This is a genomic window from Desulfovibrio sp. GTC20076 (genome assembly GCF_055385905.1).
This window is the reverse complement of the sequence record NZ_AP039366.1, coordinates 2,478,057-2,535,727: the sequence shown is the minus strand read 5'-3', so window position 1 is coordinate 2,535,727 and position 57,671 is coordinate 2,478,057. Positions and strand designations below refer to the sequence as shown.

Genomic DNA, 57,671 nt, shown 5'->3' with positions numbered 1-57,671 from the left:
TCGGCAATAACGCCCAGCTGCTCCTGTGGGGGCAGCCCCCTGGTCATGGCAGCCAGGCCGAGGGCCGATGCCTGGGTAACGTCCTTGATGCGGGCGCGCTGTGAATCCAGCAACTGGTTTCTGGCAACCGAGGTTCCTTCATCAATGACGTTGCTGGTCATAAAAAAGGACAGGACTGCCATGGCGATGACCATGGCGATCATCAGGGTGACAAAGCAGGTGATCCTTTGGGCGATACTGATATTTCTGAGCATGAGATTCTCCGGCCTTGGGCGGGCGGCTGCGCCCGCCGGGCGGCGATACTGGGCTGGTTTGGGGTGTTGGGGGCATTGGCCGTGGCCGTTTGGTATGTGTCCGTCAATCCGGTCTGCGGAGCACGGCTTTTGGCCTGTGCTCCGGTGCTGTCATACGAAAGAGCGCAAAAATTTCCGCCGTTGCGGTGAGCCAGGCAAACCGGCTTTTTCCGGACAGGGATGCCTGTGGGCGCAATGGCGGAACGCTTTCGTAAATGGGAAGAGTCTGCTGGTGCATGATCTGAAAAAAAGAATGGGCAAGCCATGCCTGCACAGACGCAGCACTTCGCCACGCTGGACACTGGCAGGCGTTCGGCATGGCGGCGCATGGCAGCACCCTGAGGGCAAGTGTACCCCTCAGGCTGCTGTTACGTAAAAATAATTATTTACCGTACCTGTTGTTGTGTATTTTCGCAACAGCCCAAGGGGCCGCGTGGTACGGGAGGCTGTTTTACCCGGGGGCATTGCCGTAGCAGCAGAAAGTGGACCATAAAAGCAAGCCCCGGTGCAGAAGCGCCGGGGCTTGCTTTTTAACATCATGGCGGAGGGGGAGGGATTTGAACCCCCGGAAGGCTCACACCTTCAACGGTTTTCAAGACCGCCGCGATCAACCGCTCTGCCACCCCTCCGCAGGGTGGGCACATGAGTGCCAGCACTGCTAGTAATGTATTCCGGGCTGAAATTCAACATACACGGCTGTAAAGATGCCCGCTGTTTTTGGCCCGGCCCTGCACGCGCGGCAGCGCATGCTTTTTGCGGAAAAAAAGACGGCGCATTATCCCGTGAGGAAACGCGCCGTCAAAAACTCGATACGCCGTAATTATTTAATGGCGTCTTTCAGGCCCTTGCCGGGCGTGAACTTGGCAACTTTGCTGGCCGGAATGGTGATTTCCATGCCGGTGCGGGGGTTGCGACCCTTGCGGGCGGCGCGTTCCACAACCTTGAAGCTGCCGAAACCGGTGAAGGTTACGGATTCGCCGGCAGCAAGGGCTTCGCGCAGGGCGGCAACAACGGCGTCAAGGGCTTCTTCGGCCTTGGCCTTGGTGGGAAGACCAGCTTTGGCATGGATTTTTTCGACAAGCTCAGCTTTAGTCATGATTCTTACTCCATAAAAGGATTTTGGTTTGTTCCCTGATTATCCATATCGGGCGGCACATCGGCATGGCCGGGGAGGTGGCCCGACGGGCCATTCTCGCATGGGACAGTCGCGCTATGCCGACCCGGACATACGCGCGCCATGGGAATTTACAGGCAGTGACGCTTTTAGCGCCGTCAGACTGTAGTCTCATTACGTTAGCGGCGTTTTCCTGTCAACGAAAAAGCACTGAATGCCGCGTCTGCTCTGGCTTTTCGTCTTTATCGGGCAGAAAGTTTTTCACAAGCATGCCCGGAATGCCGTAAAAAGACACGGATAGTATAATGAAATAATTGAAAATAAACCACACCCTACAAGTCGACCAGCGTAACCTCGTTTTCGGCCATTTTACGGCCCAGAAAAAGGCTGCCTGTGCGGATAAAGCGGGCCACATGGTCTGTGGTCAGAAAGCGGCTTTGCCCGGTGCGGCATGACATGCCTGCGGCGCCTGTGCCTTCCCGGGTATCGGGGTGAAGCATCTCCAGCCGGGCCAGTTCGCCAGCCACCACCTGGGCTGTAATGGCGGCAGAGTCCACAATGCGTACATCCGGACCCACCACATGCCGCAAGGCTCCTTGCAGCAGGGGGTAATGGGTGCAGCCAAGCAGCAGGGTGTCCGGCTGTACCGGCGCGTTCGCCGCTCCGGCGGCCGCACGGGGCTGTGCAGTGCTTGCAGCATCGTTGCTGCCGTTTGCACCGTTGGTATCAGGGGCGCAGAAAAAACCTTCCAGATAGCGCCGGGCCACGCCTTCCACCAGCGGGCCGTCCATCCATCCTTCTTCGGCCAGGGGAACAAAAAGATTGCAGGCGCGTCCCAGCACCACGGCTTCGGGCCGGATGCGCGCTATGGCCTGCTGATATGCGCCGCCGTTGATGGTGGCTTCTGTACCCAGTACCACTATATGCCCGTTGCGGCTGGCCTGGGCCGCTGCCTGCGCCCCCGGCTCCACCACGCCCAGAACGGGCAGGGGGGCAAAGTGTTGGCGCAGGGCCGGCAGGGCGGCGGCTGTGGCCGTATTGCAGGCTACCACCAGCATTTTTACGCCCATATCCACCAGCTTTTGCGCGGCCTTGAGCGTATAGCGCACGATGGTGTCAGGCCCTTTGGTTCCATAGGGCAGGCGGGCGGTATCGCCAAGGTAGAGCAGATCCTCGCCGGGCAGACGATGGTTCAGGGCCTTGAGTACGGTGAGGCCGCCCATGCCGGAGTCAAAAAGGCCGACAGGCAGCCGCGAGCTTTGATTCATGCTGCGTCCTTTGTAATGGCCGCGCATGAACAGGGTGCGCGGCCGCTAAAAAGCTTGGCCCAGATAACGCAGGGCTGTAAAGAGCAAAATGACGGCCAGCAGGCACTTGAGCGCCGTGGCCGGCACATGCTTCTGGCAGCGTGCGCCAAGATACATGCCGCACATGCCGCCCAGGCCCACCAGTATGCCCATTCTCCAGTCAGGAGCAATGGCCATGCCGGGGTACAGGGGGGCCAGCAGCGAATAAAAGCTTACGCCCGCCACCGAAGTAAGAAAGGTGGCAAAAAGGGTGGCCCCGGCCACGGCATAAACCGGAAGCGCGAAAAAAGAAACCAGAAAAGGCGCCATGATAGCCCCGCCGCCAATGCCGTAAACACCGCCGATAAGCCCCACAACAAGGCTCAGCAGGGCCAGCCTGGGGGTGGAGACCACATGTTTTTTCTCCTGAAAGGCAAATGACAGGCTGCGGGTATTCCATTCCAGAACGCGACAGCAGTTTGCCGGCGCGTCAGGCCCCGCGCACCTGTCGTCCTTGCCGGCCACTGCTGCGTCGGACGTGCCCGGGGCGCCGTGCAGCTTCATGCCCGGGCTTTCAGCCTGGCGACCCTTCCAGACGGCGCGGGCCATGCGTCCGCCCACGTACAGCAGTACAAGGCCTGCAAAAATCTTGAATTTGTCCGGGTCCGGCAGCCAGTTGACACGGATGAGCGCCCCCAGAAATACCCCGGGCAGTGTTCCGGCCGCTACCGTAAGCGCCAGCGGCCATATGAGCCGCCCTTCGCGCCAGTAGCGCCAGACGCCGGGCGGGCAGGCCAGGATGTTGAAAAACTGGTTGGTGGCGCTGACGCTGGGGTTCACATAGCCCAGTACGCTCATATGAAAAGGCAGCAGCAAGAACGCCCCGGAGATGCCGCCCATAGAGGTAAAAAACGAAATGCAAAGGGCTGCACCAAAAGGGATGAAGGGGTTGCACTCGATGCCGGCAGTGGGAAAATACATGACGGCCTCCGCAGTTTGTCAGAACACTGTTATAAAACAGCAAGTAAAAATAGCCAGATATGATATATAATGTTCACGGTTTTTATAATAATCGTGAATATTGATTTTGTCACTATGGATTGTCCGCGTTTTCTGCGGCGGGAGCCGGCCCGGTGTTCCGGTTCAGTCCCGGCACGCCTGGTGCATCCGGGCCGGTGGTGTCTGTTATGGCGCGTTGCCTGCTGCCCTGCAAAAATGTATGCTTGCCGCTTCTCAGCGCACCTGACGGCGGCCTGCGGGATCCGTCGCACAACAATGAAGGAAGCACCATGCTGGCCATTCTGGATTACAAGGCGGGCAATCAGACAAGCGTGCGCCGCGCTCTGGAGCACCTCGGCGTACCATGCGCCATAACAGCCGACCCGGCAATGCTCGAAAGTGCCGCGGGAGTGATCTTTCCTGGTGTGGGCGCGGCTGGGCAGGCCATGTCTGCACTGGCCGAAGCCGGACTGGACAAGGCCCTGCACCACGTGGCGCGACGCGGTCAGCCTTTGCTCGGCATATGCCTGGGCTGTCAGATCCTGCTGGAAAGCAGCGAGGAAAATGCCGCAAAAACCCTCGGTATTGTTCCCGGTGTCTGCCGCCGGTTTGAAGACCATATGCGGCAGGAGGACGGCTCTGCGGCTCCGGTTCCGCATATGGGCTGGAACAGCATTGAGGCTGTGGCTCCCTGCGTTCTGCTTGACGGTATTGACCCCGCGTCCGAGTATTATTTTGTACACAGTTATTATGTGGAGCCTGATCCCTCGCTGGTGCTGGCTACCACTACCTACGGGCGCACGTTCTGTTCCCTTTACGGGCGCGACGGCCTCTGGGCCGCGCAGTTTCATCCCGAAAAAAGCGGCAGGCCCGGCTTGCGCCTGCTGGGCAATTTTTACGAATATTGCCGTCAGTCCCGGCAGGAGGCGCGCCATGCTCAGTAAACGGGTCATCCCCTGTCTTGATGTACGCAACGGCCGCCTGACCAAGGGGGTCAAGTTTGTGGGCAACGAGGATATCGGCGATCCCGTGGAAAGCGCCCGCCGCTACTACGAAGAAGGCGCGGACGAGATCGTCTTTTACGACATCACGGCGTCAGCCGAGGCGCGCGGTATTTTCCTGGATGTTGTGGAGCGCGTGGCTGAACAGATATTCATCCCCTTTTCCGTAGGTGGCGGCATTTCCAGCGTGGCCGATATGCGGGCCGTACTGCTGGCCGGGGCGGAGAAAGTCTCCATCAATTCTGCGGCGGTGAAAAATCCCCGGCTTATCGGCGACGGGGCGGATGCCTTCGGTTCCCAGGCTGTCGTGGTAGGCATGGATGTGCTGGCCGTGCCGGAAAGTCCAGAAATTCCTTCCGGCTACGAGATTGTCATCCACGGCGGGCGCAAGCGCATGGGGCTGGACGCCATCGCCTGGGCGCGCCGCTGTCAGGAACTGGGCGCGGGCGAACTGTGCGTGAACTCCATTGATGCCGACGGCACCAAGGACGGCTACGAACTGAAGCTTACCCGTGCTATTGCTGATGCCGTTTCTTTGCCGGTCATTGCTTCCGGTGGGGCGGGCGAACCCCGGCACATGCTGGAGGCCGTGACCGGCGGCGGGGCCTCGGCGGCACTTATCGCCTCCATTGTACATTACGGGCAGTACAGCATACGCCAGTGCAAGGAGTATATGGCCGCCCACGGGGCGCGGATGCGCCTGACCTGGTAACGGCAGCCCGCCAGCAGCCGACCGGATGGTTCCGGATGGGCGCCGGATGGCTGCCCACGAGGTATCGTGGGCGAAATATTTCCGGAAGACGGGCTTGATCCCGGCCGTGCCTCGATGCAGCTTTTGCCCACCCGGCGTGGTGTGTGCCGGATACTGGACGCGAACCGGCGCGCCCGGAAGGCAGGTGGCCTGTGCGCCTGCTGCCCGACATCCCGGACAGGAGGCATTGTGACAAATCGCGATGCTGCCCGGTCCTGCGGCGGAAAACCCGCCGTATCCACCGGACAGGCGGCCTTGCCGCAAGGGCTTGCCCGGCTGCTGGCTGATCTGCCGGCGCTGGCCGTAGCCTTTTCCGGCGGTATTGACAGCCGTTTTCTTTGTCATGCCGCCTTGCTGTGTGGCTGTGACGTGCTGGCCGTGCACGCGCGCGGCCCGCATGTTCCGGCAGAAGAGAGCGACTCGGCGCAGGTATGGGCGCGGGCGCGCGGTCTGCCTCTGCTGGTGGTGGATTTTGATCCGTTGTCCCTGCCGGAAGTGGCCGTCAACAGCCGCCAACGGTGCTACGCCTGCAAGCAGGGGCTGCTGAAGGCTATTGCAGGTGCTCTGGCCCACACCGGAAAGATGGCCGGCAATGCGCCTGCGGGTAAGGACCCCCACGGTACGCGCCTGCTGTGTGACGGCAGCAATGCCGATGACCTCACAGCCTTTCGTCCCGGCCTGCGCGCCCTGAAAGAGGCGGGAATCATATCACCGCTGGCGGAGGCGGGCATGGGCAAAGAGGCCATACGGGCTGCGGCCCGTGCTGCGGGGCTGGATAATCCGGATCAGTGCGCCCGCCCCTGCCTGTTGACCCGTCTTGCCTATGGGCTTGCGCCGCAAAAGGATGTTCTGCGCCGTATTGCCGCCGTTGAAAGCAGCCTTGCGGCCCTGCGCGGCGGCGGGGATGTAGGCGGTATTGCTCCCGGGCCTGTGGCGGGCTGCGCTCTGGGTGATTTTCGCCTGCGTCTCGTCCCGCAGCCGGTTTTGCAGGCACAGTTTCTGCCCGAAGCCCTTGCGGCGTCCGTGCGACGCATCCTGGAAGCGCACGGTTTTATGGACTGTGAGCTGCTGGTCGGGCAGGGTGTAAGCGGTTTTTTTGACAGACCGCCCGTGCAGCCCTGAGCGGAGTCGGCCTGCCCGCGTGACGCAGCCGATGCGCCCGGCATGCTTTTCCGCCCTGTACACCGCGTTGCGCCTTCACGCAGGGCTGGACTTTGCACTTAAAAGGGCCTATGAATACCCACTTATATCAATGGGGCTTACCCCGGAGGACATTATGGCTCACAAGAAAATCGAACGTAAGAAAGAACTGGACCGTCGCCGTCATCGTCGTGCGGAGCGCCTGAAGCAGCGCGTGCGTGAAGCCAAGGCTGCTGCCAAGGCGTAACTGTTTCTGGATAACCGCCTGCCGCAAAACGTGTTTCGTTCTGCGGGATCAGGGAAAAGGCTGGGAGCGCCATCGCAGGTGTTTTGCCGGGACTTTTCTGGTATCCCGAAAAAAAACAGCGTCTTTTGCGGGCGCTACTTATTTAGCAACAGCGCACCGGTTTTTCAGGCCCCTGGGCCTGCCGGGGACTGCCCATGCAGTCCTCTTGCACCGTAGGCAAGTTGAGACTGGCCGGGACTGTTCCCGGCGGTCTTTTCGCATGCGCATTGCCTGAATGCCTGCGCGGCATGTCTTCAGCCTGTTGCTCCGGGCCTGCCCGTATTGCCCGGCGGGACTTCTGCCGTGCCGGTAGTCCGGGGTTTTCAGTAAAGGTGCTTTTCGCCATATGGGCATTTTTGTTGCAGATACATAAATGCTTCAGCGCCGCGTACAAACGCAGCACCCGCAGAGTAGCGCGGGCCTTGCCGCAAGATGTCTTTCGGCAGGGCGGTTTCTGAAGTGCCGCACATTTCAGAAACGACCCTTCTGTAGTGCGTGTGGGGCGTTCGTACCTCATGCACCGGCGGGGCGCTGCCGCTATAACCATCAAATCAATCTGCGCTAGTGTGATCATGCCTATTTACGAATATCAGTGTTCCAAGTGTCAGCACAGGTTTGAGGAGTGGGTGAAAAGTCCCTCCGATCAGGGCGAAGAGCCTTGCCCCAAGTGCGGCGCGGCCTCTCCGCGCATAATGTCGCAGACATCTTTTGTGCTCAAGGGGGGCGGCTGGTACGTTGATGACTATGGCTATCGCAAGGGCATAAAGGAAGAAGGCGGCGCGTCCTCTTCCTCTTCTCCCTCTCCGGCGGAGGCCTCTCCGGCCGCGCCGGCCGCACCCGCACCTGCCGCCGCCCCGGCGGCCGCTCCCGCAACCCCGGCCCCTGCTGCCGGCCCCGCGAAAACGGATTCATGAGGCTGTCATGATCGAACGCTATACCCGCCCGGAAATGGACCGTATATGGACTTTGAAAAACCGCTATCAGGCATGGCTTGACGTTGAGCTGGCCGTTTGCCGGGCGTGGAGCGAAATGGGCCGGATCCCGGCCGAGGCCGTTGCCGTCATCTGCGACAAGGCTGCCATTGATGTGGACCGCATTCTCGAAATCGAGGAAGTAACCCGCCATGACGTCATCGCCTTTCTGACCTCGCTGGAAGAAAAGGTAGGGCCGGATGCGCGCTACATCCACCTGGGCTGCACCTCGTCAGATATTGTGGACACGGCCAACGCCCTGCTGCTGGTGCAGGCGGGCGAACTGATTCTCAAAGACATACGCGGGCTTCTGGGCAGCATTGAATCGCTGGCCCGGCGCCACAAGGGTGTGCTGTGCATGGGCCGCACCCACGGCATCCACGCGGAACCCACCAGCTTCGGCCTCAAGATGGCCGGTTTTTACGCCGAATTTTCGCGTCACCTGGCGCGGGTGGAAGCCGGGCTTGAGAGCGTGCGCGTGGGCAAGATATCGGGCGCGGTGGGCACATACGCCTTTTTGTCGCCCGAACTGGAAGTGCGCGCCCTGGGCCATCTGGGCCTTGGGGTTGATCCGCACTCCACCCAGATAATCCAGCGCGACCGCTACGCCCACTTCTTTACCTCTCTGGCGATTCTGGGCGGCGGCATAGAGCGCCTTTGTGTGGAACTGCGCCATCTGCAGCGCACCGAGGTGCTGGAAGTGGAAGAGGGCTTTGCCAGAGGGCAGAAAGGCTCCTCGGCCATGCCGCACAAAAAGAACCCCATTTCGGCAGAAAACATGACCGGGCTTTCACGCCTGCTGCGTACCAACTCCCTTGCCGCTCTGGAAAACCAGGCTCTCTGGCATGAGCGCGACATCAGCCATTCGTCGGTAGAGCGCGTTATCATGCCCGATTCCACCATACTGGCCGACTACATTCTTGCGCGCCTTACCCGCCTTCTGGACGGCCTTGTGGTCAAGCCCGACCGCATGCGCGAAAATATGGACCGTTCTTTTGGCCTGTATTTTTCGCAGCGTGTGCTCACGGCGCTTGTGTCCGGCGGGCTGCCGCGCCAGCAGGCCTACGAGGCCGTGCAGCGTCTTGCCATGCAGAGCTGGGAAAGCCGCGTGCCTTTCCCCGATCTTGTGCGCGCCGATGCGGATATGAGCAGCCGTCTGGGCGAAGCCGCCCTGAAAGACCTTTTTGATCCTTCCTATTACCTGCAACACGAAGATGAAATTTTCGCCCGCGTGTTTGCTGAAAGCCCTGCCCGGGCCTAGCCGAGGTTGTTCATGAGCGTTTGCACCCAAGAGCATATGATGGAACTTAAACGCCGTCTCGCGCGCCTGCTGGTGGAAAAATCCTATCGTGAAGGGGATTTTATGCTGGCTTCAGGCCGCAGAAGCGACTATTATTTTGACTGTCGTGTAACGGCCTTGCACGCCGAAGGCTCCTGGCTTATCGGCACGCTGTTCAACCACATGCTCCGCGATCTGGATATCCGGGGTGTGGGCGGCATGACCATGGGGGCAGATCCGCTGGTTTCCGCCACTACGGTTGTTTCGCATGAGCAGGGCAGGCCCCTGCACGGCCTGCTGGTGCGCAAAGAGGCCAAAGGTCACGGCACCGGGCAGTTTGTGGAAGGACTTGGCAATTTTAACGCAGGCGATCGCGTTGCCATGCTGGAAGATGTGGTCACCACGGGCGGTTCGCTGCTCAAGGCCTGTCACAGGATCAGCGACGCAGAGCTGAACATTGTTGCTGTGTGCGCCATTCTGGACAGGGAGGAAGGTGGCCGTGAAAAGCTCCGTGAGGCGGGATATGAACTGCTTGCCCTCTTCACCCGCGCGGAACTGGTGGCCCTTGCGCGCTGAGTGCACCCAGGCGGAACCTGACGCAGCAGCCCTCGGGGCTGTCGTGCCTGAGGGGACTTCGCGGGCGTCTTGTTTGCCGTACGCGGACGGGCGCACGCCCGTCCGGCACATCATGACGCGCTTTTCCACCACGGCTCCCACGACCCGTCAGGGGGGGCGCGTCTTGTGCCGCAGCATGGCTGTCCGGCGTTTTGCCGTTTTTCTTTTTTCTCTTTGCGCCCTGCGGGCCTTGCCGGGTCTTGCAGCGGCGCTTTTGTGCGTTCTTGCCGCGTCCGGATACGCGCGCGCCGATAACTGGCAGGCTTCGCTATATAACGAGGGCCTGCCTTCCCATCTGGTGGCTGTGGATAAAAACCGCCAGACCTTCATGTTTTTCGAGAAAAAAAGCCCTCTCAAGCTCCGCTATACCTACCCCTGCACCACCGGACAGCTGACCGGCGACAAGAAGGTGCTCAACGACCTGCGCACTCCCGAGGGTGTCTACTTTGTGGAGTACAAGATCGCCAGCGGGCTGGATTTCAAAGAATACGGGGGCATAGCTTATACGCTCAACTATCCTAACCCCGTGGACAAACTGCGTGGCAAAACCGGCCACGGCATATGGATTCACAGCAAGGGCCTGGGCATTGAGCCGCTTTCAACACGGGGCTGCGTGGCTATCGGGCTGAAAGAAATTGACGAGGTTGGCCCGAGCCTTGTACCCGGAACCGCCGTGGTGCTGGCGGAACGTCTGGATGAAACCACCGTGCCGCAGCCGGATAACGGCACGGCCCGTGAATTGCGGCGGCTCATGCAGGCATGGAGCAATGCCTGGGCCGGGCGCTCATCCAGGATGTTTGAATTTTATGATGCCGATGCGTACAGCAAGGCCATGCCCGAAAGCTTCGCCGCTTTCAGGCTGAACAAGGAACGTCTGTTCAAGATCCTCAGTTTTATCAAGATTTACAACCGTAAAATTCACGTGCTTGAGGGGCCGGGCTATTGGGTTACCTGGTCCGAGCAGTTTTATACCGCATCCAATCTTTCCACTGAAGGTGTCCGCCGTCTGTACTGGCAGCGCGGTGACGACAAGAAGTTCCGCATTGTCGGTATGGAATGGAGCCCCCGTGATCTTGGTATGCGGGCTGCTTACCAGAAAGGCCAGCTTGTGGCCGAAGCGCCGTTGCAGACGGCTTCGGACGCTGACTCCGAGGCGCCCCTGCCGCCGCGTCTGGATATGCCTGAGAGCGCCGCTGACGGCACGGAAGTTGTAGCCGCCAGCGCCGCCGATGGGAGCAAGGCAGGCGGCAAGGCGTCTGCTGAAGCCGCTGCGCCGGGTAAATCCGTTGCACTCAGCGAGCCTCTTGTTCCCCGTCGCATGCAGGCCCCGCCCCCGGCGGAAGTGAACTGGGGCGCGCGCCCCGCCATGGAAGATTCAGCCAGGGTTGCCGCCGAGCAGCGGGCCGCCGAAGAACTTGCTGCCCGGCAGCGTGCGGAAGAAGAGCGCGCCGCAGCGCAGCGCCTTGCCGAAATCCGTGCTGCGGAAGAACGCGCGGCTGCCGTAAAAGCCGAGGCCGAGCGCTTGGCCGCTGAGCAGGCCGCTGCTGAAAAAGCCGCTGCCGAAGCTGAAGCGCAACGCTTGGCGCAACTTGCCGCAGAAAAACTTGCCGCAGAAAAGCTTGCTGCGGAACGCGCAGCGGCAAAGGCCGAAGCCGAACGTCTGACTGCCGAAAAAGCCGCTGCTGAAAAGGCCGCCGCTGAAGCCGAGGAGCAACGCCTGGCGCAAGCGGCCGCAGAAAAACTCGCTGCGGAAAAACTGGTTGCGGAGCAGCTTGCTGCCCAGCGCGCCGCCGAGGAACTGGAAGCCAAAAAGCAGGCAGCCCTTGCCGCGCAGGATCTGCGCCTTACTCCGGAGCTGCGCACCCAGTTGCAACAGGCTGTGAGCGGCTGGAATGCGGCCCTTGCCGCCCGTTCGCCGGCTCTTGCCGACTTTTACGATCATGCGCGCTTCAACCGTGAACCCGGGGCGCCACGCGGCCTTTCCTATAATGCCGCATGGCGTGAGCTTGAAAAGCATCTGGGCGCGCCCTGGCTGCGTTACATCAGCCGCAAACCTTCTTTCGAGGTGCAGGGCAAGTTGGCGGTTAGCCGCTGCGAAGAGCTTGTGGCCGGTCCTCACGGTTTGAGCGAGGGCGTACGCACGCTATGGTGGCGCAAGGGCGACAACGGCGACCTGCGTATTGTGGCCTCGCAGTTCCAGCCCGATGAGCTGGGCCTGGCCGCCGACTATCTGGATCAGGTAAGCGGCGCGGTAAGCGATGCCATTGAAGGCTGGCGCAAGGCCTGGGAAGCGGGCAACCTGGATGCCTATATGGCCTACTATACCGACAGTGCCGTGCAGCAGGGCCGCTGGGGGGCCAAAAATATCCGCCGTCAGAAAGAAGGGCTGTGGTCCCGTGTGCAGCCGACCCTTGTGCAGCTTTCCGGCTTGCGGCTGGTGGCGGACAAGGCCGGCATACGCGCCGATATGGGGCAGACCTATGCCGACAGCGCCGGGCACAGCGACAGGGGAACAAAAACCCTGCTCCTGCAGTATGACGGCAAGAAATGGCTTATCACGCGTGAAGACTGGACGGCGGCTCCCGCCGCTGCCCCTGCGCCCGGAGGAGGCAGGCCTTGAAATACAAGGAAAGCCTTTCCATCATCTTTATGAGGGATAACGGTCCCCGGCGCAGTTTTCGTGTTCGCCGGGGCCGTTTTTACGCGGCGCTGGTCTTTTTCGCCTGCCTGCCTGTGCTGAGTTCTGTTCTGGGCTGGCATTGCTGGCAGCTCTGGCAGGAAAATGCCGCGCTGCGCGCGAATGTGCTGCGCTTTGAAAGCGACTATCAGGGCGCACAGGCCACGGCAGAGCGCCTTGAGCATCTTGAAGAACTGCTGCGCGAAGAAGATGTGCAGGGGCGCGATCTTGTGCTGCGCCGTCTGGGCGGGGGAGAACCCGCCGTGGAAGCCCCCCCGGCAGACAGGGATGAGAACGGCAAAAGCGAGGCGCTGCGCGGTGCGGAGGGGCCGGGGCATGAGGACTTTCCTGCCATTGACCTTGATTACGTCAAAGTGGGCAATGTGCAGGTGCGCGCCCTGCGCGGCGGCAAGCTGCGCCTTGCCCTTGATTTGCGCAATACCGACAACCAGCGGCTGGCTTCCGGATCTGTGTCCGGCACGCTGATCACGGCTGACGGGGCAAAGCACCCTCTGAGTTTTGACCCGGAAAACGTAGGTGACTTTCGCATCAGCCGCTTCAAACGCACGGTCATTGTGGTGCGCCTGCCGGGACGCCTTGATCTGGTGAATGCCCAGGTCATTCTTGAGGTGCGCAATCAGGATGAAAGCGTGGTATACCGCAATATTTTTCCTGTGGAACACTAGGGCAATCAACGCTTCAAATACTTGCTTAACGGACGGCAAAGCCGCCCTGCAATCATTGGGCGACAAGGATTTGTCTCCAAATCCTTATCGAGCACTTTACCTTTGAAAAAACTCAAATGCTCTGTGTGACGGGCAGTGGTACGCTGCGGCGGGCATTGCGTGACACGCAGAAATAATGGGAAAGGGCTTAGCCTTCGAGAGGGGGGGTAAAATTTCTTCTTGCAGGGCCGGTTTCTCTTTCGCATTGCCTGTCGCGCAGACGGCCCCGTCTCCCTCAGGTCAGGGAAATGCTTATAACAGATTGAAACAGGAAGAAATGTTCTGGGGCGGGGGTGCGAAGGGGGGGACCCCTTTTGCAATAGGGTCCCCTCCACAAGACATTTCAAAGTAAACGTGCTCTAACCCGCCAACGGCTACGCGGTCCGCGTGGCGTTATAGAAATTGATCAGGCAGCCATCAAGGATGATCTGGCGTTCGTCATCGGTCAGATCCTTGAGGGTAAGGGCAATCTGCTCGCTCGTGCCGTTTTCGCGCACAATATGGGCCAGCAGGGTAGGTTCGGCCTCCTGCACGGCTTTACGTACGTGCGGTACGGCAAGCCAGTCGCCAATCTGAAGCACATCAGCAAGATCCGCATCAACAATGAAGGGCAGCATACCCCAGTTGATCAGGTTGGAGCGGTAGCGCTTTGTGGCGTATTCCACGGCCAGGTTGGCCCATCCGCCCAGTACTTTCTGGCAGGAGGCCGCCTGTTCGCGGGCCGAGCCATCACCGGGTTTGACGGCAAAGATGGTGGAGCCGATGCCCACGTCCGCAAGGTCGGTTCCGTTTTGTGGAATATTCAGACCGCAGATGGCAAAGAGCGCGCGTACCCGGGCCACAAGGTCCGCATCGGCGGCATTGGACAGCCGTGTCTTTTCAAGGGCGTTAACGGTTTTGGCTCGCTCCACATAGCCGGGATCCTTGCGCGACAGGGTGTACTCTGCCAGCTTGAGCGGGTTGGAACGCAGGGATGAAGTCTCGCCCGAGGGGATAAGCTCATCCGTGGTGGTCACGGGGTCGGTGATAACACTGGCGACCTGAAGCAGCAGATGTTCGGGCAGAGCGCTCATGGCGGGCCAGTCCGCAATATTGGGACCAAAAATCAGCGGTGTTTCGGGCTTGGCCTGACCAAAGCCGTTATACACGCGACGGTGGTAGATCAGCGGCTCAAAACGGTAATCAAGGCTGATGCCCGCAAGGCCGGGGGCGCTCCAGTCCAGGTCCGTGGCGGGGGTCAGGCGGCCGCCGTTGGCCGCCGTGGCAGCGATGGAACGGGCGTCCATGAGAGCTACGGCGGAGAGCTGCCCGTTGGCAGGCTTTGACCCTTCGCGGTTGGGGAAGTTGCGGGTGGTGTGGCGAATGGACAGGGCGCCGTGAGCCGGAGTATCGCCCGCACCGAAACAGGGACCGCAGAAGGCGTTTTTCATCACTGCGCCCGCAGCCATCAGTTTGGCCGTGGAGCCGTTGTTGACCAGAGCCAGCCCCTGTGGCTCGCTGGCAGGGTAGACGGACAGGCTGAAGGCAAGGTTCCCCGTGCTTTTGCCGTCCAGAATGGCGGCGGCCAGAGTGATGTTTTCAAAGCTGCCGCCCGCGCAGCCCGCAATGATGCCCTGGTCAACCCACAGGCCGCCATCGCGGATTTTTCCGCAAAGGTTGAGGCCCCTGGCAGCATCGCCAAACTGGCGGCGGGCCTCGTCTTCCACATGGGCCAGCAGCTCTGGGGCATGCCTTGCAACCTCGGCTACGGGGTAGGCATTGCTGGGGTGAAAGGGCAGGGCCATCATGGGCACGATCTTGCCGAGATCAATGCGGATAAGACCATCGTAGGCTGCCGGGCCTTCAAGGCGCAGTTCGGCGTAGTCGCCGGGGCGGCCGTGCTGCTCAAGGTAGCGGGCCACCTTGGCGTCTGTGGTCCAGATGGACGAAAGACAGGTAGTTTCGGTGGTCATGACATCGATGCCGCAACGGTATTCCACCGAAAGGCCTTCCACGCCGGGCCCCATAAATTCCAGCACCTTGTTTTTCACAAACCCGTTTTTGAAAACAGCGGCGATAAGGGCCAGGGCCACGTCCTGCGGGCCTACACCGGGGCGTGGCGTGCCTTCGAGCCATACGGCGATTTTCTGCGGGTCGGCCACGTCATAGGTCTTGCCGAGAAGCTGTTTGACCAGTTCCGGCCCGCCTTCGCCCACAGCCATGACACCCAGTGCGCCGTAGCGGGTATGGCTGTCGGAACCAAGGATCATGCCTCCGCATTTAGTCATCATTTCGCGCACATACTGATGTATGACCGCCAGATGCGGGGGAACGAAGATGCCGCCGTACTTCTGGGCGGCCGCAAGACCGAAGAGGTGATCGTCTTCGTTGATGGTTCCGCCTACGGCGCAAAGGCTGTTGTGGCAGTTGGTGAGGGCGTAGGGAACGGGAAATTCCGTAAGGCCGCTGGCCCGCGCTGTCTGGATAATGCCCACATATGTGATGTCGTGCGAGGCCAGAGCGTCAAAGCGGATGCGCAGCACGTTTTCCCCTGCCGGGGCTGTATTGTGCGCGGAAAGAATGCGTGCGGCCAGGCTGTTTTTGCGCGCGGCCTCCACATCCACGCCCTTGGCGCGAGCCTCTTCGGCGCTGCGGATGGTGTTTCCATCAATGACAACGGCATTGCTTATAAGTTCAATCATGGTGGCAGACCTTTTTGCTGGGTTTTGAGGCCGCTGGCGCGACGCTGGTTAGCGGGACTGCGCCGCGGCCAGTTTGAGGCCGAAGGCTATGAAAATAAAACCTGTAAAGCGTTGCAGCCAGAGCTGAAAGCGACTGTTTTCAAAGATATGACGCACACGGCCGAGTATGTAGGCCAAGGGCACATACCAGAGCAGGCACAGGGCCGACAGTATGCCGCCAAGCTCCAGAAACTGCGGGCCAAGCGGAGCGTGCGGATTCATGAACTGCGGCAGAAACGTCAGGAATATGATGACGGCCTTGGGGTTCAGGGCATTGGTCAGAAAGCCCTGACGAAAAAACGACCACCACTGGCGGCCCGTAAGGCGTGGAGCGGCTGCGGGTTTTTTCATGAGGCCGTGCGCCAGGGCATGCTCTTTCAGGTCGTCAGCCTGCGGAGCAACCCTCACCACCGCCGCGCTGGCCTGGCGCCCATGACGCAATGCCTGGATGCCGAGCCAGATAAGGTAGGCCGCGCCCACGTATTTCAGGATGCTGAACCACAACACGGACTGCGCGATAATGGCGGAAATGCCGAGCATGGCGGCCGTGGTATGTACGCTTATGCCCAGGGCCACACCACAGGCTGCGGCCTGCCCCTGGGGGCGGCCGTTGAGCAGCGATATTTTGGCGATAAGGGCAAAGTCCGGTCCCGGCAGCATGACCAGCAGTGCCGCCATGGGTACGAACAACAGCAGGTTTTCCAGTGAAATCATGTGTGTTTTCCTGCCCTGCGGGGCGGCATGGCGCATCAGTGCGGTCAGATGCGCCATGCCTTCTGGGGATGTTCTTGCCGTTGTTGCGGCGTACTGTCCAAAAATCCCTGAAAATTGAGGGATATTTTTGTAACCTACACGGCAAATAGCGTTTTGGCTTTTTGGCCCGTGCGCCGCACGACATTCTGCGGTAGGCGTGCCATGCCGGCACTGCACCGGGCCTGTTTCGCCAGCACGGCTGCTACAGGTTGGTCCCGATGATGTCGCCAAACTCCTTGCAGCCCACCACGCGGGATCCGGTAACCTGGGCGGCCAGGTCTTCGGTAACGGCCTTGCCCGCAATGGCCTTGGCCACGGCCCTGCGGATGCGCCCGGCGGCATCGTGCTGGCCCAGGTGCTCAAGCATGAGCGCGCCGCACAGGATAACGCTGCCGGGATTGGCCTTGTCCTTGCCCGCGATGGTGGGGGCAGTGCCGTGGGTGGCTTCGTAGAAGGCCAGCGTGTCGGACATGTTCACGCCCGGTGCAAGGCCGAGGCCGCCCACCTGGGCCGCCAGCGCATCGGAGATATAGTCGCCGTTGAGGTTGGGCGTTGCCAGCACCTGATACTGCTCGGGGCGCAGCAGCGCCTCCTGGAACATGGCGTCGGCTATGCGGTCTTTGACCACAAGGCGCCCGGCCACGGGTTCTTTTTCGGTGCAGGTGCAGTCGCCGAATTCCTGGGCGGCCACGTCATAGCCCCACTGGCGAAAAGCGCCTTCGGTGAATTTCATGATGTTGCCCTTGTGCACAAGGGTGAGGCTTTCCTGCTTCTGGTCCAGGGCAAAGCGCAGGGCGCGGCGCACAAGGCGCTTGGAGCCTGCTTCCGTCATGGGTTTGATGCCCACGGCAGCGTCGTCGCCGACCTTGGTCACGCCCAGCTCATCGCGCAGAAAGGCCACAAGTTTGCGCGCCTCGGGGGTGTTGGCGGCAAATTCCACACCCGCGTACACGTCTTCGGTATTTTCACGAAAGATGACCATGTTGACGCGCTCGGGATGCTTGACCGGGGTTTCCAGCCCTTCAAAGTGGCGCACGGGGCGGATGCAGGCGTAAAGGTCCAGGGTCTGGCGCAGGGCCACGTTAAGACTGCGGATGCCCGTGCCCACGGGCGTACCCAGGGGACCCTTCATGGCGAGTTCGGCATGGCGCAGGGCTTCAAGCGTGGCTTCGGGCAGGGGATGACCGTTTTCTTTCACGGCCTTGTCGCCAGCCAGTAGTTCTACCCAGTCAAGGGTAAGGTCAGCCCCGGCGGCGCGAATGGCCCCTTCAATGACCGGGCGGGCGGCCTGCCAGATTTCCGGGCCAATGCCGTCGCCTTCGATCCAGTACACAGTCTTGCGCATGTTCCCCCGTCCTTTTGTAATAGCGGTGAATATGAAGCAGGGCCGGGCCATCCCAAGCCCGGCCCCGGTCTGATGCTGAAAAGCGGTCTAGTCCCCGTCATCCACGGTGCCGACCTCGTGCTTGAGCGAGCGGGCGCGCTTGAGCAGTTCCTCAAGCTGAATGTCCACACCGATCACCCCGGCAATATTGTCTTTTTCATCTGTGACGGCGCAGGAAACCGTAATGATGAGTTTGCTCGTAAAGTGCGACTGGTACACATCCATAATGTGCAGGTCGCCGCTTTGCATGGGTTTTTTGAACCATTCACGGCCGGAGAAGTCATAGCCGATGGGCAGGGCCTCGTAGGTTTCCTTGTACATGGGGTCGGTGATGGCAGAGCATTTGAGGCTGCCTGTGGCGTCCGTAAGGTAACAGTACTGGATAAAGGGATATTCGCGTTCAAAGGCGTCGATCTTGGCGTGGGCCTTTTCGCCGAAGTCCAGAAGGTCCTTGTCGCGGGCAAGGCGCACAAGCAGGTTGGCGGCCAGTTCGCCCGCGAGCTGTTTCATGTTGTCGAACTCCGACACAAAAAGTTCGGGCATGAAGCGCTGTACCAGGGCTTCCATTTCCACATGCGAGAAATTGGTAGTGCGCCCGGTTTCTTCGTAAACAGCCATGATGGCATCGTAGATTTTGCCCACAGCAGGATGCTTTTTGGATATCTGCCGCTCTTTTTCCAGATTGAGATTGGTGTTGATCCAGTACGCCACGCCCGCGCGGCCCGTCTTGTCGGTAATGATGATGGGCACGGAGCGGCCGAGCAGATGCTTAGTGTCGAAAATATTGTAGATCTCTTCGTTTTTTGCCAGGCCGTCAGCATGCACGCCCGCACTGGTGGCGTTGAAGTCGCGCCCCACAAAGGGATAGTTGTGGGGAATGCGGTAATCCAGCTCTTTTTCAAAAAACTGTGCCACTTCGTGCAGCACGGTGGTGTCGGCGGCGGCATCGTCGCCGGTAAGGGAGATATACTCCACAAGCAGGGCCTCAAGCGGGGTGTTGCCCGTGCGTTCGCCAAAGCCGAACAGTGTGCTGTTGACAGCGCCGCAGCCGTTGAGCCATGCCGTGACGCCGTTGACGAGCACTTTGTGAAAGTCGTTATGCCCGTGCCATTCAAGCCACTGGCCGGGAACGCCCGCCTCGTCGGTAAAGGCACGCACAATGCGCTGCACAGAGCGGGGCAGGGCTGCGCCCGGGTAGGGTACGCCGTAGCCCATCGTGTCGCACAGGCGTATTTTTACGGGCATGCCGCTCTGGCGTGAAAGCTCCATGAGCCTCTGGGCCAGGGGCAGGCAGAAGCCGTAAATATCGGCCCTGGTGATGTCTTCAAAGTGGCAGCGGGGTATGATGCCCCATTCCAGCGCCTGTTCGGCCATGCCCACGTACATGTCCATGGCCTGCTGGCGGGTTTTGCCCAGTTTGAGAAAAATGTGGTAGTCCGACACGCTGGTGAGCATGCCGGTTTCGTCAAACTCCATATCGCGGGCCAGCTTGAGGTCATCCCTGGTGGCACGTATCCAGGCAGTCACGCGCGGGAAGCGGTAGCCGCGCGCGCGGCATACGTCAATGCACTTGCGGTCCTTGGCGGAATACAGAAAAAATTCCGAAGCCGTGATAAGCCCCGTCTTGCCGCCGAGACGGTGGAGAAAGTCAAACATTTTTGCCACCTGTTTGACCGTATACGGCGGGCGTGCCTGCTGGCCGTCACGAAAGGTGGTGTCGGTAATGCGCATCTGTTCCGCAGGGCGCGGCGCCAGCAGCACTTCATCAAAAGAAGTGCGGCAGATACTGGTATAAGGGAAAAGTTCACGGTAGAGCTGGGGGGTTTCAGGCTCCTGCATGACCAGGGTACGGCTGCCTCCGCTTTGGTGGATGATATTGCTCATATGCTCCCGCCGACTCGCGCTGACCGCGCGGAAAAAAGTTTTCCGGAGAAGGCCTGTTATAGCGGCTTACGGGGGTCTCGTCCAGTACGGTGCGGGGCCTGTACCCGGCAAAAGCGGCGCGTATGCACGTTTACAGGCGTACCGGCACTTGCCAGAAGAGAAAAAATAAAGGATTGTCCCTGTCGAAGGCGTGTGGAAGCATGGGTATGCGGCGCGTCTTCTGAAGGAGCAGGCATGTCGGATTGTGTGCGCTACCCAGCGCCGGGTTGCGTGGTGGAGTATCTGGAGGGCAATGCCGTTCAGATTGCCCTTATTACTGAAGAGGCCGGGGGCCGTTTACGCCTTTTGCTGCCCAACCGGCGGGAAACGCGGCTCAATGCGCCGCGCCTGCTGCCGTGGCTTGGTCCCATGTATAGCGCGGACCTGGGCAAGGAAGACGCGGTACGCCTGCTTGAGCAGCACCGGAAAAGCCGTGAGGAACTGGCGGCTGACGTGCCTGTGATGGACGCGTGGGAACTGGCGCAGGGCGAGGTGGCTATTGCCCCTGCGCAATGGTTTGCCGAGCTTTTCGCCACTGATCCAGACTCTGATCAGGTGGCGGCCTACGGGCGCGCCCTGCTGGCCTGCAAAAGCCATTTCCGTTTCCAGCCGCCGGATTTTCAGGTTTTTCCTGCAGAAACGGTCGAAAAGCGGCTGACGGAAGAAAAAACCCGTCTGGAGCGCGAAGCCCTTATCGCTGGCGGCGCGGCCTTTTTGCGTCTTTTGTGGGATGTGGCCTGCCGCAAGCGCGACTTGCCGCCTCCCCCTGCCGCAGGTTCCGGCAGTGGCGAATGGCCCGCCCCCGAGGTTGCCGGGCGCCTTGAAGAGGTGCTGCGTGTCCGCATGACAGACCCCGAAGGGCAGGAGCATGAGACCCTGTGGCGAACGCTTGCCAAGGGCCTGCCCGATGTGCCCCATTTGCCTGTGCAGTTGCTGATGGCCTGGGGCAAACTGCCTGCCCATTACAATTTTTGGCTTGATCGCGCGGGCTATACCCCCGGCGACAGCTGGTGGATGCCACACCGCGAAGAGGTGGAGGCGCTTGCCGCCGCCGCTGCCGTTGGGGCCATGCCCTTCGTGCAGCCCGCACCGGAAACAGTGTCGGCGGAAACTCCGCTGCCGGAAAACAGCAAATGCCCGGTCCCCGGCCTTTTGCCCGAAAGCCCGCTGCCCTTTATCAGCATCGACAGCGCCAGTACCCGCGACGTGGACGATGCCTTTTATGTGGAAACCACGGCAGACGGGCGCACGCTCACCCTGGCGCTGGCCTGCCCTGCCCTGTACTGGCCTTTTGGCGGTCCGCTGGACAAGGCCGTGCTGCACCGGGGAACCAGCATTTACCTGCCCGAGGGCGACTGCCATATGCTGCCCGAAGAGCTGGGAACCTCATCGTATTCCCTGCTGGCCGGCCAGCCGCGTCCCGCCCTGTGTGTACGGGTTCCGGTGGACGGCAACGGGCATTTTGGCCCGTGCGAGGTATATCTAGCCAGTGTGAATCTGGCCGCCAACCTGACCTACAGCGACAGTCAGGCCGTGCTGGACGCGCTGGCCGCCGGGGAGTCCGCCGCTCTGCCCGACAATCCGGCCGCTACCCATGCCGATTTGCTCGGCCTGGGGCTTGCCCTGGCGCGGCAGCGGCAGCAGGCCCGCATTGAAGGCGGGGCCGTTATTATGGACAGGCCCGACCCTGCCATCCGGCTGGAGGGTGAAGGGGCCGAGGTGCGCGTGCACGTGGGGCCGGACTATCATGCCCCGGATGCACAGATGCTGGTGGCGGAAATGATGATTCTTGCCAGCGCGGCCGTGGCCCATTGGGCGCTGGAACGGGACGTCGCCATGCTGCACAGGGTGCAGGATGTGGTGCTGCCCCGCGAATACGCCGGCATATGGCATACCCCGCAGGACATGACGCGCATCATGCGCGCCCTGACGCCTTCGGGCCTTGAGGTGCAGGCCAGACCGCACGCGGCTTTGGGGCTTGACCGCTATACGCCCGTGACTTCGCCCCTGCGCCGCTATCCCGACCTTGTCAACGAGGCGCAGGTGGTGCATTTCTTGTGTTCCGGGCAGCCTCGCTGGAGCGAAAGCGCCCTGACAGAGCTTTTGCAGACGCTCTCGCCCGTACTGGATGCCGTGGGGCAGGTGCAGCGCTTCCGCCCGCGCTACTGGAAGCTGCTGTATTTCCGTCAGCAGGGGGACAAGGTATGGTGGCCCGGCGTGATCACGGAAGAAAACGATGCCTTTGTGAGCGTGAGCCTGCAGGACCAGGGTATGTTTGTGCGCGGCAGGCGGAAGCTCTTTGACGACAGGGCGCATCCCGGCCTGCGGGTGGATGTGCGCATCGGCAAAGTACACCCGCTGTATAATGAGATCATGATTCTGGAAGCAGCCACGGTGGACTAGCGCGGCGTGCTCCTGAAGCTTGCGCCCCGGGCACTTCAGGGCACATGCGTGACCGCCCGGCGGCTATAGACGCAAAAATGCAGTCCGACAGCGTGTTGTGGAGATACCCATGCTGGAAATACTCTGGATAGCCCTGGCTTATGTGCTTGGTTCCGCGCCGTGGGGGCTGGTCATTGCCAGAACCTTTTGCGGCATTGACCCGCGTGAAAGCGGCAGCCGCAATACCGGCGCCACCAATGTGGCCCGCTTGTGCGGCTTCGGGTGGGGCGTAGCCACGCTTTTGTGCGATGTGCTCAAGGGGGCCGTGCCCGTGTGGCTGGCCTTCAGGATCAATGTCTCGCCTGTTTTTGTGAGCATGGTGGCCCTGGCCTGCGTGCTCGGGCATGTTTTTTCCTGTTTTATGAAGTTCCGGGGCGGCAAGGCCGTGGCTACGAGCATCGGCATTTTTCTGCCCCTGGCCTTCTGGCAGCTTCTGGCCAGTTCGCTGCTGTGCATGCTTGTTATCTGGCGCAGCGGCTTTGTTTCTCTGGGATCGCTGACCCTGGTAACGGCCCTGCCTGTGGCGCTGGCCGTCAGCGGGCAATGGGGCTGGCTGCCGCTGTCTCTCGCCGTGTGGGCCGTTGTGGTCTGGAAGCACCGGGAAAATATCGTTCGCCTGCGCTCCGGCACGGAAAAAAGCTGGCTCAAGAGCAAGAATAAGGGCGCAGCGGCGGGCAATGCTGCACAGGGTGATGACACGCAAAACATGAATCCGCAGGATGCAGGCCGGAAAGACGGCTAGCCCTGCCGCACATATGTTGCACGCAACCTTGCTTTACAATTTGCTGGATAACTGCTCCAACGGTTGCGCGGTCAGCCGTCCGCTTCAAAGGTGCAAACGCTTTGGACGCAGCCAGAAGGCTGGCGGATGCGGCCACGGCGCAACGCCCCGATACGGCTGCGCGCCGCAACGGGCGTTTTGCACGCTCTGGTAAGCCCTGTTCCTACAGGTAAAATGTTCCGGAGCGTTCCCGGAGGAATGCTCCGGCGGCGGCACGAGCCACCGCTGGATAAACGGTTTCTGTTCCTGATGCCAAAAGGAGTTCGTCACATGGCCCACGCGGATTTTCCGGCCTATCGCGGCCGCATGGAATATGTCTGCCTTGATTGCGGCGCGCGCTACCCGGGCGACAGCCTGCTGTATACCTGCCCGCAGTGCGGCGGCGTTTTTCTGCTGGAAAACCTGGATTTTGCCAGGCTCAAAGAACGCAGCGGCCAGGAATGGCGAAAGATTTTTGACGATCGCTGCGCCAGCCGCTCCACAGCGCTCAAGGGGATTTTCCGGTATTACGAGCTGCTCGCCCCCCTGCTGGACGAAGACGATATCGTCTATCTGGGCGAAGGCATTACTCCGGTGGTGGAAGCTTCCGCTGCCCTGCGTGACATGACGGGCGTGGCTTTTGCCTACAAAAATGACGGGCAGAACCCCAGCGCCTCCTTCAAGGACAGGGGTATGGCCTGTGCCTTCAGCTATCTCAAGTGGCTTTGCCGTCGCAACCAGTGGGACGAAGTGCTGACGGTCTGCGCCTCCACCGGCGACACTTCGGCAGCCGCGGCCCTGTACGCCTCCTATGTGGGCGCGCCGCTCAAATCCGTGGTACTGCTGCCCCACGGCAAGGTGACGCCCCAGCAGCTTGCGCAGCCCCTTGGCAGCGGCGCCACAGTGCTGGAATTGCCCGGCGTGTTTGACGACTGCATGAAGGTGGTGGAGCTGCTGGCAGAAAACTACCGCGTGGCGTTGCTCAACTCCAAGAACAGCTGGCGCATTCTGGGGCAGGAGTCCTACGCGTATGAAGTGGCCCAGTGGTATGGCTGGGATATGACGGACCAGTGTCTCTTTGTGCCCATTGGCAATGCAGGCAACGTCACCGCCATCATGTCGGGCTTTTTGAAAATGCTTGATCTTGGCATGATTACGGGCCTGCCGCGCATCTTCGGCGTACAGTCCGAGCATGCCGATCCGGTGTGGCGCTACTATGACGCCCCCGCAGGCTCCCGCTGCTGGCAGCCGGTGACCGTGCAGCCCAGCGTGGCCCAGGCGGCCATGATAGGCAATCCCGTTTCATTTCCGCGCGTGCGCATGCTGGCCGAGCGTTTTATGGAAAGCGGCGGCGAGCGCGCCTTCCAGGTCGTGCGCGTAACCGAGCAGCAGATTATGGATGCGATGATTATGGCAAACCGTCACGGTCACATTGCCTGTACCCAGGGCGGCGAATGTTTGGCCGGTTTGCGCAATGCCCGCGCTCTGGGCCTTGTGGGCGACCACGAGCACGCTGTGCTTGACGCCACGGCCCATGCCCTCAAGTTTGCCGGGTTTCAGGACATGTATTTCAACGATGCCTTCCCGCCCGAGTATGGCGTATCGCCGGACAGGAGCCTGGCAAACCTGCCGGAACTGCTTTTGCCCCAGAGCGCTCGCGAAGGGCGGGATGTGGCGGAATTCGCCTCACTGGGGGCGGAAGCCGTGGTGCAGCGTTTGAAATTGCAGAAAAAATAAGGTTTTTTGTCATAGGCTGTATAAAGAAAGGGACTTTTTTGCAAAGGTCCCTTTTTTGCTTTAGCTGTGAAAAATTGAAAAACATAGCAGAAAAATAAACAGGTAACGTGCTTTCACTGTCTTTGTTTGGCCCGCAGCGTGTTCAGGCTGAATCCCGGGCCATTGCAAAACAGCCGGTATTCCAGAGGCGAAGTACCTTAACGCAAGGAGCATCTCGTGGATGAATTCAAGGCAACTGTTGTGGATTTTCCGGCGACACGCCTGACGGGCATGAAGGTTCGCACCTCGCTGGCTCATGCGCAGCAGGATTGTCCGGCCGTCTGGCAGCGGTTTGGGCCGCGCATGCCCGGTATTGAGGGCAGGCAGAGCTTTGGCGTTTCCATCATGCTCAGTGCCGAGGAGATCGAATACTGGGCAGCGGTGGAAGCGGATGGACGCGAACTTCCGGCCGATATGGGCCATGTGGATGTTCCCGCGGGAACATATGTGGCCTGCCGGGTGCCGGACCTGGAAAGTATCGGGATCGCCTACATGTTCATTTTTGAAAAATGGCTCGGCAGCCAGGAAACCTATGCATATAACGAGCAGGTCCCGTGCTTCGAGCTGTATCCTCCGGCCTGGTGCCCTGACGTTCCTTTTGAAATCTATGTGCCGTTAAAGGGCTGAGCGCATCTGCGACTGGGCCATGACGTATGAAAACCCCGCCACACGAATCCCAATTATCCGTGTGGCGGGGTTTTGCATTGCTGGCTGCAAGGGGAATGGCCGGGGGCTACGCCCGGACCGCTAGGGCTGCCCCGGCGTTAGCGCGCGCCCTTGGGGAAGAGCACCACGCCGATAGTTTTGAAGATAATGTTTATGTCCAGCAGGATGGACATATTTTTGATGTAATAGAGATCGTACTCCAGCTTGCGGCGTGCGTCTTCTTCAGACGCGCCGTAGGGGTAGCACACCTGCGCCCAGCCGGTCAGGCCGGGTTTTACCGTGTGTCGCAGGCTGTAGTACGGGATGGTTTCCTTGAGTTTCTGCACAAAGGCCATGCGCTCGGGGCGCGGCCCGATAAAGCTCATGTCGCCCTTGAGGATGTTCCATATCTGCGGCAGCTCATCTATGCGTACCTTACGGATAAAGCGGCCGAAAAAAGTGACCCGGCTGTCTTTGGCGCTGGCCCAGACGGCGCCGTCTTTTTCTGCATCGGCCCGCATGGAGCGGAACTTGTACACCGTGAATTCCTTTTCAAAAAGGCCCACGCGGTCCTGCTTGTAAATGACCGGGCCGGGCGACTCCAGTCGCACGATAAGGGCCGTGAGCAGCATCACGGGCGTGGCGGGTATAAGCAGCAGCAGCGAGATCAGCACATCCAGGGCCCGTTTGAGGCGACGCAGTGAACCGCGCGTATTCAGCGAAAAACCTTCGGTCTGTAGCAGCCACTCATCGGTGAGCTGTGAGAGCGGCAGGCGCTGCACCACATGTTCATAAAAACTGCGTATGTCCACCACCATGCTGCCGCGCAGCTTGGCCTGCAAAAGCTCGTGGGCGATGTCGTCATCAATGGGCGCATCGGGCAGCAACAGTATCATGGTGGCCTTTTTTTCCTGGGCTATGTCCAGAGCCAGAAAGGGCGGGCCAAGGCAGGGTCCGGCATCCGGCCCCTGATCACGCTCGCCCACATAGCCGAGAATTTCCGCCTGGGGCAGGCCTTCGGCCAGCAGTTGCCGCACCTTGCCTGCGCGGTCCACGCCCACCAGCAGGATGCGCAGGGGGTGGGTGAGCCTGTCGGCATTGAGGTGGTAAAGCCAGCGCCACAGCAGGCTGAGGCAGAAAGAAAGCGCGAAAAGCAGGGTGATGGTCTTGCGGTCAAAGCGCCAGTGCTGAAAGGCGTAGGATGCCGTGGCAGAGGACACGATGGCCAGCAGGCAGGCCACAAGTACGCGGCCTGTGGTCTCCTTGAAGTCCTCGTTACCTACATTGTAAGCATCAAGGATATAGAAAAACAGCATATAGAAAAAAATGGTAAAGAGCGAAGCCCCGGTGTAGTCGTCAAAAACGCTCAGGTCCGGGGCAATGGTCGTCATGCCTGAAATAGTCAGGGCCAGCAGGATGCAGAACAGGTCCAGAACCTGCAAAAGACCCATGCGATAGCTGCTTATCATTGCAAATTATCCTCTGAAGGAGATTAGCCTTGCCAATAGCGTGTCATGCTTGAGCCGTACTTGTCGCCGCTGTTCTTACGGGTGCAGGACAGATGTCACCCGCCGCATACAGAAATACGGGCGGCTGCGCTGCGGAGGAGCCATTGTCGCCCCGGGACCGGGGATTCCCCGGGGCTGTGGGGAAAATGCCGCCTTCCGCCCGGCAGCGGTTTGGTACTGCCTGTACACGCCTGATTACCCGCCGGGTTGTGTGTACGGCAGCCCTCCGCCCTGCATGAGACCCGGACCTGAGGCCCGGCCGCGCACGGTGCACGGTTGAACCGCAGCACATGTTTGCCGGCATGTGCATTTTCGTCAGCTTACGCAAGCGCGGGTACGCGCATGTCTTCAAGAATGCGCACGGCGACCTTTTCTGCGTCAAATTCGTCCACGGCCATCCGGCGGCCGTTGGCCCCCATTTCAGCCATAAGCTTCGGCTGCCGGATAAATTTTTCCATAGCCGCCGCCAGGGCCTGCGGGTCGCGCAAAGGTACAAGATAGCCGTTATAGCCGTCGCGCACAACCTCACGGCAGCCCGGGGCATCTGTCACCACCGCTGCGCGGCCCATGCTCATGCCCTCCATGATGGAGGTGGGCGTGCCTTCGCGCCAGGAGGGCAGCACCATCACATGGGCGGCGCTCACATAGGGGCGCACATCGCGCGTTTCGCCAAGGTATTCTATGCAGCCCTCGGTCTGCCACTGGCGCACGGTTTCAAGGCTTATGCTGCCAAGCCCCTGTTCGGCCGGGCCGAGCAGCAGAAAACGTGCCTGGGGGTGCGCCGCCTTGAGCGTACGGGCCGCCTGGGTGTATTCTTCAAGCCCTTTGGCTTCAAGCAGCCGGGCTACCAGCAGAAAAACCGGCGGTCCTTCAAGGCTGCCGTCAGCCTCCAGCCCGGGCAGCGGGGCGGGGGCAAAGCGGCTGGTGTCCACCCCGGTGCCGCGCGCCTTGAGTATGCGCGCCCGCGCGCCCAGAATGCCAGCTCGCCGAAACACGGCAATATCATCGTCATTCTGGAAAAATACGCCTTCAGTCCCGGCCAGGGCCGTGCGGTAGAGCAGGGCGCTCAGCCTGTTAACGCATTTTTTGAAAAAGCTGTCGGCCTCAAAGGCGTAACCCAGGCCCGTTATGGTGGCGTACACGTGCGGAATCCCCGCCACTCGCGCGGCAATGCAGCCGTAGATGACGGGTTTGATGGTAGAGCTGAAAAGCAGGTCGGGCTTTTCAGCCTTGAACAGGCGCAGCAAGGCCCCGGTGGTGCGCAGATCGCGCAGGGGGTTGAGGCCCTTGCGGTCAAGGGGGTAATGCAGCAGGCGTGCGCCCTGGGCTGCCAGCGCCGCCTCCGAACCGGGGTCTCCCGGCGGGGCGCAGCAGACAACCTCATGTCCGGCGCGATGCATCCGGCGGATCAGCACGCTCCAGAAATTGCTCATGGACCTGGCCTGGTTGCCCAGAACGATGATCTTCATTTGCCTGCATCTCCCTTTGCGCGTCGCGCCGTTTCGCTGTTGTGCCGGCTCGCGAACGCATGCGCCAATGTATAGCACCTGGCAAGATAAGTGAAAAGGGGGCCGTTGCCCTCCAATTTCGCCATGCTGCCCGGCACGTCATGCCTCATACCTCGCCCGGCTTTACAGACGCGGCCCGGCAGCGTAGGATTATGGCCGCCCGAAAGCGTCCGTCAGCTCTTGCAACGACGGTGCGCGGGCAAAAAATCAATGCAAAAAACAGGACGCAAACATGAGCGCGTATTCCCAACTGTGTGCCACTATGCAGGCTTCTCCTTCCCGCTGGCTGATTACCGGAGTGGCGGGCTTTATCGGTTCCAACCTGCTTGAACGCCTTCTCGGGCTGGGCCAGACCGTTGTGGGGCTGGACAACTTCTTGACCGGGTATCAGAAAAATCTTGATATGGTCCGTGATATTGTGGGGCCGGAAGCCTGGAGCCGCTTTACCTTCATCGAAGGTGATATTCGTGATGTAGACACCTGCCGCAAGGCCTGTGAAGGCGTGCAGCATGTGCTGCATGAAGCCGCGCTCGGTTCTGTGCCGCGCTCCATTGATGATCCCTTGCTGTCAAATAGCTGCAATATCACAGGGTTTTTGCACATGCTGGTGGCTGCCCGCGATGCCGGGGTAAAAAGCTTTGTGTATGCCGCCTCTTCTTCCACCTACGGCGATTCGCCCGAACTGCCCAAGGTGGAAGACAAGATCGGCCGCCCCCTGTCGCCCTATGCCGTCACCAAGTATGTGGACGAGCTGTACGCCGATGTTTTTACGCGCTGCTACGGTTTTTCCAGTGTCGGGTTGCGCTACTTCAACGTGTTCGGCCAGCGCCAGGACCCTTACGGAGCTTACGCGGCGGTTATTCCCCAGTGGTTTGCCAGCCTCATCAAAGGGGAAACCGTCTATGTGAACGGCGATGGCGAAACCAGCCGCGACTTCTGCTATATCGACAACGTGGTGGAGGCCAACCTGCTGGCGAGCTTTGCCCGGGGCGAGGCTGCCAATACCGTGTACAACGTGGCTTTTGGGCAACGCACGACCCTTAACGAACTTTTTGCCCTCATCCGTGAAGAAGTGGCGCGCCACAAGCCCGAAGCCGCCAAGGCCGATGTTGAGCACCGTGATTTTCGCGCGGGCGACGTGCGCCACAGCCTGGCTGACATCAGCCGCGCCGAGACGCGCCTTGGCTATGCCCCCCGCTTTGACGTGCGGCAGGGGCTGCGGCTCGCAGGCGACTGGTACGCCGCCAATCTGTAGAGCCTGTTGCCTTCGGGAATGGACATCTGCGGGTGTGCGTTCCCAGAATTGTGCGCGCCTGCTGTGGCGCGCGGCAGCGTCGCCGATAGCGTTCCGGTTTTTCGCGGGTTCTTCGGGTGACGGTCCAAGCTGTGCTGCGGTGTTATGGCAGGCGTCTGCCTGCGAGCCGCCTGCGCGGCTTCAGGGAGAAGCGGTTCCGGGGCTTGTTGCTCAGGGCGCGACGGCCTTTGGCGGTCAGGGTTTGACCGGTCTTGGTGTGACCACTCCCCCGAAAAGCTTTTTTGCCTGCGACGACACTATTTTTGTGCGCAATGAGAGAGCGGGGCGGCAGCATGCAGTGCCGGCCCGCTCTCTCTGTTCGTAACACGTTTTCCTATTGTGTTTTTGCCTTGGGCTTTTATGCTGCCGCGTGAACCAGGCACGCAAAAAAAGTGCTGTCTCATGAGGCGGGCATAAAAAATATGCCGCTAATGGTATTTTTTATTGCCATATAATACCGCAAGTTGCTTAAAAACCTTGCTGCGCGAGCATTGTGAAAAAAATATCCATCGCGAACTAGCTTGACACTTTTTTCTCAATGGGTCATTTGTTAGCCATGGTTAATGCGTGAGAGAGTCTCCAGCTTTCCAAAAGCTAGGGGCACCGAAGGGGCAAAGCCGCCAGGCCGAAACTCTCAGGTAAAAGAATCGCGCATTCTCGTGCTACTGAATCCGTTTGTGGAGACAGGGCGTGCCATCAAACTTCAGGTACGCTTATGCTCCACGTCCTTGTGACCAACAATCCCCGCTTTCAGGATATGTCGCCCGAGGGTTTGAGCATCAGACTCATCTCGGGCTGAGGCGCGTCTGTTGTTCGCGCGGCGCGCGACCTGATCCACCGTGGCTGGCTTCTTGCCAATCACCCCCTTTATGGCAATTTTTTGCCATGGCAGATGCCGTATCGTTCTCTTGTCCTTTCTTCTCCCGAGCATTGTGACTCCCCGGGTGCTTTCACCCCGGTGGACGTCTCTTCCCTTGACCTCATCGAGCAGGCCCAGGCCCGTTATGCCGCCGCTGCCCACCGCGCTCCCGTGCTTCTTGAGGGCCGGGCATTGCGGGACTGCGCCTTTGTGGACGTGGAACTTTTACGCGCAACTATCGAGAGTTTGAACTGTAGCATCGCAAGCCTTTCGCCCCCCCACTGGAGGCCATCCGGTTCAGAACCGGCCAGGCTTCCGCACGAAAAGGAGATGTAACGTGAAGTTGGAACTACACCGCATCATGGTCAGCAAGCTGGCCTTCGGCGCGCACACCGGCATCCGCGACGGCGTGCTTACCGTCAACCGGGAAGAGCTGACAGCCCTGCTCAAGCAGGACGAACGCCTTGACAGTGTCGAGATTGACGCCGCTCACCCCGGCGAAAGCGTGCGCATCATGCCCGTGAAAGACGCTATTGAACCCCGCTGCAAGCTGGAAGGCCCGGGAGAGGTATTTCCCGGCTGGATCGGCGATGTGGAAAATGCCGGGGAGGGCAAGACGCTGGTACTGACCGGCATGGCCGTGCTGACCACGGGGCGCGTGGTGGCCCCGCAGGAAGGCATCGTGGACATGAGCGGCCCCGGCGCCGACTACACCCCTTTTGCAAAGACCTGCAACCTGACCCTTGCGCTGTCTGCCGCCGCCGACCTTGAGCCGCACCAGTGCGAGGCCTGCTTTCGCCTGGCAGGCCTGCGCGCGGCCCATTATCTGGCCGCCGCCTGCAAGGAGGCCACAGCGGACAAGGTGGAAGAGTTTGATTTTCCGCCATTCAGCGAAGCCATGCACGCCCATCCCGGCCTGCCCAGGGTGGCCTATATCTACATGCTGCAGTCTCAGGGCCTGCTGCACGATACCTGGGTTTACGGCGTGGACGCCAAGCGCATCCTGCCGACCATGATCAGCCCCACGGAAGTTATGGACGGGGCCATCATATCCGGCAACTGCGTGTCCGCCTGCGACAAGAACAATACCTACGTGCACCTGAACAATCCTGTTATCCGCAGCCTGTACGATCATCACGGCAAGGACCTGAACTTTGTCGGCGTGATCATCACCAACGAAAACGTGACCCTGGCGGACAAGAAGCGCAGCTCTTCCTATGCGGTCAAGCTGGCGCGCATGATGGGCGTTGATGCCGTGGTCATCAGCGAAGAGGGTTTCGGCAATCCCGATGCCGACCTCATCATGAACTGCCGCAAGTCCGAGCAGGCGGGCATCAGAACCGTGCTCATCACCGACGAATTCGCGGGACGTGACGGCTCAAGCCAGTCTCTGGCCGACTCCTGCCCCGAGGGCGATGCCTGCGTGACCGCAGGCAATGCCAACGAGGTCATCATCCTGCCGCCCATGCAGAAAATCATCGGCGATCAGGCTCCGGCCGAAACCATAGCGGGCGGCTTCTTCGGCTCCGTGCGCGAGGACGGCAGCCTTGAAGTGGAGTTGCAGGCCATACTCGGCGCCACGAACGAACTGGGCTTTAACCGCATTGGCGGCCGCACCCTGTAGGGGCGTCCGGCTCAAGGAGCAGGAGACTATCATGGCATATAAGCTTGTGCATTATATAAATCAGTTTTTTGCCGGTATCGGCGGTGAAGACAAGGCCGACGTCAGCCCCGAAGTGCGCGAGGGCATCGTGGGTCCCGGCATGGCCTTCAAGGCCGCTCTGGGCGATCAGGCCGAAATCGTGGCTACCTTTATCTGCGGCGATAACTATTGCGCCAACAATCTCGACGCCGTGGCCGCCAGGATGGTGGAAACCGTAAAGAGCTTCGGGGCTGACGGCCTCATAGCCGGGCCTGCCTTTAACGCGGGCCGCTACGGCACTGCCTGCGGCGCGGTGTGCGCTGCAGTCAACAAGCAGCTCGGCCTGCCCGTGGTAAGCGGCATGTACCGTGAAAGCCCCGGTGTGGACCTGTACCGCAAGGAAGTAACCATTGTGGAAACGGCCGACAGCGCCCGCGGCATGGGCAAGGCCGTACCTGCCATGGCCGCTGTGGTGCTTAAGCTGCTGCGCGGCGAAGAAATCGCCGACCCGGCGGCCGAAGGCGTTTTTCCCAAGGGCATCCGCAAGAACATGTTTTATGACGAACCCGGGGCCGAGCGCGCTGTACGCATGCTCATCAAGAAGGTCGGGGGCGAAGAGTTCAAGACCGAATACGCCATGCCCATATTCGACCGTGTGGAGCCGCGCCCGGCCATTGCCGACATGAGCAGGGCCACCATCGCCGTGGTTACCTCGGGCGGCATCGTGCCTGAAGGCAACCCCGACCATATCGCCGCCTCGTCGGCCCAGAACTTCGGCGCCTACAGCATCGAGGGCGTTACCGACCTTGAAAAGGGCAGGTACCTCACCGCTCACGGCGGCTATGACCAGACCTACGCCAATCAGGATCCCGATCGCGTACTGCCCATAGACGTGCTGCGCGACCTGGAAAAAGAAGGCAGGATCGGCAAGCTCTACAACGTGTTCTACACCACTGTGGGCAACGGTACATCCGTAGCCAATTCGCGCAAGTTTGGCACAGAAATCGGCTCGCAGCTCAAGGCCGCACATGTGGACGGGGTCATACTCACATCCACCTGAGGCACGTGCACGCGTTGCGGTGCAACGCTCGCCAAGGCCATTGAAGAAGCTGCCGATGTGCCCGTGGTCCACATGTGCACCATCGTGCCGATTTCCCTGAGTATCGGGGCCAACCGTATTGTGCCCACTGTGTCCATTCCTCACCCCCTGGGCAATCCCGAACTTTCTGCCGCTGAAGAAAAGCATCTGCGACGCGAGCTGGTGCTCAAGGCCCTTCAGGCCCTTTCCACCGGGGTAGACGGGCAAACGGTGTTCTAGCCCGCACGGGTTTTCATTCTCCGGCTTCCGGCAGCGTCGCAAAAGCGTCCGGAAGCCGGGGCCAGACCGGCGGCCAAACGGCGGGCAGGCGGCTCTATTCACGATTGCGTGGCATGGCCGTCCGGTCCCGAAAGGCGCTCGCCCGCATGCCGGGCCTTGCCGGAGCCGGAAACCAAAGGAACACACAGCAGACTTCGCGGCCGGATAACGCCACGGCGTACGCATACGGCCCTTCAAGGAGTTTTTATGGAAAAGCGTGAACTGGTCATCATCGGCGCAGGTCCGGCGGGCCTTTCTGCCGCCATTTACGGCAAGCGCGCCGGTCTTGATACACTTGTTCTGGAAAAAGGCCGTCCAGGCGGCCAGATACTGACCACCAGCAGGGTGGAAAACTATCCCGGCATCATTGACGGCACGGGAACAGGGCTGGCCGATGCGTTTCGTGCGCATGCGGAATTTTTCAAGGCGGAGTTCCGTTCGGTTTCTGTGCAAAAGCTCGAGGTGCGCGGCAACGAAAAGATCATCACCCTCAAGGACGGTACGGAAATCGCCGCCGGGGCCGTGATTGTCGCCAGCGGAGCCTACTTTCGCAAACAGGGCTGCCCCGGCGAAAAAAAATACACGGGCATGGGCGTTTCCTATTGCGCCGTGTGCGATGCGGCTTTTTTTGAAGATCTTGAAGTGGCTGTCATCGGCGGTGGCAATACCGCTGTGGAAGAAGCCTGCTACCTTACGGGCTTTGCCTCCAGGGTATACCTCATCCATCGCCGTGACGAGTTTCGTGCCGACAGGCTTGTGGTAGAGCACGCCCTGGCAAATCCCAAGATTGTACCTGTGATGGACAGCGTGCTGGAATCCATTGAAGGTAGCGACATGGTTGAAAAAATCATGGTGCGCAACGTGAAAACCAATGAAATGCGCCAGATCGATCTGAGCGGCGTGTTCATTTTCATCGGCACATTGCCCAATGCGGAATTTCTGCATGGCCTGCTGCAGACGGATGCCGGTGGCTGGATAATCACCGATGACAAGCTGCAAACCTCTGTTCCCGGTATTTTTGCAGCCGGCGACGTACGCAACACCTCGTTGCGGCAGGTCGTCACAGCGGCCGGTGACGGCGCACGGGCCGCCATGGCGGCCTATGCCTACCTTCAACACTAGAGCGTCACGCAACAGAGCGGGTGCATGCGCCGCAAGGCCTGCGCCTTGCCGTGGAGCAGACACTGGCAGGCCCCCCTGCCGTTAAGCAACTCTTTCAAGTGACAGCGCTCTGTAATGACGCTGGAGGATAGCAGCATGAAAACTGTTGGCATCAAGGCCGCGGCGTACTGCCTCAACTTTGCGCCGGAACTGGCCCTGCATCATGGCGGCACACCGGCACAGGAGCGCCGCGCCAAGCCCGATTCCGAATTCCTGCGCGAACTGCCCAAGCACGCGCAAACCTTTGAGCAGGCGGCATCTTACGCGCCCAACAAAACCTATGTGGGCGCCATGAGCGTGGACGAACTGGCCGCAGCCCCCGCACCCTGGATAGATAATCTCGGCGAGCCGCAGCGCTTCGGCAAGTTTGGCGAAATCATGCCCGAGGATGAATTCATCGGGCTTATGGATATCTGCGATGTTTTTGACCTCATCTGGCTTGAAGAAGGCTTTGCCACGGCCGTGGCCGCCAGGCTGGCCCAAAACCCTGTCATGGGTGAAAAACAGATGGCCCGTCTTGAAAAGGGCAGGCCCGAGGCCGAACTTCTTGAGGTCATTGAAAAGCACCACGCCCTGCCCCTGTATTTTGCAGGCAAGGTGGTGGGCTGCTGCCGCCGCGCCCATGACACCGATGAAAACCTCGAAGCCGGGATCATGCTGGAAAACCTTGCCAGCAAGGCCAGCGCCGTGCTTTGCCTGCTGCACCTGATCAAGAATGCGGGCATGGCTCCGGCAGATGTGGATTTTGTGGTGGAATGCTCGGAAGAAGCCGTGGGCGACGCCATGCAGCGCGGCGGCGGCAATATGGCCAAGGCCGTTGCCGAAATAGCCGAATGCGTCAATGCCAGCGGGTTTGACGTGCGCGGCTTCTGCGCAGCGCCCGTGGCGGCCATGATCACGGCGGCGGGTATGGTTGCCAGCGGCGTGCGGCCCAATGTGGTGGTCATCAGCGGCGGCTCTGTGCCCAAGCTGTATATGAACGCCCGCGACCATATCAAAAAGGGCGTTGTTCCGCTTGAGAACTGCGTGGGCAGCTTTGCCCTGCTGCTGGTTCCCGATGACGGGCAGACACCTGTCATGCGGCTTGAAGGCATCGGCAAGCATACGGTGGGAGCCGGGGCTTCGCCCCAGGCCATCACAACGGCCCTGACCTTTGACCCGCTGTCCCGCGTTGGTCTCAAGCTGACTGACGTGGACAAGTACGCCCCGGAACTGCACAACGCTGAAATCACCCTGCCCGCGGGCGCGGGCAACGTGCCCGAAGCCAACTACAAGATGATCGCGGCCCTGGCTGTCATGAAGGGGCAGATCGAGCGCGCCGATATCCAGAAGTTTGTGGACGAGCGCGGCATGCCGGGCTTTGCGCACACCCAGGGGCATATCCCTTCGGGCGTTCCCTATGTGGGCCACGCCCTTGAGGCCCTGAAAGAAGGGCGCATCAGGCGGGCCATGATCATCGGCAAGGGCAGCCTCTTCCTGGGCCGCCTGACCAATCTGGCTGACGGTGTTTCCTTTATTATGGAAGCACCGGGAAGCGCCCCTGCGGCGCAGGATGTCAGCCAGGCGGATGTGACGGAAATGCTGCTCGACACTCTGGGCGATCTGGCGGCCAATCTGCAAAAGGGCCGGTAGAGGAGGGGCTATGGCTAGTCAAAATGACAAGCGCGCCATCCTCGGCAAGGCTCTTGAAGACCTGGTGACGCGGGCGCGCAGCGGGCGCGAGCCGTGCCGCATAGGGCTTATGGCCGCCGGAGGCGAGCATTCGGATATGGAGTTCATCACGGCTGCGGCTGCTGCCATGAAGGAAGACGCCGCCCTGACCGTGGTGGGGGTCGGCCCGCGTCCTGCCGGGCTGCTGCCCGCTGGTATGGATTGGATCGAAACCGGCTGCGAGGGCGGCGAACTGGCCGCAGGTATGGAAAAGGCCCTGGACAGCGGCCATATCCAGGGGGCTGTGGCCCTGCACTATCCCTTCCCGCTGGGCGTGAGCACCGTAGGCCGCATCCTTACGCCTGCTCTGGGCAGGGCCATGTTTGTGGCCTGCACCACGGGCATGAGCGCTGCCAAAAGGCAGCAGGCCCTGCTGCGCAATGCGGTGCTGGGCATCGCCGTGGCAAAAGCCTCGGGGCTGGCCGCGCCCGCCGTGGGCGTGCTCAATGTGGATGCGGCTCCCCAGGTCTTGCGCGCCCTGAACCGCATGGCGGAAAAGGGCTATGCCCTGAACCTCGGGCAGAGCGTCAGGGGTGACGGCGGCTCGCTGCTGCGTGGCAACGACCTTTTGCGCGGCGCTGTTGATGTGTGCGTTACGGATACACTGACGGGCAATGTGCTCATGAAGCTCTTTGGCGCATTCACTTCGGGCGGCGCTTACGAAACCACCGGCTGGGGCTACGGGCCTTCCGTGGGCGAAGGCTGGAACAAGGTTGTAAGCATCATCTCCCGTGCATCGGGTTCCCCGGTTATCGCCAATGCCCTTGCCTATACGGCGGCGGCCGTGCGTGGCCGGCTGCCTGTCCTGGTAGCTGAAGAATTGCGCATGGCGCGCGCTGCCGGACTGGATGATGAGCTGGCCGCCTTTGAAAAGAGCGATGCCGCCCCGGCCGTTCAGGTGTCGCCGCCCCCGGTTGAACCCACTGATGAGGAAATACACGGCATTGACGTGCTGGACCTGGAGCAGGCAGTGCGCTGCCTGTGGAAGGAAAAAATATATGCCGAGGCCGCCATGGGCTGCACCGGCCCCGTGGTGAAGCTGGCTTCGGCCCGGCTTGAGGCTGCGCGTAAGATATTGGCGGATGCCGGTTACATTTGATCCTCCGGCAGGCGGGCCGCCCTGAGTCGGAGCCGTCCGGCACAGGCCCCGGCCCGCCTTTATCCATAAAGTTTCAACCATCCGCAAGCAAAGCGAGGTGCATGATGATTATTGTCGACAAGGAAAACTTTGAAGCCGAAGTGCAGCAGAGCGCCATGCCCTGCGTGGTGGACCTGTGGGGTCCGCAGTGCGGTCCCTGCCTGGCCCTTATGCCCGCTGTGGAAGAGCTGGCCGCAACCTATGAAGGCAAGGTCAAGTTCTGCAAGCTCAATGTGGCGGAAAACCGCCGCCTGGTCATCGGCCTGCGCGTCATGGCCGTGCCGACCATCCTGTTTTACAAGGGTGGCGAGTGCGTGGCCCGCCTGACCGGCGATGCCGTGTCCGTTGAATCCATCAAGGCTGAAGCGGACAAGCTGCTGTAGCAGTTTCGCGTCGGGGCGGGCCGGTACGGCCTGCCCGGCGCCTGGATGAGGATGACGGGCCGCCGCATGGCCCGTATTGGCATAACGCCCATAATCTCAAGGAGTATGCAATGGGTAAGCTTACAGGCAAGAAGCTTCTGCTGCTTGGCGAAAGGGACGGCGTACCCGGCCCGGCCATGGCGGATGTCTTTGCAAATTCGGGTGCGGAAATACTGTTTTCCGCTACCGAATGCTTTGTCTGAACGGCCGCAGGGGCCATGGATCTGGAAAATCAGCAGCGCGTCAAGGACGCGGCTGAGAAGTTTGGTGGCGAGAACGTTGTGGTGATTCTCGGCTCTTCCGACCCTGAAGGGGCGGAAATTTACGCCGAAACCGTCACCATGGGCGACCCCACCTTCGCCGGACCCTTGGCCGGAGTCCCGTTGGGACTCTGCGTATATCACATTCTTGAACCCGAAATTAAAGAAGAAGCCGATCCCGCCAAGTGGGAAGAGCAGATCAGCATGATGGAAATGGTCCTTAACGTGGATGCGCTCGTGGAATCTGTAAGAAAGATGCGCGAAGCCAACAGCAAGTTCAGCCTTTAGGAACATTGCCTGCCTGAACTGCCCGCAAGGTTTTGAGGGCGCACCCCCTTTCAGGCCTTGCTCCGGCGGCTGCCGCCGGACACAGGGACGGTTCGGAATGAAAACGCATGAAAACAGGACTCCGCCTGCCGGGAAACCGAGGCGGAGTCCTTCGTTTGTGCTATAATCTGTCAGAAAAAATGGAAATTGCAGGTATAAAGGTGCTGCGGACAGGAGTATTTCTCAAGTGATATTTATAACAATTATGGTAAATTATCTCCTTAACTGCGCCCTATAGCTTGCATAAATTTTGCCGATATGTTTCGGTAGGGAATCAGATAATTCACGAAGATTCATGGGCGATGCATGTCGCCATATGACATTCTTTGGCCACTGCAGTAATGCAGAGAATATATATTTGTATACAGGAAAGAACTGTTCAACTCTCAGCCAAGCAGTGTTACTATGAATTCATTTTCTTTGCGCGGAAAGTTCATCTTGACGATAACCATAGGTGCTGTGGCTCTTGCTGCCATGTTCGCCTTTTCTCTTGACGCTGTTTCTACGCTTGACCGCTCGTTCTTGCAGATGCGGAATGTGGATGTGGTGGGCAAGATCACCAGCCTTGAAATAGGAAAGGACATAAACTATGTGAGCCGCCTTACCCGTGATGCCATGCTGGGCGGCAACATTGAAAAGGATATCAAGCAGCAGAGCGATATCGCCAAGCGTAACGAAGAGCGCTTCCAGCAGCTTGCCGCCATGCCTTTCAGCGGTGAGGAAAAAAAGATTATTGACGAGGCCCGTACGGCCGCCATCAACTTTATCGCCAATGGCCGCGACGTTCTTTTGCCGCTGCAGTCCGTTCCTGTGGACGAACGTTACAAGGGGTACAAAGAGTACGCCAAGATGGTGACCCCCTACGCCATGGCCTATCGCGATCAGGGCGGTCTGTTTGACAAGGCCATGAACGCCCGTTTTGACGCCGCCATGCAGCAGATGCAGGAACAGCTTGATCACAGTCGCACGACCATGTGGATAATACTGGCTGTTTCCATGCTGGCTATTTATGGTGTGGGTTTTGCCTCTACCAGCCGTGACCTCAACGTCATGCGCGAGTGTATCGCCTTTGCCGGCGAACTGGGGTCCGAGACGCTTACGCGCCGGCTTGATACCAGCAAAAGGTCTTCCATCACGCCGCTGGCCAAGGCGCTGAATGCCACCGCGGACAATCTGGACAGCTTCAGGGCCGAAACGCTCAAGGCCACAGCTGAAGCCCAGAAAGAGCGCGATGAGGCCCAGGGTTTCATGCTACAGGCTCAGGCAGCCAAGGAAGAAGCCGAAAAGGCCAAGGTTGAAGGTATGCTGTACGCCGCAAGCCAGCTTGAGGCTGTGGTGCAGACGCTCAATACCACCACTGATAATCTTTCCAGCCTTATCCACAACGCCAATAACGGAACCACCCGTCAGGCTGACCGTATGCGCGAGACGGCCTCGGCTATGGAGCAGATGAACGCCTCCATGCTTGAGGTAGCCCAAAGCTCCTCCCACGCGGCAAACACCGCTGACCAGACCAGAAGCAAGGCTCAGGACGGATCGACTTCGGTTACGGAACTGCTCGACAATATCCGCGAGGTACAGCAGCAGGCCGGAGAAATGAAAGACGGTATGGCCGGGCTTGGGGTTCAGGCCGAGGCTATCGGCAAGGTGCTCAACGTCATTGCCGACATTGCCGACCAGACCAACCTGCTGGCCCTTAACGCCGCCATTGAAGCTGCGCGCGCGGGCGATGCCGGACGCGGCTTTGCCGTGGTGGCCGACGAGGTGCGCAAGCTGGCCGAAAAAACCATGACGGCCACCAGAGAAGTGGGTGAAGCCATCGGCGGCATACAGTCGGGCACCACGCACACCATTGACGTGGTTACCCGCACGGTTTCCCGCATTCAGGGCGCCAGCCATCTGGCTGACCGTTCCGGCACGGCCCTGGCGGAGATAGTGTCCATGGTCGACCTGACCACAGATCAGGTGCGTGCCATTGCCGCCGCTTCGGAGAGCAGTCTGCCGCCAGTTCTGAAATCAACCGCAGCCTGGATGAAGTGGACAGGATATCGGGCGAGAATGCCTCGTTCATGCATCAGTCCGCAGATTCCATCATGGAGCTGTCCCGGCAGGCCGGCGTGCTTCAGGACCTTATCAGCCAGATGAAGCAGGGCGGCGCGTAACAGCTTTCGCCACAGCATATTCGTTGACATCCCCCGTCTTTTTACGGCAGCCGCGCAGACCGCCTGAAAAGACGGGGGATTGCCGTTGGCTGCTCCAGGTCTGCCCTGCGCGGGCTCGAGCCGGCCAAGATCTGGCCTGACCGGGGCCGGTTTGCCGTAGCTGCCCAGTATCTGTCCATTGCTGGCAGGCGGTGCGGGCGGCGGCGCACTTGCGGCACGCGCGCAGTTGTCATAAAGCCTTGGAAGGAGAGTTTATGAGCAAGCATACAGAACAGTGGGGCCGCTTGCTGGCTCCGTACCGCAGGACACGGCAGGGCAAGGATCTTGTTACTCTCGACCTGGTGCGCAATCCGTTTGTGCAGGATTATGACCGCATCATTTTTTCCAGTTCCTTCCGCAGGCTTGCCAAAAAAACACAGGTGCATCCCCTGGTGCGCAACGACCATATCCACAACCGCCTTACCCATTCGCTCGAAGTAAGCTGCGTGGGCCGCTCTCTGGCGCTGCTGGCGGGGCAGGGGCTGGCCGAAAGGGGGCAGCTGCCGCAAGGCTACAGCCCCGAGCACCTCGGCCAGATCATACAGGCGGCCTGCCTGGGCCACGATATCGGCAACCCCCCCTTCGGGCATGCCGGAGAAGAGGCCATACGCGACTGGTTCAAGGATACGGGCCACACAGAGCATTACTTCAAGGAGCTGCGGCCTGCCGAACGGGCGGACTTTGAAGCCTTTGACGGCAACGCCCAGGGCTTTCGCGTGGTTAATACGCTTGAAAACAACAAGGATTCCGGCGGATTCCGCCTGACATTCCCTGTGCTGGCAAGTCTTGTAAAATACCCCTGTTCCGCACACGAGGCGCTGGGCCGGTCCAGCCGCAAGTTCAACTACTATACGGCGGAGCAGGAGATTTTTGCGGATATCTTCAGCACTCTGGGCCTGATGCACGACGGCCGCGCACGACGCCACCCTCTTTCCTACCTGCTGGAAGCGGCAGACGACATCTGTTACCGCATCATTGATATGGAAGACGCGCGCGAGCTGCGCATCATCACCTATCAGGACATCAAGGACGCCATGGCTCCCCTGCTGAGCGACAGCGATATGGACGGCGGGCGTCTGGCGGATATGGATTCTGACCGGCGGCGCTCGGGCATGCTGCGCACCAAGGCCATGGGGCGCATCATCCCCTCGGTGGTGCAGACATTTCTTGATAATTATGAAGACATCATGAACGGCACGTTGCAGGGTGACCTGCTCAAGCATGCCCGGCAGGATGTGGCGGACTTTATGGCGGCGGCCAAAACGGTGTTCAACTGCAAGATCATGAACAATCCGCAAAAAACAGCTCTGGAAATAGGCACGTACACCTTGTACAAACGCCTGCTGGACGTGTTTATTCCCGCCTGTTTCAACTTCAGCAAAAAGAACGCCATGTCCTATCAGGAAACGCGCGCCCTGACCCTGATGGGAACCAATGCCCCCGCCGAGGGCGAGTGCCTGTATACGGCCTATCTGCGTGTGCTGGACTTTGTGTCCGGCATGACGGACGATTACGCCACGTTTATCTCGCAGCAGTTCTCGGGTACGGCAGCGAGCTAGTGCAGCTATACATTCTCAAAAGATAAATGCTAGAGAGGGACTGCCTGCGCGGCGGGCGGCAGTGTGCGGCGCGCAGGCATGGGATGGGAAAAAGCTTAGCCTTCGGGAAGGGGCGGTAAGATTCTTTCTCGCAGGGCAGGCTTTTCTCCCTCATTGTGCGCCGCACAGGCGGCCTGAATAGCGAAAATAAAAAAACTGCCATACCAGCAGGGTCGCAAAATTTTTCCATAACGCCCAAGCTGTTCTCCTTGTCGCCCACCGTGCAGGCGGCCCAATTAACGGACGAAGAAGTCCTCCTCGTGGCCCGCAGGATCCCAAAAAAAGCTTTAGGATACCGCGATCCTCGAACCTGACCACAGGGCAGTAAAACCCCTACAAGGCAATGCAGCGTTCCCGGGCGGGCTTGGGCGGCAGCACCGCAGCGGGCAGGCCATGGGACAACCGGTTCCAGCGGCGGGCCATGCTCAGCGCTTCCAGAGCCAGATTGCGCAAGATAAGGTAGCTTTCGGCCAAGTCATGACGGTCTGTATCAATAATGTGATCGGCGTGAAGCGGTTCGTCAAACCTGTCGGTAAGACCGCTCAGGCCCGGTACATGGGCTTGCCCGGCCATGGCGTACAATCCCCTTGTGTCTCGGTTGACCAGGGTTTGCAAAGAACAGCGCACCCACACCTCATGATACAGGGGCAGATTTTCGCGGTTTTTCTGACGCATGCCACTGTAAGGCGTTGTGGCCGCCACAACGCATACACGCCCTTGGGCATGGTGCTGCAGGGCCTGATCGCGCAGGGCGTTTATGGCGGTGATGCGCTCCCCGGGCGCGATGCCGTCAAGGCCCGCCCGACGGCAAAAATGGTCTTCATCAATAAACTCTGTCTCTACGCCCTGTCCTTCAAGGAACAGGCGCACAAGAGAACCCAGGGTGGTTTTGCCGCTGCCGGAAAGGCCCAACAGCCAGATCACGGGCGTCATGCGTACCTCGTTTGTTTGCGCATTGCAGTGGTGCGGCCGGGCCGCGCGGGAACGCCCGGAAAACTGCAATAATCCGGCCATGCAGAATAAGTCTTTTTATTATAGATAGATAAACGTCAAGCTCGCAGGAGAAGATGCTTTTTTGACGGTCAGGGGCGAGAAACAGCGGGGGAGGCGGCAAAAATATCCTGCAGCAACGAAAAAAGGGAGTCAGCATGCTGACTCCCTTTAAACATTCTGGCGGAGCGGAAGGGACTCGAACCCTCGGCCTCCGGCGTGACAGGCCGGCGTTATAACCGTCTTAACTACCGCTCCGGATTTGTGGTGGTGGGCAGTACAGGACTTGAACCTGTGGCCCCCGCCGTGTGAAGGCGGTGCTCTACCAGCTGAGCTAACTGCCCTCCCGGAGACACGTTTCTATGCAAAACCCACCGAAGAGTCAAGCGAAAAATAGGAAGTAAAAATTTTTTTACAGGAGAAAAAATTAACATATTGATTTTATTTAATAAATTATATTCTCCATAAATCTGGCACATTGATTGTCTTGCGCCGTGTCAGGTGGAGTGCTAGACCCTCCTGTAGCACCTCTGTACGGCGTCAGCCGGAGCCGCGCCCGCGGTAACGGTTGTCTTGCGGGGCTGAAAGGGGGGGTGACAGCAGTTTTTTTAGAGGCAATGTAATGAAACCCTTATGGATACGCCTTTGGGCGATATTTTTTTTCGGGCTGGCCGTATGCGCTGCACCGGGCGTTCAGGCCCGGGTGGTAGACGGCGGCAGCATCATGGATCAGCACATGCGCGAAAACCTGTGTGCGCTGACGTTTGACGATGGGCCTTCTGCCAATACGCCGCAGTTGCTGGACATGTTGAGCGAATATGGCATTCCGGCCACATTTTTTCTTTTGGGCAAGCAGGCCGAGCGGCATCCTGACCTCGTGCGGCGTATTCTGGCCGAAGGGCATGAGGTGGGTAACCACTCGTATTCGCATCCCAACCTGCGCATGCTTTCTCCAGAAAAGAAACTGCAGGAGATAGGGCAGACCGATGCCATCCTGCGCTCTCTCGGGGCCAGCCCTTCTTTTTTGCGGCCTCCTTACGGGGCTTATGACAATCATACGGTGAGTGTGGCCGAAAGTCTGGGCCTGGGCATCATGCTCTGGTCGCTGGACAGCCGCGACTGGAAAAGCCTGCCCGCCAACTACGCCACCCTGCGCAGTACCCGCGGCACTGTGTACGATACCGGCGCCTTGCGCGGCATTTTTCTGTTTCATGACACGCACAGGCGTACAGTCGAAGACCTGCCCCGTATCATCCGCGACCTGCGCGCCGGGGGGTGTCAGCGCTTTGTGACCGTGAGCGATTACCTTGACGGGCTGCTTGATCCGGAGCCGGGTATACTTATGACCCGACGCCCCACAGACAGCGCCCAGCCCGCCGTGGCAGACAAAAAGCCCGGCCGCCTCAAGGAGCAGTTTCAGGAAATGCCGCCCGAAAGCTACCCTGCAGGCACGGCGGCCTTGCCCCTGGCCCGCACGAGCCGCCCCTGGCGGTCTGGAAGCGGCGCGGCCGAGACGGGCAGGCCACCGGCCGCAGAGGTGGACCGGCAGGCTACCGGCGAAAACAGCGGTCCGGGGCATGACAGCAGTGTTCAGCCTACAACAGGAGCACCGGAAGCCGGCCTGCCTTTGGGCAGCTCTGTTTTCACGCCCGGTGCGGCTGCCGGTTCTGCGGACGCTTAGAGCAATTACCGCTTCAAATGATTGCTTAACGGTCGGCAAAGCTGCCTTACAAGGATTTCAAGTATGCAATGCTCTGCAACCGTCAGCGCTTGAAATCGTCTTTGGCGAATGGCTGGACGGTTGCAACACAGCGGACTGATACCGTACTTTTGCTGTTCATTGTCCAGATGTTCGGTTGATGCTGTTGATGGGATCGCGCGCGCAGGGAGATTCCCGGGCGAGGCGGGATGTTTCCGCAGCGCAGACCACACCGGTGACTCCATACGAAGGCGATGAGAGCATGTTACCTGTTGTACGGCTTCGAATATTTTTTATCTTTGCCATACCGGAAAAGCGCCCCGCAAGGGGCGCTTTTTTCATGGGCATGCCGTGTCTGCCGCTCATGGTCGTAAGCACCCGGCAGCATCCGGCAAAGATGCGTGGTTTGTCCGCGTTTCAGGACAGGCGGTTTTTAAAGTTCGCGTAGCCGAATTCCCGCAGCATGCGAAAATACATATCACCCGCGGCGTCCGGCCCGCAGATGCCGATGGAGGGCAGGCGCAGGCCGTTGAATGTGGTGGTCTTGACCATGCTGTAAATGGCCATGTCTTCGAAAACAAGGCGCTGCCCGGGCTTGAGGGGGGCGTCAAAGGAATATTCTCCGGCAACGTCGCCCGCCAGGCAGGACTTGCCCGCCAGGCGGCAGGTCCAGGCCTTTTGTCCGGCCTCTCCCGCGAGTACGGCGGCCCCGTCGTGCTCGTAGCGTACGCGCGGCCGGTAGGGCATTTCGATCACGTCGGGCATGTGGCAGGGAATGCCGATATCCAGAATGGCTATGGGCATATCGGCTTCGATGACGTCCAGCACGGTGGCTACAAGCCAGCCCGCGTCCAGAGCCACGGCTTCGCCCGGCTCAAGGTATATCTGGGCCTGGTAGCGGTCGCGCCACTGCGTCAGCAGGCGGCAGAGCAGGTCAAGGTCATAGCCCGGCTTGGTGATATGATGTCCGCCGCCCATGTTGATCCAGCGGCATTGGGGCAGCCACTGGCCGAAGTGGCTTTCCACGGCGGCCAGGGTGCGCTCAAGAGCGTCGGCCCCCTGCTCGCACAGGGTGTGAAAATGCAGGCCGGATATGCCCGTCATGGCTGTGGGGTCAAAATGTTTGCGGCGTATGCCCAGGCGTGATCCCGGGGCGCAGGGATTGTAAATTTCCACGGCGCCTTCGGAATGTTCGGGATTGATGCGCAGGCCGCACTGGATCTGCCTGTCGGGGCAACGGCCCTTGTTCCACATTGCAATGGCAGGGGCGAACTCGCGCCACTGGGCTGTGGAGTTGAACACGATGTGGTCGGTCAGGGTGAGCAGCTCCGCCATTTCGCGCCTGTTCCAGCCCGCGGCGAATGCGTGAACCTCGCCGCCGAATTCTTCACGGGCCAGTCGGGCCTCATCAACGGAGCTGGCGCAGGCCCCCCACAGCGGGCCGTGTCCCTTGAAGCGGGAAAGCAGCGGAAACGTTCCCCAGGCGGCGTAGCCCTTGAGGGCCAGAAGAATTTTTGCCCCGGTGCGCTCCTGTACACTGTTGAGTACGGCTGCATTGGCACTGAGCTGGTTTTCATCCAGCACAAAGCAGGGTGAGGGGATGCGGGCGGGATCAAAAAGGAGATGCTGGCAGTGCATGGGGATTCCTTTGGGCCGCCTGTGCAGCGGGCGGCAAGGGTGGAACGTTACTACTTGAAATGTCCCAATCGCCTTTGTTCGGGTGTCTGCCGGTAGCGACATTGCGCAACGCGCAGGGATGGGGCTTGTCCTTCGAGAGGGGAAACATCGGCCCTGCGGGCACGGGGCTTTTCAGTTTTTGTTGTTTGGGGCGCCTGCGCGGCGGGCGGCAGATGGGGGCCTGTTAGGGGCTGCGCCCCTCCGAGGCCCCCTCTGCACTCCCCCCCGGACCACCCCGCTGGGTTTTCCATCTTCCGTCACTGTGCGAGGGCTGCGCGTCTTTTGCTGCGGGAGCTTCCTCGCTTCGCTCGGTGATCTCCCTTCGCGCCGCGCAATGCCATCCGCCGCTTTCGTCTTGCATGAAAAATTCAGTGCCGTTTGGACATCGCAAACAGAAGGTTTACACTTGTTGCTGTATCCCGGTCTTCAGTCAGACGTAAAACGCGGTACGGGGCTTACGCTTTTGCTGTTTCCCGGTCAGGGGGCAAACTGTTGCCGGGGGCGGCGTCATAAAGAACCGAAGCCGACACGTCGGCGAGGTTCGTACGCAGCCGCCCCCGGAAAACCGTATTTACCAGTCAGGGTAGAACAGGGGGTGCTTCGGGGGGGATGCAAGGGGGGCCGAGAAGGGGGCGCAGCCCCATAACCGGCCCCACCTTGCCGCCCGCCGCGCAGGCGGCCAAGACAAAATCAGAAGAAAACCCCGTGCCCGCAGGGCGGCAAAAGCCCGCCGCGCAGGCGGCCAGAATGAAGAACAGGGAAAAAGTTTTCGTGCCCGCAGGGCATGTGTTTTCTTCCCGAAGGGCAAGCCCTTTCTCTCATTTCCCGGCCGCTCAGGCGTCCCCTTATATTTTTCCGGTCACATCCACGGACTGCCAGGGCAGGCCGTATGTACCCAGATCCTTCAGGAAGGGGTCGGGGTCAAACTGCTCCATATTCCACACGCCGGGCTTGCGCCACACGCCTTCGGCCACCATTTTGGAGCCGATCATGGCAGGCACGCCGGTGGTGTAGGAAATGGCCTGCGAGCCGACTTCGGCGTAGCATGCTTCGTGATCGCAGATGTTATAGATGTAAACGGTTTTTTCTTTGCCGTCCTTGACGCCGCGCATGAGGTCGCCAATGCAGGTCTTGCCCTTGGTCAGGGGGCCGAGGGAGGCAGGGTCGGGCAAAAGTTTGGACAGGAACTGGATGGGTACGATGTCCTGGCCCTGAAAGTTCACGGGATCAATGCGGGTCATACCCACATTGCCAAGTACCTTCAGGTGGTTGAGGTAGTTGTCTGAAAACGTCATCCAGAAGCGGGCGCGGCGCAGGCCCTTGAGGTTTTTGACCAGAGATTCCAGCTCTTCATGATACATGAGAAAGCATTTTTTGCTGCCGATGCCGCTGGGGAAGTCAAAGTTCATTGACCAGGACAGGGGGTCGGTTTCTACCCATTCGCCCCGTTCCCAGTAGCGGCCGCGCGCGGTGACCTCGCGGATGTTGATTTCGGGGTTGAAGTTGGTGGCAAAGGGCTGGCCGTGGTCGCCGGCATTGCAGTCGATGATGTCGAGCACATGCACTTCGTCCAGTTCGTGCTTCATGACCCAGGCGGCAAAGACGTTGGTCACGCCGGGGTCAAAGCCGGAACCGAGCAGGGCGGTAAGCCCGGCCTCGCGAAAGCGGTCGGCATAGGCCCACTGCCATTTGTATTCAAACTTGGCGGTGTCCAGCGGCTCATAGTTGGCGGTGTCCACATAATGAACGCCGCATTCAAGGCAGGCATCCATTATGTGCAGGTCCTGGTAGGGCAGGGCCACGTTGCACACAAGGTCGGGCTTGACGCTGCGGATAAGCTGGCAAAGCTCCGGCACGTTGTCCGCGTCCACCTTGGCGGTAGCCACGTCAACGCCGTAGCGGGCCTTTACGCTTTGCGCAATGGCATCGCAGCGGGAGACCGTGCGGCTGGCAAGGGTTATCTTGTTAAAAACGCCGCCGTTTGCGGCAACCTGGGCGCATTTGTGGACAACCACGCTCCCGACGCCACCCGCGCCGATGATAAGGATATTCGCCATAGCTCTTCCCTCTCCAGCAAGATAGGGGGTCAAAAGAAAATCCGTGCGGCTGCGCCGCCCGGTCACGTCCCATCACACAAAAAGCGCCTCGGCGCGGTCTGCCGCTTGCGGGCGCAAAGTCCGGCTATATGCCTGTAAAGGCCAAATCCGTCAACCGCATTGTTTGTACTGCCTTTTTCGTCGTTACCGCGGGCCTTCCCGGCTGGTATCGGGCGCGATCAGGTCGCCGTCCAGCAGCAGCACGTGGGCATGGCGGCCCGCCCTGCGGGCCTGGCTTGCAAGGTCACGGCCCCGCTCGCGGCAGGCCGGGCAGGCATGGCGCGGAACAAGCAGACACAGGGAGCGCGCCACGCGCTCCGAAGCCGTTTCGATACGGCCCAGCCCGGAGCAGTCCGGGCAGAGCCGCCAGGCTTCGTTCTGCCCTTCGCTGAGCATATCCGTATCATAAAAGACATGTTTTTGCCGCACCCACCAGCGGTCCTGCCCCTGGCCTTCCGCTTGCCCTTCTGACGGCGTGGCAGGAGGCTTGAAGTAACAGTCGCGCACTTCTTCGCACAGGCGGGCGATGTACTGCCCGACACTGGCGCTCTGCAGTGTGGATTCGGGCGACCAGCCCGGCTCGCGAACGTCCCCCGCGTCAATGCCTGCCAGCGCAAGGCAGATGCCCAGGTTCACATAGGGCAGGGCACCGCGTATGGCGTAGCCGCCCTCAAGCACGGCCACATGCGGGTTGAGCAGGCGCGTCAGGGCCGCATAGCCCTGTGCGGAAAGCTTCATGTTGGCCAGCGGGTCGGTGAAATGATTGTCCTGCCCGGCGGAATTGATAATGAAATCCGGCTTGAAGTCTTCAAGAATGGGCAGCACGGCGTGCTCGACCGCGTACAGATAGCCCGCGTCGCAGGTTTCTGGCGGCAGGGGTATGTTTATGGTGCGGCCCAGAGCGCCGGGGCCGCCGCATTCGTGCAGAAAGCCCGTGCCGGGGTACAGGGTGCGGCCGTCCTGATGCAGGGAGATGAAAAGGGTGTGCGGGTCGTTCCAGAATACGTCCTGCGTGCCGTCGCCGTGGTGCACGTCTGTATCCACAATGGCGATGCGCAGGGGGCGGCCGTCCGGATGCGGATAGTGGTCGCGGATGTATTCGGCCATGACGGCTTCGTTGTTGATATTGCAGAAGCCCCGGTTGCCGTGCACCACGCGCATGGCATGATGTCCCGGTGGGCGCACCAGGGCAAAGGCGCGGTCTTCATGCCCGTCAAGCACAAGGCGAGCGGCGCGTATGGCCCCGCCAGCCGCCGCCAGGTGTGAATCCGTGCTCACGGCGCGGGTTGTGGGCAGGCAGAAGTGCGTACGCTCAAGCTGCGCGTGGCTTGCGAACGCGGGCCGGTATTCCGTAATGCCGGGAATATCAAAAAGCCCTTCTTCCACAAGCTGGTCGCGCGTATAGAGCAGGCGCTCCTCCCGTTCCGGATGTGTGGGGGAAATGGCCCAGTCAAAAGCCGGAAAAAAGACGACTCCCAGCCGTCTGGCGGCGCGAAGGGCCGCCTTCGCGCCCGCCTGGTCAAAAGAGTGTGCCGCCGGGCGCTGCCCGGCCCGTTGCTCAGTCATCGTTCTCGTCCAGAGCGTCGAAGATGTCCGCGCCGTAGCGGGCGTAGGTCACCATGCGGCCCATCTGCGAAAGACCCAGGGAATACGCCAGGTTGCTTTCCGCTACGGCCACAAACAGCAGGCTGTCTTCATCGTACATGGCAAAAACGCCGCCGGGGCCGTCCTCTTTGCGGAAAGCCACACAGTACATAAGCTCGGGATCACCCAGAATGCCCGCCGCCACATGATTTGCGGGAGGCTCGGGCAAAGCGGATTCAAAACCCGCCGCTCCGTTCTTGCGGGGAACGAAATTCAGTTTTGTGCCTTCAACATACAGGTCGTAATATTCTTGCATGGTATTCTCCGGGCGGTTTGCCGGCGGTTTATGTGTCGGGGATCATGACGCGGGAAAGCAGTGTGGGCCTGTATGCCCGGCCTTGTCAGAAGCGCTGCGCCATGTTTTTTTCATCTGGCGCGAGGCGTCGTGGCGGATGCTCGTGGCGCGCAGCGTACCTGGCCTGCAGAAGCCGCGCACTGTGCGCCTGACGCAGGCAGAACCCAGAAGGCGCTTGCGAGGCGTCCTTTTCAGTCGAGGCCCCGTCCCCGCCGGCGCAGATAGGCCTCAATGGCCGAGCGGCATTGCAGCACCACGTCTTCGGGAGGCTGTGAGGCGTCAATAATGGCGAAGCGTTCCGGTTCTTCCTCAGCCAGGGCGCGGTAACCCCGGCGTACACGCTCATGAAAGTCCAGGCTTTCACTGTCAAAACGCCCCTCGGCAATGACCATGCCGGCGGAGCGGTTGCGCTCACCGGCGCGTTCCAGTCCGCAGCGCACGGGCAGATCCAGCAACAGGGTGAGGTCAGGCTCAAGCCCGCCGGTGGCCGCTGTATTGAGGCTGCGCAGGTATTCCGTGTCCAGCCCGCGCCCGTAGCCCTGATAGGCCAGGGTAGAGTCCGTGAAGCGGTCGCAGAGCACTACCTGCCCGGCCTCAAGGGCGGGGCGGATGACCTCTGTCACATGCTGGGCGCGGTCGGCCAGAAACAGGAACAGTTCGGCCCGGCTGGCCAGCCCGCCGGTGCGCACATCCAGCAGCAGGGCGCGCAGGCGACGCCCAAGGGCACTGCCGCCAGGCTCTCTGGTCAGTACGGGGTCATGGCCGCGCGCTTGCAGGTAGTCTGACAGATAGTCAATGGCCGTGGATTTTCCCGCGCCTTCTATACCTTCAAAAGTGACAAACATTCTTCCTTGACCGCCTTTTTACGGGTTGCGGGGGCGGCTTTTTCCGGGGTGCGCGCGGCCCGGTGTACGGGGCGGCCCAGCGTGGCCTGCCAGGGGGTCCAGTCCTGTCCGTCTTCTTCCATTTGTGCGAAAAGGCCCCGGCACTGGGCCATCTTGGCATCCAGGTTGTCGGCATAGTGCAGGGCCATGGCTTCGGGGGTGTGGGGCGGGCGTACCGCGCCAAACTGCAGTTCGCCGTGATGGCTCAGGATAAGGTGCTTGAGATGCCTTTGCAGCGGCTCTTCAAGGCCGGATCTGGCCATGAAGGGAGCGAGCATTTCTATGCCCAGCATAAGATGGCCGAGCAGACGGCCTTCATCGGTATAATCGTTGGCAAGGCCACCGGAAAACTCCCGCAGCTTGCCGATATCGTGAAAGAGCGCTCCCGCCAGCAGGGTTTGCCGGTCCAGTTCCGGATACTGGTCGGCAATGCGGCGGCAGAGGTTGAAAACGCTCAGGGTATGCTCAAGCAGGCCGCCCACATAGGCGTGGTGTACGCCTTTGGCTGCCGGGCATACGCGAAAGGCAGCCCGCATTTCGGCATTGCTGAAAAAGCCCTGCACCAGCTTGCGCCAGGGGGCGTGTGTGAACTCTGCCTTGATGGCGCCGTCCAGTTCGTGGAGCATGTCGTCCAGCGGGTAGGGGCTGGCGGGCATAAGGGCGGTCTGGTCCACAGCGGCGCTTTCTGCCGCATCCAGCAGGCGCATATGCTCCACGGTAAGCTGCACCTGATCGCGGTACAGGCCTGCGCGGCCTTCAACCCACGCCAGCGCGCCGGCGGGAATTTCGCTGAAGTCCGCGCTGAGGGGGTGCCATATCTTGGCTTCAAGACTGCCGCTGGCGTCCACCAGGGTGAGCCGCCAGTAGGGTCCGTTGCGGGACTGGCCCTGTGCCGCCTGACTGACTGCAAACAGGCCCCGCGCTTCCGACGTGGGGCTAATGTCTTTGACGTAACAACCTTTTTCCATATATCTATCCAGGAGCATCTGGCCAGGAGCGCCTGACGCCCGTGCGTTTTGAGCGCCGCCGCAAGGGCGGCTCATAGCGAAGCTTTTTCGAATTTCCCTTCTTTCCGAGGTATTGTCAATGAACGTTCTCCTGACCAATGACGACGGCATCCGGGCCAAGGGGCTGCGCGCCCTGTACGCGGCCCTGCGCGAGGCCGGTCATACGGTATATGTGGTGGCCCCCATGAGCCAGCAGTCCGGCGTGGGGCATTCGCTCACGGTTTTCGAGCCTGTGCGGGCCACAGTGATTGAAGAGCCGGACTTTACTGGCACGGGCGTTTACGGAACCCCCACAGACTGCGTGAAGCTGGCCCTGGGGCGGCTGCTGCCCCACAAGCCCGACCTTGTCATGTCCGGCATCAATGCCGGGGCCAACGTGGGGCCGGACATCCTGTATTCCGGCACAGTGGGCGCGGCTACCGAGGCCGCCCACGAGGAACTGCCGAGCATGGCCGTCTCGTTTGACAGCTTCAGCCACAATACCGCTCCGGATATGGACCTTATGCCCCAGGCACGACATGCCGTGAACCTGGCCGAGCGTATGAACTGGTCTGCCGTGGGCCGCCGCCGGGTGATCAATATCAACTATCCCGCCTGCCCCCTGGACGAGGCCCAGGATCTGCGCGTCTGCCCCCAGACCAGCGCCGTGTGGAAAAACGTCTATATCGAGCGTGAAGACCCGCGCGGCGCGCCCTACTGGTGGCTTGAGGGCGAAATTCCCCCGGCAAGCATCGAGCCGGGGTCGGACAAGGACCTGCTCAACCGCGGGCATATCACCCTCACGCCTCTGTGCTTTGATTTTACCGACCATGAGGGACTGACCGCGCTCAAGTGCATGAAGCTTCAGGGCTGATGTGTCTGAAGCGGCTGTTGCCGCGCCTTTTGCCGCCTGCCGGGCATGATGCCAGAGCGCGGCGACAGGCTGAAAATACCGTTCTGTTGTGCCGGAGACGCCAGACTGGCGCGCCGGGGCATTCCCCTTTGCCCGATTTTGATGTACGTTGCTCTTGCCTGCGGCGGGGGTTGGTGCTAGCCATGCTGTCGCAGCTTTTGTACGGGCATCAGCCACGTAAAATTGAAGTATTTCAGCGGGCCATGTGACAGGATCCTTTTAGGGCAACCTCTGCCTGGCAGCGTTTTTCTGTTGGTCACGCCGCCGGAAACAGCAGCATTGACGCAGTGCGCGCGTGCTGCGTCACGGTTTTTACCGGCGGCAGGGTATGAAAGGTTTTTTGAAGCGTACTTGTTTGCAACAGTTCCCAGAAAAACAGGGAGGAAGTCATGCCTCTTATCAGTCCCAAAGAAATGTTTGCCGCCGCCTATGCCGGCGGTTATGCCATTGGCGCTTTCAACGTCAACAATATGGAAATCATCCAGGGCATCATGGGCGCGGCTTCCGAGGAAAAATCGCCTGTCATTCTTCAGGTGTCGGCGGGCGCGCGCAAATACGCGGGGCAGCCCTACATCATGAAGCTGGTGGAAGCCGCCCTGGCCGTTGACGCCAGCGTACCCGTGGCGGTGCACCTTGACCACGGCCCCAGTTTTGAAATGTGCCGCGAATGTATCGACGGCGGATTTACTTCCGTCATGATCGACGGCTCGCATCTGCCCTACGAAGAAAATATCGCCCTCACCAAACAGGTGGTGGACTACGCCCGCCCCCGCGGCGTGTGGGTCGAAGCTGAACTGGGCAAACTGGCGGGCATTGAAGAGCATGTGCAGTCGGACGAGCACGTTTATACCGACCCTGACGAAGCTGTGGACTTTGTGGAGCGCACCGGCTGCGATTCGCTCGCCATAGCCATCGGCACAAGCCACGGCGCGTACAAGTTCAAGGGCGAGCCCAAGCTGGACTTTGAACGCCTTGAGGCCATCTGCAGGAAGCTGCCGGACTATCCGCTGGTGCTGCACGGTGCTTCCAGCGTACCGCAGGAGTTTGTGGACCTGTGCAACCAGTACGGCGGCAATGTGGGCGGCGCCAGAGGCGTACCCGAAGACATGCTGCGCAGGGCCGCCGGTATGGGCGTGTGCAAGATCAACGTGGATACGGATATCCGCCTGGCGGTTACGGCCTGCATCCGCCAGTATCTGGCTGAACATCCCGAAGAATTTGACCCCCGGTCCTATCTCAAGCCGGCCCGGGAAGCTGTAAGGCAAATGGTGGCGCACAAGATCCGCACTGTTATGGGATCTTCAGGCAAAGCCTAAACAACATACGTTTTCGTCAAGGAGCGCAACATGCCCGTCAAACTGGGATTGAACGGCTTTGGCCGTATCGGCCGCTACCTGCTGCGGCTGCTGGCCGATGACCAGGATCTGCAAATCGTCGCCATCAACGCGCGCGCCGATAATGCCGCCCTGGCCTATCTTTTCAAGTACGATTCCACGTACGGCAATTTTGCGGGCACGGTGGACCATGATGAAAACGGCATTATCGTCAATGGCCGTCACATCGCCGTTACCCGCTGCAAGCCCGGCGAATGGGAATGGAAGCGCCTTGGCGTGACCATTGCCGTGGAAACCACGGGGACCATCAAGGACGGCGAAGGCCTCGCCATGCACCTGGCCTGTGGCGCGGAAAAGGTCGTTATTTCTGCTCCGGCCAAGGATGTGGACGCCATGATAGTTATGGGCGTCAACGATCATGTCTATGACTGCGCCAGACACAAGGTCATTTCCGCCGCGTCCTGCACCACCAACTGCCTGGCCCCCGTGGTCAAGGTGCTGCACGAAAAGTTCGGCATCCGTCACGGCCTCATGACCACCATCCACAGCTACACCATGAGCCAGCGTATTCTGGACGGTTCACACAAGGACTGGCGCCGGGGCCGCTCGGCTGCCGTGTCAATGGTTCCTTCCAGCACGGGCGCGGCCAAGGCCGTGGGTGTGGTGATGCCCGAGCTTGAAGGCAAGCTCAACGGCATGTCCGTGCGCGTTCCTACCTTTGCCTGCTCTCTGGTGGACCTGACCTGCGAGGTCGAGCGTTCCTGTGACGCCGCCGCCGTCAATGCGGCCCTCAAGGCTGCCAGCGAAGGCGTCATGGGACCGAATATGGGCTTTTCTGAAGAGCCGCTGGTCTCCATCGACTACCGGGGCAGTACCCACGGCGGCGTGGTGGACGCGCTCTCCACCCAGGTGCTGGACGGCAGCATGGTCAAGGTGCTGATCTGGTACGATAACGAAGCGGGTTTTACCAACCAGCTTTTGCGCCTGTTGCGTATGGTCGGCAGCCGCTGCCGCTAGAGCGGCATGAAACAGCGTCTCTGAGGCGGTGCGGGCTTTCCGCGCCGCCTTTTTTGTGGCCTGGCTGTAGTGTTCCGACAGGTTGTTCACCCTCCCCAAATCGGTAAAGCTGGTGTTACCAGGCAACAGCAGGCCGAGCGAGGGAAGGGTGAATGACCACAAGAATGCCAAACTGACGGTTCGTAGGCGAGAAGAAATGGTGCGGCGGGATTTCTGATCTGCCGGAAAGGCTGAAAACTCTTTCACCGGGCGGCGCGGGATCAGGCCAGTGTATCGGCCAGGGCCTGCTCAAGGCTGCCGTAGCGAAAGGCATAACCAGCATCGGCCAGACGGGACGGAAAGGGGTTTTGCCCGCAAAGTATCAACTCTTCGGCCATTTCTCCCAGGGCAAGGCGCACAAGCGACGCGGGAACAGGCAGCCAGACGGGCCGCGCGCATACGCTGCCCAAGGTATGGGCGAAGCGGCGCATGCTCACTGTTTCAGGGGCGCTTGCATTGAATGTGCCGCACAGACCGCTCTGCGCGAGCAAAAACAGGGCGATACGCGTTACATCTTCCATATGAATCCAGCTTACGGGCTGGTGCCCAGACCCGACAGGCCCGCCCATAAAATACCTGAACGGCGGCAGCATCCGTTCCAGAAAACCCCCGGCCGCTCCGGAAGATTTTTTTCCCAGCACGGGTGAAAAGCGGAGGATGCAGCGGCGTATTCCCATATCCTCCACCGGCGCGGTGCTTGCCTCCCACTGCACGCAGGTTCGGGCCAGAAACCCCTGGCCTGCGGGGCTGTGTTCAGTACATGGCGGGGCCGTGGCCGCATCGGGCCACAGGCCGTAGTAGCCGCAGGCCGAGGCCTGTAAAAGGCATTGTGGCAGCCGTTGGTTTTTGTGCCGCAGTTCGTGCAGGGCAGTGACGAGCGCATATCCGGCATCCAGCCTGCTTTGGACGATGGCCTGCTTGCGGGCGCGGGTCCAGCGGGCCGCGCCGATATTCTCTCCCTGAAGGTTGATGACAGCATCCGCATGCTCCAGCAGCGGACGCAGCCCGTCGGGATTTTTGCCGTCCCACGTCGCATACGCAAGCCCATCGGCAGCGGGCCTTCCGCTTCCGCCGCTTCTGGCTGCGGCGCAGACCGTATGCCCGGCGGCCAGCAGGCTGGCCGTGATATGCGATCCTATAAAACCTGTAGCGCCAAGAATAAGTACATGCATGGCTTTCTCCTGTGACCGCGCGGAGGGCAGGCGCGTGAACGGCTGAAGCGGCCGGTCTTGCAGTTGCCCGTAAGACAGGCGGGCAGGCCGGCACGCAGGTTGCGGTGCTGGCGGCGTTTCCTGCGGCATCTGCCGGCGCATCTGCCTGTCGGGACCTGGATGCGGCGCTGCGGGCAGGAGTTTTGCCCGCAGCGCCGGGGGGTACGGTCAGGAAAGCTTCATGGTTTTGAGCAGGGCATCCAGCGTCTGCGAGAGCTGCTTCAGGCCGGAGACTGCCGTATTGGCGTCGCGCATGCCTTGGGCCGTCTTGATACCGATTTCATTGATCTCGTTGACTGACCGGTTGATCTCGTCGCTGGTGGCGGACTGCTCTTCGCTGGCCGTGGCGATGGCGCGCACC

At 60.5% G+C, this 57,671-nt stretch carries 46 protein-coding genes, 3 tRNA genes and 1 riboswitch (2 of these 50 cut by a window edge); of the genes, 27 read left to right on the top strand and 22 right to left on the bottom strand.

What is annotated here, in order from left to right; translation table 11 throughout:
• The 5 genes from ACZ495_RS11205 to ACZ495_RS11185 all read right to left on the bottom strand — a co-directional run.
• A protein-coding gene (locus ACZ495_RS11205) for a methyl-accepting chemotaxis protein (RefSeq protein WP_012623738.1) crosses the window boundary here: on the bottom strand, positions 1-254 show its start. The gene continues 1,546 nt to the left of window position 1, outside the view; only the first 254 of its 1,800 coding nucleotides appear in the window; it begins with the start codon at positions 252-254; its stop codon lies beyond the left edge, outside the window.
• A gap of 578 nt (positions 255-832) precedes the next feature.
• A tRNA-Ser gene (locus ACZ495_RS11200) sits at positions 833-922 on the bottom strand.
• Between the two features lie 191 nt (positions 923-1,113).
• Positions 1,114-1,389 (bottom strand): HU family DNA-binding protein, encoded by a 276-nt coding sequence (locus ACZ495_RS11195; protein WP_012623739.1) that lies wholly within the window; start codon positions 1,387-1,389, stop codon positions 1,114-1,116.
• A gap of 350 nt (positions 1,390-1,739) precedes the next feature.
• Positions 1,740-2,675, bottom strand: a complete 936-nt coding sequence (murI, locus tag ACZ495_RS11190; RefSeq protein ID WP_012623740.1) for a glutamate racemase — start codon at positions 2,673-2,675, stop codon at positions 1,740-1,742.
• Between the two features lie 45 nt (positions 2,676-2,720).
• Positions 2,721-3,674, bottom strand: coding sequence for a sulfite exporter TauE/SafE family protein (locus ACZ495_RS11185; RefSeq protein WP_072311370.1), 954 nt, complete (start codon positions 3,672-3,674; stop codon positions 2,721-2,723).
• Between the two features lie 308 nt (positions 3,675-3,982).
• On the opposite strand from ACZ495_RS11185, the gene hisH reads away from it, so the two are divergent.
• The 8 genes from hisH (at position 3,983) to ACZ495_RS11145 (ending at position 13,098) form a co-directional block, all read left to right on the top strand.
• Positions 3,983-4,636, top strand: coding sequence for an imidazole glycerol phosphate synthase subunit HisH (gene hisH / locus ACZ495_RS11180; RefSeq protein WP_464262281.1), 654 nt, complete (start codon positions 3,983-3,985; stop codon positions 4,634-4,636).
• Positions 4,626-5,405: an imidazole glycerol phosphate synthase subunit HisF gene (hisF, locus tag ACZ495_RS11175; protein WP_072311369.1), complete on the top strand. Its 780-nt coding sequence runs from the start codon at positions 4,626-4,628 to the stop codon at positions 5,403-5,405. The genes hisH and hisF overlap by 11 nt, the downstream gene beginning before the upstream one ends.
• Before the next feature lie 66 nt (positions 5,406-5,471).
• Positions 5,472-6,566 carry an ATP-dependent sacrificial sulfur transferase LarE gene (gene larE / locus ACZ495_RS11170; protein ID WP_464262280.1) on the top strand — a complete coding sequence of 365 codons (1,095 nt, stop codon included), beginning with the start codon at positions 5,472-5,474 and terminating at the stop codon, positions 6,564-6,566.
• A 930-nt stretch (positions 6,567-7,496) separates the two neighbouring features.
• Positions 7,497-7,784, top strand: a complete 288-nt coding sequence (locus ACZ495_RS11165; RefSeq protein ID WP_394026763.1) for an FmdB family zinc ribbon protein — start codon at positions 7,497-7,499, stop codon at positions 7,782-7,784.
• A gap of 7 nt (positions 7,785-7,791) precedes the next feature.
• Positions 7,792-9,102 carry an adenylosuccinate lyase gene (gene purB / locus ACZ495_RS11160; protein ID WP_464262279.1) on the top strand — a complete coding sequence of 437 codons (1,311 nt, stop codon included), beginning with the start codon at positions 7,792-7,794 and terminating at the stop codon, positions 9,100-9,102.
• 36 nt (positions 9,103-9,138) lie between these two features.
• Positions 9,139-9,696, top strand: a complete 558-nt coding sequence (pyrE, locus tag ACZ495_RS11155) for an orotate phosphoribosyltransferase (RefSeq protein WP_041723770.1) — start codon at positions 9,139-9,141, stop codon at positions 9,694-9,696.
• 112 nt (positions 9,697-9,808) lie between these two features.
• The gene (locus tag ACZ495_RS11150; RefSeq protein WP_464262278.1) at positions 9,809-12,355 is read left to right on the top strand and encodes a L,D-transpeptidase family protein; all 2,547 of its coding nucleotides are present in this window, start codon (positions 9,809-9,811) and stop codon (positions 12,353-12,355) included.
• Entirely contained in the window at positions 12,352-13,098 is a 747-nt protein-coding gene (locus ACZ495_RS11145) for a hypothetical protein (protein WP_072311366.1), read from the top strand. Before ACZ495_RS11150 ends, ACZ495_RS11145 begins: the two co-directional genes overlap by 4 nt.
• Before the next feature lie 413 nt (positions 13,099-13,511).
• On the opposite strand, the gene ACZ495_RS11140 is transcribed toward ACZ495_RS11145, so the two are convergent.
• From ACZ495_RS11140 to ACZ495_RS11125, 4 genes are all read right to left on the bottom strand, one after another.
• Positions 13,512-15,818 (bottom strand): hydratase, encoded by a 2,307-nt coding sequence (locus ACZ495_RS11140; protein WP_012623751.1) that lies wholly within the window; start codon positions 15,816-15,818, stop codon positions 13,512-13,514.
• A gap of 48 nt (positions 15,819-15,866) precedes the next feature.
• On the bottom strand, positions 15,867-16,571 hold the full coding sequence (locus ACZ495_RS11135; protein WP_464262277.1) for a LysE family translocator: 705 nt from the start codon (positions 16,569-16,571) through the stop codon (positions 15,867-15,869).
• A gap of 241 nt (positions 16,572-16,812) precedes the next feature.
• Entirely contained in the window at positions 16,813-17,955 is a 1,143-nt protein-coding gene (gene icd, locus ACZ495_RS11130) for an NADP-dependent isocitrate dehydrogenase (protein ID WP_072311365.1), read from the bottom strand.
• An 87-nt stretch (positions 17,956-18,042) separates the two neighbouring features.
• Positions 18,043-19,878, bottom strand: coding sequence for a triose-phosphate isomerase (locus tag ACZ495_RS11125; RefSeq protein WP_012623754.1), 1,836 nt, complete (start codon positions 19,876-19,878; stop codon positions 18,043-18,045).
• Positions 19,879-20,112: 234 nt separating this feature from the next.
• On the opposite strand from ACZ495_RS11125, the gene ACZ495_RS11120 reads away from it, so the two are divergent.
• The 4 genes from ACZ495_RS11120 (at position 20,113) to ACZ495_RS11105 (ending at position 25,522) form a co-directional block, all read left to right on the top strand.
• Positions 20,113-22,320, top strand: coding sequence for a ribonuclease catalytic domain-containing protein (locus tag ACZ495_RS11120; RefSeq protein ID WP_072311364.1), 2,208 nt, complete (start codon positions 20,113-20,115; stop codon positions 22,318-22,320).
• 109 nt (positions 22,321-22,429) lie between these two features.
• Positions 22,430-23,101, top strand: coding sequence for a glycerol-3-phosphate 1-O-acyltransferase PlsY (gene plsY / locus ACZ495_RS11115; RefSeq protein WP_464262276.1), 672 nt, complete (start codon positions 22,430-22,432; stop codon positions 23,099-23,101).
• A 309-nt stretch (positions 23,102-23,410) separates the two neighbouring features.
• Complete coding sequence (gene thrC, locus ACZ495_RS11110) at positions 23,411-24,856, top strand: threonine synthase (RefSeq protein WP_464262275.1); 1,446 nt, start codon at positions 23,411-23,413, stop codon at positions 24,854-24,856.
• A 216-nt stretch (positions 24,857-25,072) separates the two neighbouring features.
• The gene (locus tag ACZ495_RS11105; RefSeq protein WP_072311361.1) at positions 25,073-25,522 is read left to right on the top strand and encodes a GyrI-like domain-containing protein; all 450 of its coding nucleotides are present in this window, start codon (positions 25,073-25,075) and stop codon (positions 25,520-25,522) included.
• Between the two features lie 137 nt (positions 25,523-25,659).
• On the opposite strand, the gene ACZ495_RS11100 is transcribed toward ACZ495_RS11105, so the two are convergent.
• Both ACZ495_RS11100 and ACZ495_RS11095 read right to left on the bottom strand, forming a co-directional pair.
• Positions 25,660-27,009 (bottom strand): sugar transferase, encoded by a 1,350-nt coding sequence (locus tag ACZ495_RS11100; RefSeq protein WP_464262274.1) that lies wholly within the window; start codon positions 27,007-27,009, stop codon positions 25,660-25,662.
• 359 nt (positions 27,010-27,368) lie between these two features.
• Positions 27,369-28,517, bottom strand: coding sequence for a glycosyltransferase family 4 protein (locus ACZ495_RS11095; protein ID WP_464262273.1), 1,149 nt, complete (start codon positions 28,515-28,517; stop codon positions 27,369-27,371).
• A 271-nt stretch (positions 28,518-28,788) separates the two neighbouring features.
• Here ACZ495_RS11095 and ACZ495_RS11090 point away from each other — a divergent pair, with 271 nt between their 5' ends.
• The 11 genes from ACZ495_RS11090 (at position 28,789) to ACZ495_RS11040 (ending at position 42,486) form a co-directional block, all read left to right on the top strand.
• Positions 28,789-29,811: an SDR family oxidoreductase gene (locus tag ACZ495_RS11090; protein WP_012623761.1), complete on the top strand. Its 1,023-nt coding sequence runs from the start codon at positions 28,789-28,791 to the stop codon at positions 29,809-29,811.
• Positions 29,812-30,408: 597 nt separating this feature from the next.
• Positions 30,409-30,510: riboswitch (glycine riboswitch) on the top strand.
• 169 nt (positions 30,511-30,679) lie between these two features.
• Positions 30,680-31,045 (top strand): GrdX family protein, encoded by a 366-nt coding sequence (locus ACZ495_RS11085; RefSeq protein WP_177247173.1) that lies wholly within the window; start codon positions 30,680-30,682, stop codon positions 31,043-31,045.
• A gap of 1 nt (position 31,046) precedes the next feature.
• Complete coding sequence (grdE, locus tag ACZ495_RS11080; protein WP_012623764.1) at positions 31,047-32,333, top strand: glycine reductase complex component B subunits alpha/beta; 1,287 nt, start codon at positions 31,047-31,049, stop codon at positions 32,331-32,333.
• Positions 32,334-32,364: 31 nt separating this feature from the next.
• Positions 32,365-33,669, top strand: coding sequence for a glycine reductase complex component B subunit gamma (gene grdB, locus ACZ495_RS11075; protein ID WP_012623765.1), 1,305 nt, complete (start codon positions 32,365-32,367; stop codon positions 33,667-33,669).
• Between the two features lie 246 nt (positions 33,670-33,915).
• Positions 33,916-34,830, top strand: a complete 915-nt coding sequence (trxB, locus tag ACZ495_RS11070) for a thioredoxin-disulfide reductase (RefSeq protein WP_072311357.1) — start codon at positions 33,916-33,918, stop codon at positions 34,828-34,830.
• Between the two features lie 135 nt (positions 34,831-34,965).
• Positions 34,966-36,501 (top strand): glycine/sarcosine/betaine reductase complex component C subunit beta, encoded by a 1,536-nt coding sequence (grdC, locus tag ACZ495_RS11065; protein WP_464262272.1) that lies wholly within the window; start codon positions 34,966-34,968, stop codon positions 36,499-36,501.
• A 10-nt stretch (positions 36,502-36,511) separates the two neighbouring features.
• Positions 36,512-37,678: a glycine/sarcosine/betaine reductase complex component C subunit alpha gene (gene grdD / locus ACZ495_RS11060; protein WP_012623768.1), complete on the top strand. Its 1,167-nt coding sequence runs from the start codon at positions 36,512-36,514 to the stop codon at positions 37,676-37,678.
• A gap of 101 nt (positions 37,679-37,779) precedes the next feature.
• Positions 37,780-38,100: a thioredoxin family protein gene (locus ACZ495_RS11055; protein ID WP_232088782.1), complete on the top strand. Its 321-nt coding sequence runs from the start codon at positions 37,780-37,782 to the stop codon at positions 38,098-38,100.
• 110 nt (positions 38,101-38,210) lie between these two features.
• Entirely contained in the window at positions 38,211-38,687 is a 477-nt protein-coding gene (gene grdA / locus ACZ495_RS11050) for a glycine/sarcosine/betaine reductase complex selenoprotein A (RefSeq protein WP_012623770.1), read from the top strand.
• A gap of 444 nt (positions 38,688-39,131) precedes the next feature.
• Positions 39,132-40,871, top strand: a complete 1,740-nt coding sequence (locus ACZ495_RS11045) for a methyl-accepting chemotaxis protein (protein ID WP_464262271.1) — start codon at positions 39,132-39,134, stop codon at positions 40,869-40,871.
• Positions 40,872-41,142: 271 nt separating this feature from the next.
• Complete coding sequence (locus ACZ495_RS11040; protein ID WP_464262270.1) at positions 41,143-42,486, top strand: deoxyguanosinetriphosphate triphosphohydrolase; 1,344 nt, start codon at positions 41,143-41,145, stop codon at positions 42,484-42,486.
• A gap of 372 nt (positions 42,487-42,858) precedes the next feature.
• Here ACZ495_RS11040 and ACZ495_RS11035 read toward each other — a convergent pair whose 3' ends face one another.
• The 3 genes from ACZ495_RS11035 to ACZ495_RS11025 all read right to left on the bottom strand — a co-directional run bounded on the left by ACZ495_RS11035 (position 42,859) and on the right by ACZ495_RS11025 (position 43,859).
• Complete coding sequence (locus ACZ495_RS11035) at positions 42,859-43,458, bottom strand: adenylyl-sulfate kinase (protein ID WP_464262269.1); 600 nt, start codon at positions 43,456-43,458, stop codon at positions 42,859-42,861.
• A 238-nt stretch (positions 43,459-43,696) separates the two neighbouring features.
• Positions 43,697-43,773: transfer RNA gene (locus ACZ495_RS11030), tRNA-Asp, on the bottom strand.
• A 10-nt stretch (positions 43,774-43,783) separates the two neighbouring features.
• Positions 43,784-43,859 (bottom strand) — tRNA-Val (locus tag ACZ495_RS11025).
• Positions 43,860-44,137: 278 nt separating this feature from the next.
• Between ACZ495_RS11025 and ACZ495_RS11020 the strand changes: the two genes are divergently transcribed.
• The gene (locus ACZ495_RS11020; RefSeq protein ID WP_072311897.1) at positions 44,138-45,196 is read left to right on the top strand and encodes a polysaccharide deacetylase family protein; all 1,059 of its coding nucleotides are present in this window, start codon (positions 44,138-44,140) and stop codon (positions 45,194-45,196) included.
• A gap of 435 nt (positions 45,197-45,631) precedes the next feature.
• Here ACZ495_RS11020 and nspC read toward each other — a convergent pair whose 3' ends face one another.
• The 6 genes from nspC to ACZ495_RS10990 all read right to left on the bottom strand — a co-directional run bounded on the left by nspC (position 45,632) and on the right by ACZ495_RS10990 (position 52,778).
• A complete protein-coding gene (gene nspC / locus ACZ495_RS11015) occupies positions 45,632-46,852 on the bottom strand; it encodes a carboxynorspermidine decarboxylase (RefSeq protein WP_012623776.1) in 1,221 nt (406 codons plus the stop codon).
• Between the two features lie 884 nt (positions 46,853-47,736).
• Positions 47,737-48,948 (bottom strand): saccharopine dehydrogenase family protein, encoded by a 1,212-nt coding sequence (locus tag ACZ495_RS11010; RefSeq protein ID WP_012623777.1) that lies wholly within the window; start codon positions 48,946-48,948, stop codon positions 47,737-47,739.
• 183 nt (positions 48,949-49,131) lie between these two features.
• Positions 49,132-50,553 carry a histone deacetylase family protein gene (locus ACZ495_RS11005; protein WP_407845126.1) on the bottom strand — a complete coding sequence of 474 codons (1,422 nt, stop codon included), beginning with the start codon at positions 50,551-50,553 and terminating at the stop codon, positions 49,132-49,134.
• Positions 50,546-50,887, bottom strand: coding sequence for a hypothetical protein (locus ACZ495_RS11000; RefSeq protein WP_012623779.1), 342 nt, complete (start codon positions 50,885-50,887; stop codon positions 50,546-50,548). The genes ACZ495_RS11005 and ACZ495_RS11000 overlap by 8 nt, the downstream gene beginning before the upstream one ends.
• Before the next feature lie 230 nt (positions 50,888-51,117).
• Positions 51,118-51,771: a dTMP kinase gene (tmk, locus tag ACZ495_RS10995; RefSeq protein WP_012623780.1), complete on the bottom strand. Its 654-nt coding sequence runs from the start codon at positions 51,769-51,771 to the stop codon at positions 51,118-51,120.
• The gene (locus tag ACZ495_RS10990) at positions 51,747-52,778 is read right to left on the bottom strand and encodes a 3'-5' exoribonuclease YhaM family protein (protein ID WP_012623781.1); all 1,032 of its coding nucleotides are present in this window, start codon (positions 52,776-52,778) and stop codon (positions 51,747-51,749) included. Before ACZ495_RS10990 ends, tmk begins: the two co-directional genes overlap by 25 nt.
• A 118-nt stretch (positions 52,779-52,896) precedes the next feature.
• Between ACZ495_RS10990 and surE the strand changes: the two genes are divergently transcribed.
• The 3 genes from surE to gap all read left to right on the top strand — a co-directional run bounded on the left by surE (position 52,897) and on the right by gap (position 56,060).
• Positions 52,897-53,670, top strand: a complete 774-nt coding sequence (gene surE / locus ACZ495_RS10985) for a 5'/3'-nucleotidase SurE (protein ID WP_012623782.1) — start codon at positions 52,897-52,899, stop codon at positions 53,668-53,670.
• Between the two features lie 428 nt (positions 53,671-54,098).
• Positions 54,099-55,025, top strand: a complete 927-nt coding sequence (gene fba / locus ACZ495_RS10980; protein ID WP_012623783.1) for a class II fructose-1,6-bisphosphate aldolase — start codon at positions 54,099-54,101, stop codon at positions 55,023-55,025.
• 30 nt (positions 55,026-55,055) lie between these two features.
• Positions 55,056-56,060: a type I glyceraldehyde-3-phosphate dehydrogenase gene (gene gap, locus ACZ495_RS10975; protein WP_012623784.1), complete on the top strand. Its 1,005-nt coding sequence runs from the start codon at positions 55,056-55,058 to the stop codon at positions 56,058-56,060.
• 260 nt (positions 56,061-56,320) lie between these two features.
• On the opposite strand, the gene ACZ495_RS10970 is transcribed toward gap, so the two are convergent.
• Both ACZ495_RS10970 and ACZ495_RS10965 read right to left on the bottom strand, forming a co-directional pair.
• On the bottom strand, positions 56,321-57,271 hold the full coding sequence (locus tag ACZ495_RS10970; protein ID WP_012623785.1) for a TIGR01777 family oxidoreductase: 951 nt from the start codon (positions 57,269-57,271) through the stop codon (positions 56,321-56,323).
• 207 nt (positions 57,272-57,478) lie between these two features.
• Positions 57,479-57,671, bottom strand: partial view of a methyl-accepting chemotaxis protein gene (locus tag ACZ495_RS10965; protein WP_464262268.1) — the 3' portion only. It continues 2,234 nt past the right edge of the window; 193 of the gene's 2,427 nt are visible here — the last part of the coding sequence; the start codon falls outside the window, past its right edge; its stop codon occupies positions 57,479-57,481.

Bases quoted from the DNA above. Each gene is read 5' to 3' on its own strand.
- ACZ495_RS11045 (WP_464262271.1), top strand. From the start codon at position 39,132: ATGAATTCATTTTCTTTGCGCGGAAAGTTCATCTTGACGATAACCATA.
- fba (WP_012623783.1), top strand. From the start codon at position 54,099: ATGCCTCTTATCAGTCCCAAAGAAATGTTTGCCGCCGCCTATGCCGGC.
- surE (WP_012623782.1), top strand. From the start codon at position 52,897: ATGAACGTTCTCCTGACCAATGACGACGGCATCCGGGCCAAGGGGCTG.
- tmk (WP_012623780.1), bottom strand. From the start codon at position 51,771: ATGTTTGTCACTTTTGAAGGTATAGAAGGCGCGGGAAAATCCACGGCC.
- ACZ495_RS11090 (WP_012623761.1), top strand. From the start codon at position 28,789: ATGAGCGCGTATTCCCAACTGTGTGCCACTATGCAGGCTTCTCCTTCC.
- purB (WP_464262279.1), top strand. From the start codon at position 7,792: ATGATCGAACGCTATACCCGCCCGGAAATGGACCGTATATGGACTTTG.
- ACZ495_RS11010 (WP_012623777.1), bottom strand. From the start codon at position 48,948: ATGGCGAATATCCTTATCATCGGCGCGGGTGGCGTCGGGAGCGTGGTT.
- grdC (WP_464262272.1), top strand. From the start codon at position 34,966: ATGAAAACTGTTGGCATCAAGGCCGCGGCGTACTGCCTCAACTTTGCG.
- ACZ495_RS11150 (WP_464262278.1), top strand. From the start codon at position 9,809: ATGACGCGCTTTTCCACCACGGCTCCCACGACCCGTCAGGGGGGGCGC.
- ACZ495_RS11055 (WP_232088782.1), top strand. From the start codon at position 37,780: ATGATGATTATTGTCGACAAGGAAAACTTTGAAGCCGAAGTGCAGCAG.
- hisF (WP_072311369.1), top strand. From the start codon at position 4,626: ATGCTCAGTAAACGGGTCATCCCCTGTCTTGATGTACGCAACGGCCGC.
- thrC (WP_464262275.1), top strand. From the start codon at position 23,411: ATGGCCCACGCGGATTTTCCGGCCTATCGCGGCCGCATGGAATATGTC.
- ACZ495_RS11000 (WP_012623779.1), bottom strand. From the start codon at position 50,887: ATGCAAGAATATTACGACCTGTATGTTGAAGGCACAAAACTGAATTTC.
- plsY (WP_464262276.1), top strand. From the start codon at position 22,430: ATGCTGGAAATACTCTGGATAGCCCTGGCTTATGTGCTTGGTTCCGCG.
- ACZ495_RS11100 (WP_464262274.1), bottom strand. From the start codon at position 27,009: ATGATAAGCAGCTATCGCATGGGTCTTTTGCAGGTTCTGGACCTGTTC.
- ACZ495_RS11095 (WP_464262273.1), bottom strand. From the start codon at position 28,517: ATGAAGATCATCGTTCTGGGCAACCAGGCCAGGTCCATGAGCAATTTC.
- murI (WP_012623740.1), bottom strand. From the start codon at position 2,675: ATGAATCAAAGCTCGCGGCTGCCTGTCGGCCTTTTTGACTCCGGCATG.
- ACZ495_RS11195 (WP_012623739.1), bottom strand. From the start codon at position 1,389: ATGACTAAAGCTGAGCTTGTCGAAAAAATCCATGCCAAAGCTGGTCTT.
- ACZ495_RS10970 (WP_012623785.1), bottom strand. From the start codon at position 57,271: ATGCATGTACTTATTCTTGGCGCTACAGGTTTTATAGGATCGCATATC.
- grdD (WP_012623768.1), top strand. From the start codon at position 36,512: ATGGCTAGTCAAAATGACAAGCGCGCCATCCTCGGCAAGGCTCTTGAA.
- ACZ495_RS11185 (WP_072311370.1), bottom strand. From the start codon at position 3,674: ATGTATTTTCCCACTGCCGGCATCGAGTGCAACCCCTTCATCCCTTTT.
- ACZ495_RS11035 (WP_464262269.1), bottom strand. From the start codon at position 43,458: ATGACGCCCGTGATCTGGCTGTTGGGCCTTTCCGGCAGCGGCAAAACC.
- ACZ495_RS11125 (WP_012623754.1), bottom strand. From the start codon at position 19,878: ATGAGCAATATCATCCACCAAAGCGGAGGCAGCCGTACCCTGGTCATG.
- ACZ495_RS11040 (WP_464262270.1), top strand. From the start codon at position 41,143: ATGAGCAAGCATACAGAACAGTGGGGCCGCTTGCTGGCTCCGTACCGC.
- ACZ495_RS10990 (WP_012623781.1), bottom strand. From the start codon at position 52,778: ATGGAAAAAGGTTGTTACGTCAAAGACATTAGCCCCACGTCGGAAGCG.
- ACZ495_RS11020 (WP_072311897.1), top strand. From the start codon at position 44,138: ATGAAACCCTTATGGATACGCCTTTGGGCGATATTTTTTTTCGGGCTG.
- ACZ495_RS11005 (WP_407845126.1), bottom strand. From the start codon at position 50,553: ATGACTGAGCAACGGGCCGGGCAGCGCCCGGCGGCACACTCTTTTGAC.
- ACZ495_RS11120 (WP_072311364.1), top strand. From the start codon at position 20,113: ATGTCGGATTGTGTGCGCTACCCAGCGCCGGGTTGCGTGGTGGAGTAT.
- nspC (WP_012623776.1), bottom strand. From the start codon at position 46,852: ATGCACTGCCAGCATCTCCTTTTTGATCCCGCCCGCATCCCCTCACCC.
- ACZ495_RS11135 (WP_464262277.1), bottom strand. From the start codon at position 16,571: ATGATTTCACTGGAAAACCTGCTGTTGTTCGTACCCATGGCGGCACTG.
- ACZ495_RS11140 (WP_012623751.1), bottom strand. From the start codon at position 15,818: ATGATTGAACTTATAAGCAATGCCGTTGTCATTGATGGAAACACCATC.
- gap (WP_012623784.1), top strand. From the start codon at position 55,056: ATGCCCGTCAAACTGGGATTGAACGGCTTTGGCCGTATCGGCCGCTAC.
- hisH (WP_464262281.1), top strand. From the start codon at position 3,983: ATGCTGGCCATTCTGGATTACAAGGCGGGCAATCAGACAAGCGTGCGC.
- trxB (WP_072311357.1), top strand. From the start codon at position 33,916: ATGGAAAAGCGTGAACTGGTCATCATCGGCGCAGGTCCGGCGGGCCTT.
- icd (WP_072311365.1), bottom strand. From the start codon at position 17,955: ATGCGCAAGACTGTGTACTGGATCGAAGGCGACGGCATTGGCCCGGAA.
- pyrE (WP_041723770.1), top strand. From the start codon at position 9,139: ATGATGGAACTTAAACGCCGTCTCGCGCGCCTGCTGGTGGAAAAATCC.